Origin of the sequence: Nocardia sp. SYP-A9097, from assembly GCF_009649815.1 — a bacterium.
Taxonomy (GTDB): domain Bacteria; phylum Actinomycetota; class Actinomycetes; order Mycobacteriales; family Mycobacteriaceae; genus Nocardia.
Genome location: NZ_WJIC01000041.1, coordinates 1 through 48290, shown reverse-complemented (window position 1 = coordinate 48290; position 48290 = coordinate 1). Strand labels below are relative to the sequence as shown.

Here is a 48290-nt window from a genome sequence, read left to right as displayed (position 1 = left end):
GAGTGTCAGCCGCATCGCCCAGTGCCGAAGCACCGGCTGCGATTACGGTTTCCCTCCCCTGATTCATAGCCTAATTCTACCGCCGAAATAGCCCCCGAAGAACCCCAAATGTGTTGTGATATAAAGTTATTCAGAATATCAGACCATTCAGTTCACGCCCTTTGTCCTCACGCGTCTACCGACCGTAGAGTTCCCGTATTTTCTTGTTCTTTTATGTTTTGTCTCTGAACGGAACCACAGCCTGCCAGCCAGGCTGGTACGTGAGATGACGGCACCCAAGGGGGGAGCGAAAGCCGGGTACGGCACCCAAGGTTCCCACACCGAAAAATCTTGGCCCTCCTCCGAACCCCGCTGGAACGTAATGCCCCACAGGGCATTCGGCTACGAAGGCCCCGGGACCATTCCCGACCGACACAAAGCAATCCCCATCCCTCAGCTCAGAGCAACGGCAATCCGGTGAGCCAAACGGATCAGTGCCTGATCGGAATCGGGCGAACCAATCAGGCACCAGCCGATAGGAAGGCCGTCGATGGGGTCGGGTGGCATGGTGACCGCCGGGAGTCCGGCCAGGGACGCCAGGCACGTCAGGCGCAGGGTGCGGATGCGGCCCGCTTCCAGTTCGGTGGGGTGGGTAGTGCGTTCGGGAGGATGTGTTGCGGTGGTGGGGAGCATGAGCGCTCGGCCGGAGAGCGCCGCACGAAGATGGTCGGTGGCAACGATGAGGGTTCGGCGGGACCGGTCGACGGCCGCCGGAGTGATGGTCGCGGCGTAGCTGAAGCGTTGCGCCACTTCGGGAGTCAGCGAATTCGGGTGGTCGGTGATCCATGAGCCGTGGTTGGTCCAGGCTTCGTACGCCTGGACGGTACGGAAGGCGGTGAACCATGTTTCGAGGTCCGCGTCCAGCCTGAGTTCCTCCGCTCCCAAGGTCTCCGCCAGGGATATCGCCGCGGCGGCGAGCGGTGGGTCTGCGACATCACAGATCGCTCTGTCGAAGACGAGTTGCGTCGGGGCGCTATCGCCACGCGCGGCAACCTCGGCGGCAGCCAGGCCCGACGCCGAGTGCGCGCCGCGAGGTAGCAGGCAATCTGCCACTGCGGCAAGGGTTTCCGCATCTCTGGTAATCCAGCCGACGGTGTCGAAGGATTGGGCCAGTGGCAGCAGGCCCCGGGTGGGGATGCGGCCATGCGTGGTTCGGATGCCCCATAGGCCCTGATATGCGGCGGGGACTCGGATCGAACCTGCAGTGTCGGTGCCCAGGCCGATGGTGACCTCGCCGCGGGCTACCGCGACCGCTGAGCCGCTGGAGGAGCCGCCCGGGATTCTCCGTGGGGCAGCGGGATTCACGGGCATGCCGTAGCTGCCATTGGAACCGGTAATGCTGTAGGCGAATTCGTCGGTGTGGGCGATGCCGGAGACTTCGGCACCGGCCGCCAGCATGGCCGCGACGACGGCGGCATGCTCGGGCTCGGGGTCACCGAGATAGTCCCGCACGCCACCGCCTATCGCGAATCCCGCTACGGCGTAAAGGTCTTTGACCGCCACGGTGTGACCGGTCAGCGGACCCGGTGCGGTGGCGGCCACCAATGGCGTGCCAGTCACTCGCCATACGCCGTCACCGCTCCCCCGCGCCGAGCGCTCCGCAGCGGAGTGAGCGGTCGTCCTACTCACTACGCGCGCTCCAGAATGCGCCGGGCCAGAGCGGTGGTGGCGTGGTGGGCGAAATCGGCGACACGGATTTCGCCATGCACGCCACGGACCTGATCCACCGCCTGGGAGATATTGAAATCCGTTGCGGCGCTCAGGTACAGGTATGCCTGCCGGGGGTCAGCGTCGAAGAGGGCGACCACCATTTCTATGGCGTTGCGGACGCAGGCTTCCAATGCCCGGTTCAGGTCCGGGTCCAGGCCCGTGGGAATGACGAAACCGTGGGCGGCGGCGAAGGGGCCGATGGGCCGGCCCAGACCCGCTTTGACCTCCTCGGCGGGAATCACATCGACGGTGAGGCGGGCGCGCAGCGGTGCTTCGAGGGCCGTGAGCGCGACTTCACCATTGCCCTGGGCGAAGTGCGGGTCGCCGATATAGAAGAGCGCGTCCGGAACCTGCACGGGGAGAAAGAGTGTCGCACCGGGCGTGAGGCGGCGAATATCGATATTGCCGCCGTGCTGGCCCGGCGGCACCGAGGACAGGTGCGAGTCGGTCTCGGTGGCCACGCCGATCAGACCCAGGAACGGGTTCAGCGGGAACTCGGCCGTGTGCGGGCGATCGGGGTGAATCGGCATGGTGCCGAACCATTCTCCGTCGCGGGCGGCGACGCTACAGAACTGACCGTAATCCCCGTCGAAGCCGAGTTTATGCGCCAGGACGCCGCGATTGTGACGGGTGGAGACCACTCCGTAGGGCGCGCGCATGGTCAGATCGTCGATCCGAATCGCGAGCAGATCGCCTGGGCGCGCACCGGTTACGGCAATCGGACCGGTGACGATATGCGGTCCGGCGAGCGAGTCACGCTTACGGGATGCGGTGACTTCGATTGTGTCGGAGAGGATATGGTCCCGCTCCACACCGTGCCGCCCGAAATAGGCGACCGGATCCGAGCCCTGATCCTCCAGCATCCCCTCATGGCTGATGGTGTCGATCAGCACCGTCTGCCCGGGATCGATGGTGGCGATCGAAGTGTCGCCCGCACAGGGAATCCGCCCCCACAGCACCTTGGACGGTTCGGCCGGAAGGTAGCGTTCGCCGCCGATCCCCTCGCCCTGCTGCAGCACCCCAAACGCGGGAACGAACCCCTGCACGATCGACGTCACGTCACACCTTCCCTACCCGACCCAATTGGTCGGACCATCCGATGTGCCGACCATAGGACAGGCGAACGGCCGGAAACAGTGTTCGAAACCTAACGTTACGAGCGCTTTACGCGCGCGAAATAGCCTGCATACGAAGCGATTTAGAGTTGAGTCGATGACGGCTTCGATACCACCGCTGAGCCGCCGCGCCCGCAGTGTCAGCGCGGAGGTAGCGGCGCACCTGGAGGGCCTGATCATCAGTGGCGAACTGCGCGCCGGTGATCGGCTGCCACCCGAACGCGAACTCGCCGCGAATATGAACATCTCCCGGTCGTCCCTGCGACAGGCCATGTTCGAACTCGAGTCCAAGAAACTCATCGAACGCAAGCAGGGGCGTGGCAGCACCGTCACCGAGATGCCGAGGGCAGCAATGGAATTGGCGGGCGGTCTGGGAGACGCGGAGACCGAACTCGGGCACGCCGGCGAATTACGCGATCTGGTGGAGCCGCGCATAGCCCACCTGGCGGCACTGCGCGCGGTAGAGTCCAATCTGCTGTCCATGGAGAGCGTGCTCATGCGCTGCAACGAAACCCTCTCCGCCGACGAGTCTTTGCGCCTCGATATCGAATTCCACGCACTGCTCGCCCATGCCGCCCAGAATCCACTGCTGGTGACACTGTGCACCATGACGACCGAGTGGACGAGGCGCACCCGCGCGCTCTCGCACCGCACCAAGGTGGGCCGCCGCGTCTCGCTCCAGGGCCATCAGCTGATCTACGACGCCGTCGCCCAGCACGACGGCGCGGGCGCGGCCCTCGCCATGGAACAGCACCTGCGCGAGGTTCGAGAGCTCAGCCTCCGCTCCGGTCGCAGATGAGAGACCTTGGCGTGGTTCAGGATTCGGCGTTGACGAGTGCGCGGAAGGTGCGGCGGTAGGCGAGCGGCGCCACGCCGATGGCCTCGTGCAGGTGCTGGCGCAGTGAGGTGCCGGTGGCGAAACCGACCTCGGCGGCAATGCGATCGACCGAGAGTTCGGTGGTTTCCAAGAGTTCGCGGGCGCGGAACACACGCTGTTGGATGAGCCAGCGGCCGGGACTGACACCCACCTCGTCACGGAAGCGGCGGGCGAAGGTGCGGCCGGACATGCGGGCGCGCCCGGCGAGATCGGCCATGGTGAGCGGAGTGTGCAGATTCTCCAAGGCCCATTGGCGAGCATCGGCGGTGCCCGCGGCGGCAGGCGGGGGTACGGGCTGTTCGATGAATTGGGCCTGGCCGCCTTCGCGCCAGGGCGGGACAACGCAGCGGCGCGCGACCATATTGGCGACCTCGCTGCCGTGATCGCGGCGAATCAGGTGCAGGCACAGGTCGACTCCGGCGCTCGCGCCCGCCGAGGTGAGGATGTCGCCGTCGTCCACATAGAGCACATTCGGGTCCACCCGGATGCGCGGGAAGAGCCGCTGGAAGCGGTCGGTGAAGTTCCAGTGCGTGGTGGCGGGGCGATCGTCCAGGAGTCCGGCGGCGGCCACGACTATCGCTCCGGTGCAGATGGAGACGAGCCGCGCGTTCGGCTTCATCCGTGCGAGCGCCTCCGAAACCTGGTGTGGCAGGCCGTCATTCAGGATGCCGAGAACATCACAGGGCGCGATGACCACGGTTTCCGCCGTCGCCAGCAGACTCGCGTCGTTCTCGACGGCAATGTGGAAATCGGAGTTGCTGCGGACCGGCCGGCCATCGACCGAGCAGGTGAGCACCTCGTAGCGCCCATCCGCCGTACCGAACACCCGGTTCGGGATGCCCAGTTCGAATGGATACACCCCATCCAGGGCCAGTACGACCACCCGATGCGGCCGGATTGCCTCGATCTGCATGGCATGATCCTATCGAATAATGGCGATCATGCCATTTTCCAGGGCGGTGATCGACGGCAAACTCGGTGTCATGAGCGAGAAGGACATCCCCACGACCATGCGCGCCATCAGCCAGAACGTGCTCGGCGGCCCCGAGGTGCTTACCGAGGTCCAGCGCCCGGTGCCGCAGCCGGGCCCGAGCGAGATCCTGGTGCGCGTGCACGCCGCCGCCCTCAACCCCACCGACTGGGGTCACCGCCGTCGACCCGGACTGTTCCTGCCCGAGCCACCGTTCGTACTCGGCTGGGATGTCTCCGGCGAGGTGGTCGCCGTCGGTGTCGGCGTCACCCTCTTCCAGCCCGGTGACGAGGTCTTCGGCATGCTCCCCTACCCGCACGGGCACGGCGCTGCGGCCGAATACGTCACCGGGCCGACCCGCGCGTTCGCCCGGAAACCCGGCAATCTCAATCACATTCAGGCCGCCGCCATCCCCTTGGCCGCGCTCACCGCCTGGCAGTCCCTGGTCGATGCCGCCGATGTGCAACCCGGACAACGGGTTCTGATCCACGCTGCGGCGGGCGGAGTCGGGCACTTCGCCGTGCAGATCGCGAAATCCTTGGGCGCGTACGTGATCGGCACCGCGAGTTCGGTCAATCACGACTTCCTGCGCAGTCTGGGTGCGGACGAGGTGATCGACTACCACACCACCGATGTACACGAGACGGTCCGCGACGTGGATGTCATCATCGACCCGATCGATGCCGACCATGCCATCGAGTCCATGAACTCGCTGCGCCCCAATGGAATTCTCGTCTCGCTGCGCGCTCTCGGAGCCGAGATCCTCGTCTCGGCCGCCGCCGAGCGAGGTGTGCGCGCCGTCCTGATTCTGGTAGAGGCCGATCATGCGGGTATGACCGCCCTGGCCGAACTCGCCGAATCCGGAGCGCTGCGTCCCACCATCGCGGGCGTATTCCCGCTCGCCGATGCGGCCAAGGCGCACGCCCTCGGCGAAACCGGGCGCACCGCAGGAAAACTCGTTCTCACCGTCGATTGAACCGAATGCGGCACTGGTCCGTAGGACCGGCTGCGGGTTCAGCCCGGCTAACCCTCCCACCGACCGGACGACGCTTCCCCGAACCCCGATAACCAGGGAAGAGGTTGCGGGAGAAGCACCCCCGTGCGAGCGATTGCCCGCACGGGGGTGTTCGTCGTTTCGAAGCTACAGCGAGTCGAACAGGCCCGGATGTTGTTCCAGGGCACGGACTTCGATCGAACCGAAGACCAGATCGGGCGGCGGAACCAGACCCAGGTGCTCCCAGGCGGCGGCGGTCGCGACTCGACCTCGGGGCGTGCGAGCGATCAATCCCGCACGCACGAGAAAGGGTTCGCAGACCTCTTCCACGGTCGCCGACTCCTCGCCGACCGCCACGGCAAGTGTGGAGACACCCACCGGGCCGCCATTGAAGCTGCGGATCAGCGCGGCCAGCACCGCACGGTCGAGGCGGTCCAGGCCAAGCACGTCCACGTCGTAGACCGCGAGGCCGGCATTCGCGATTGCGCGGGTGACAATGCCGTCGGCCTTCACCTCGGCATAGTCGCGAACCCGGCGCAGCAGGCGATTGGCGATACGCGGCGTGCCACGGGAACGGCCGGCGATTTCGGCGGCCGCGTCCTCCTCCATCTGGACGCCGAGAATCCGGGCCGAGCGGATCAGAATCCGTTGCAGCTCATCGGGTTCATAGAAATCCATATGCCCGGTGAAACCGAAGCGGTCGCGCAGCGGGCCGGTGAGCGCACCCGAGCGGGTGGTCGCGCCGACCAGCGTGAAAGGTGCGATATCCAAGGGGATGGAGGTCGCACCCGGACCCTTGCCCACCACCACATCGACCCGGAAGTCCTCCATGGCGAGGTAGAGCATTTCCTCGGCCGGCCTTGCCATACGGTGGATTTCGTCGATGAACAGCACATCGCCCTCGACGAGATTGCTGAGCATGGCGGCCAGATCCCCGGCGCGTTCCAGCGCCGGACCGGAGGTGAGGCGCAGCGCGGTGCCGAGTTCACCGGCAATGATCATGGCCATACTGGTCTTGCCCAGACCGGGCGGACCGGACAGCAGTACGTGATCGGGTGTGCCGCCACGCTGTTTCGCACCGCGCAGCACCAGCGCCAACTGTTCGCGCACGCGCGGCTGGCCGATGAAATCGTCCAGGGATTTCGGGCGGAGGCTGGCCTCGATCTCACCGTCGGAGGCGAGATAGCCTGCGCTGACCGCTGATTCGGCGGAGTCGAAGTCGGTGTCTGGGCCGAACTCCGGTTCGGGAGCGAAGTCGGATTCGTCGTCGATCATATGCGTCTACCGGTTCTTGCCCAGCAGCCCCAGCGCGGCCCGCAATGCCTGCGAGGTGCCCAGGTCCGGATCGTGCACGAGCACGGCCTCGACGGCGGGTTCGGCCTGTTTGACCGGGAAGCCGAGGCCGATGAGCGCCTCCACCACCTGTTCGCGCACCGGTGTCGCCACGGCCGCGAGAGCGGATCCGGGCGGACCCGATTGCACGGGAACGAGATCCACCTTGTCGCGGAGTTCGACCACCATGCGCTCCGCGCCGCGCTTACCGATACCGGGCACGCGGGTCAGCGCCGCCACATTGCTCTCGGCCAGAGCCTTGCGCAGGGCCTCGGGTTCGAGCACCGCGAGCACCGCCATGGCGATCTTGGGGCCGACACCGGAGACGGTGAGCAGCAGTCCGAAGAGTTCACGAGATTCGGTGTCGGAGAACCCGAACAGCGTCATGGAGTCTTCGCGCACGATCATGGTCGTATAGAGCCGCGCATCCGCACCGGTGGTGAGCGTGGCTAGCGTGGCGGGAGTCGCATTGAGTCGATACCCGACTCCCGCGGCCTCCAGGACCACATGGTCGAGCCCGATCTCGAGCACCTCACCGCGTACCGACGCGATCACCCGGACACCGCCTTTCGTTGCTGGGCAAGCTTCTCCTCGTACCTGCGCCGCTGCGCCGCCGCCATGGCCTCGGCCTTGGCCATGCGGTCGATCATCGGCGCGCGCCAGCAATGACAGATGGCCAATGCCAGCGCGTCGGCGGCGTCCGCGGGTTTCGGCGCGACCGCCAGCCCGAGGATACGGGTCACCATGGCCGTCACTTGCGCCTTGTCCGCGGAACCGTTTCCGGTGACCGCCGCCTTCACCTGACTGGGTGTATGGAAGTGCACGGGTATCCCCCGCCGCGCCGCCGCGAGCGCGATCACCCCACCCGCCTGTGCGGTGGCCATGGCCGTGCGCACATTGTGCTGCGAGAAAACCCGTTCCACCGCAACCGCTTCGGGTAGGTATTTGTCCATCCACTGCTCGGCCGCATCCGCGACACACATAAGCCGTTGTGCGAGATCCATATCGGGCGGGGTGCGCACCACATCGACGGCCAGGGCCGTCACCGTGCGCCCGATCCCGCCCTCGACCATGCTGAGCCCGCACCGGGTGAGCCCGGGGTCGACGCCCATCACCCGCACGACAACCCCTCTCACCGCAGACGAACAACTGTTCGAGAGTCTAACGGACCGACAGGGATTCCCCGCCCACCGACACGAGGCCGGCCGCCTCACCCGATCCGAGCCCGAAACGCCTGGTATGCCTCATCAGCGAACAGAATGAACCGCACCTGCCACACCCGAGTCTCGGTGCCGCGCACCGTCTCGACCGCGATCCGAGCACCATCCGCTATGGGCCACCGGAAGATTCCCGTCGAGATCGCCGGGAATGCGACCGTCTCCGCCCCCAATTCGTCTGCCACCCGCAATGATTCGCGATAGCACGACGCGAGCACCTCGGAACGATCCTCGGTCTCCGACCACACCGGCCCGACCGTATGAATCACCCACCGCGCGGGCAAGCGCCCGGCCGTGGTCGCCACCGCCTGCCCCGGCTGCAACCCGCGCCCGTAATGCGAGGCCCGCAGGGCCCGGCACTCCGCCAGAATCTCCGGGCCACCCTTGCGATGGATGGCACCGTCCACGCCCCCGCCACCCAGCAGCGACGAATTCGCCGCATTCACCACGGCATCGACATGGTGCTCGGTGATATCGCCGCGAACCGCGGCCAATTCGACCATGCCCCGATTCTTCCACCGCGCGCACCCCGATAACGCATTTCGCCCACGCCAGTACCTGCACGCAGACATCCACGGTGTCAGGATGGGCGTGCCGAATCGGTTGGAGGGGTTGGAATATGACACGGCATATCGAGTTCGAGCGGCTGCACAACTTTCGGGACATGGGCGGATATCCGGCGGCGGACGGACGGGCCGTCGGATGGGGCAGGCTCTATCGGGCCGATTCGCTGGGGAAGTTGCGGGGGCGGGATTGGGATCGGTTCCAGGAGCTCGGGATTCGGACGGTCATCGATCTGCGGTATCCGTGGGAGATCGAACGCAATGGGGCGGTTCCGGAGCGAGAGCGGTTCGCGTACGCCAACTTCAGCATTGAGCACGTGCCCTACGACCAGGCCGCGATCGATCCCGAACTCGATCCTTGGCGGTATCTTGCCGACAAATTCGGGGAGCTCACCACCGACGGGGTCGAGGAGATTCGCGGGACCATAGAACTGGTCGCCGACGAGGACGGGCCGACGGTGTTCCACTGCACCTCGGGAAAGGATCGGACCGGGCTCATCGCCGCGCTGATCCTGACCGCGCTGGAGGTCTCCGAGGAACACATTCTCGCCGACTTCGCGCTGACCGAACTCGCGACCGCGCGGTTTGTCGCCGACTGGCATGCGAGCAATCCGAACCGCGAACTGCGCTGGCCCGGATATGGGCGGGCGCCCGCCGAGGTGATGCGGTTGGTCATCGACGATCTCACCACCGCACACGGATCGGTGCACCGGTATATCACCGAGCAGGTCGGGGTCGAGCAGCGCACGATCGAACGGCTGCAGGATCGGCTGCTGATCGACGCATCGTAGGAAAGTCGAAGGCCGCCTCCCGAATTCGGGAGGCGGCCTTCGACTCAGCTGCTGAACGCGGCGAATCAGTCGTCGAGTTCGGCCAGGACCTCATCGGAGATGTCCACATTGGTGTAGACGTTCTGGACGTCGTCACTGTCTTCCAGGGCATCGACCAGTTTGAAGACCTTGCGGGCGGTATCGGCATCAACCGAGACCGACATCGACGGCTGGAAGCCCGAGTCGGCGGAGTCGTAGTCGTAACCGGCCGACTGCAGCGCCGTACGGACGGCGATCAGATCACCGGGCTCGGAGATGATCTCGAAGGTTTCGCCGAGGTCATTGACCTCTTCGGCACCGGCATCGAGAACAGCCATGAGCACGTCGTCCTCGGAGAGACCGTTCTTCTCCAAGGTGACCAGACCCTTGCGGTGGAACAGGTACGACACCGAACCCGGGTCGGCCATATTGCCGCCATTGCGGGTCATGGCCACGCGCACCTCACCGGCGGCGCGATTGCGGTTGTCGGTGAGGCATTCGATCAGCACCGCAACACCATTGGGGCCGTAACCCTCGTACATGATGGTCTGCCAGTCGGCACCGCCGGCCTCTTCACCACCGCCGCGCTTACGGGCGCGCTCGATATTGTCGTTCGGCACCGACGACTTCTTCGCCTTTTGAATGGCGTCGTACAGGGTCGGGTTGCCGTCCGGGTCACTACCACCGGTGCGGGCCGCCACCTCGATGTTCTTGATCAACTTGGCGAAGAGCTTGCCGCGCTTCGCGTCGATCCCGGCCTTCTTGTGCTTGGTGGTGGCCCATTTGGAGTGGCCGCTCATTCCCTACTTCCTCGGTTCAGGGGGCTGAGTAGTTTCACCAAAGCGACACTACGTACCCACGGACGGACAGCGCCCCAGTCTACTGCGCGCGCTCATGACAGCGGCGAGCACATGAATTCGGGCGGCGGCTCAGACTCCGACGCGGGGGCGGACCAGGGTCTCCACGAAGAGGCGATGCACCCGCAGATCGCCGGTCACCTCGGGATGGAAGGACGTTGCCATCACATTGCCCTGCCGCACCGCGACGATCGTGCCCGCGGCCGGACCGGCCGGAACCCGCGCCAGCACCTCGACGCCCGCACCCGCCCGCTCCACCCATGGCGCGCGAATGAAGACCGCGCGCACCGGGCCGTCATCGAGGCCGGCGAAGTCGAGATCGGTTTCGAAGGAGTCGACCTGACGGCCGAAGGCATTGCGCCGCACCGTCATATCGATGCCGTTGAGGGTGTGCATATCCGGGCGGGTGTCGAGCACCTCGTTCGCCAGCAGGATCATGCCCGCGCAGGAACCGTAGGCGGGCAGGCCGTCGCGCAGTCGCTGCCGCACCGGTTCCAGAAGTTCGAACACCTCCAGCAGTTTGCTGATCGCTGTGGATTCGCCACCGGGCAGCACCAATCCGTCGACAGCCGCCAGCTCGGATTCGCGGCGCACCGCGATGGGCTCGGCGCCGCACGCCGCCAACGCGTGCACGTGCTCGCGCACGTCGCCCTGCAATGCCAGCACACCAATCCTCGGAGTCACGCCGTCGAGCATACGTTCGGGTGTTGGTGTGGCCCTGCTCACCCAGGGTGTGAAGGTTCCGTCAGGACAAGCGACCGGTAGTCCGATTCGGCGGAGACTCGCGCAGGTGACTGATCTACTTCCGCAACCCTCGCCCGGACCGCGTGGCGGAGTCGCCGCGCCGCCACCCGGGTCCGGGCTGCGCAGGCCGCGACCGAGCGCGCGGAAAACCGGGCACGGGCTGACTGTTTCGACCGGGTTGGCCGGGCTGTCCCTGGATGCCATGGCCTCGGTTTCCTATGGTCCCGAGGCGATCGTGCTGGTGCTGGCCGCCGCCGGATCGGCCGGGCTGGGGTTCACGCTGCCGGTGACCGCGGCCATTGTGGTGTTGCTGGCGGTGTTGATCGCCTCGTATCGGCAGGTGATCGCCGCGTTCCCGAATGGGGGTGGGGCGTATGCGGTCGCGAAGGAGCGGCTCGGGCATCGGACGAGTCTGGTTGCCGCGGCTTCGCTGATCGTGGATTACATCCTGAATGTGGCGGTGTCGATCGCCGCCGGTGTGGCGGCGTTGACCTCCGCGTTCCCGGGGCTGCTGCCCTACACGGTGTGGATCTGCCTGGCGGTGCTGGTGGGCGTCACCGTGCTGAATCTGTATGGCATCAGGGAGAGCGCGCGGGCCTTCATGGCTCCGACGGTCGTGTTCGTGGCGGGTATTTTCGCCGTGATCATCGGCGGGCTGCTGCGGGCGGAACCTGCGAGTGTGGCCACCGGCGCGGCCGTCGCCACCGATGCGCATGCCATCGGAATCCTGTTGCTGCTCAAGGCTTTCTCCAGTGGTTGCGCGGCGCTGACCGGTGTCGAGGCGATCGCGAACGCGGTGCCGAGCTTCGCCCAGCCCAAGGTCAAAAGGGCCCAGCACGCGGAGGTGGTGCTCGGCGCGCTACTGGGTTTGATGCTGCTCGGCCTGGCAACGCTGATCGAGAAGTTCGACATTCATCCGATCGAGGGCACCACCGTGCTGTCCCAGCTGACCGAGGCCGCGCTCGGGCACGGAATCGGTTACTACGTAGTGCAATTCGCCACGGTGATCCTACTTGCGTTGGCGGCCAACACTTCCTACGGCGGGCTGCCCACGCTCACCAAGATTCTGGCCGATGACAACTGCCTGCCGCACCGGTTCGCGGTGAGTTCGCCGCGGCAGGTCTACCGGTTCGGTGTGCTGGTGCTGGGCGGCACCTCGGCGATCCTGTTGCTGGCCTCCGAAGGCAATATGAATGCCCTGGTCCCACTTTTCGCCATCGGTGTTTTCGTGGGCTTCACCATCGCCCAGGTCGGTATGGTGCGGCATTGGCTGGCGACCCGCGCCGCCGGGTGGCGGTGGCGGACAGCCCTCAATGGTTTCGGCGCACTGCTCACCTTCGTGGCCGCCATTGTCACCACCTCGATGAAGTTCACCGAGGGCGCGTGGCTGATCGTGCTGGTACTCCCGCTGCTGGTGGTCGCCATGGAGCGCATCCGCAAGACCTACCGTCGTATCGACGGCTGCCGTGGTGCGGGCTGCGTCCCGGAAACCCCGCGCCCAACCGAAACCGCGATTGTGGTGCCGGTATCGGAGGTCTCCGAACTCAGCCGCGAAGCCCTTTCCGCCGCAATGTCTTTGGGCCGCGATGTGTACGCCGTGCACGTCTGCCTGCCCGGTGAGAACATCACCGTCTTCACCAAGGAATGGGAGACCTGGCATCCGGACGTCCGCTTGGTCCTGCTCGAAGACGGCGATTCGACCGTCGGCGGTCCGGTTGCCGATTACGTCCGCGACCGCTTCCCCGGTCGGCGCAAGGTAGTGGTCATCGCCGAGGTCGAACCCCCGGCGGGCTGGAATCACCTACTACCCAGCCATCGCAGCGATGAACTCGAACGCGTCCTGCGCAAAATGCCGGACACGGTCGTCTGTCACCTGCGCGTACAGACCGCCTGATCGGTGACCGCGGCGGGTCCCGCGCACAACTACCCGTCGCGGTCCCGCAAATACGCCTCCAACGGTCGCGAGGCCGACCAGAGTTGTTCGAAATACCGAATGAAGTACTCGACGAAGGTGGGGTCGGCGACGCTGAATCCATTGAGCTTCTGCCGACTTCCGCCCGAGAACGCCAGGAACGCGACATCGTCATCGAGTAGCGCCATATTCACGCCGTCGGCGGTGGCACCCCATTCGAAGACGCTCGCCTCGTAATTCAGCAGCCCCTCGGTCTCGTCATGATGCCGGCGCAGCCAGCCCAACATGGCCGGTTCCGGTCCGATTCCGGTGGGCGGCACGGCGATCACCCGCCGCGCGGACCGCTCACCCGCATCGCATTCGCGCGCCCAGTCGAGAATGGCGGCGAAGTAGGCGGCCGAGGCCGGTGAGGTGAACATGGTCGGCGGATGCCGGCGCAGATAGGTGACTCGAATATCGCGCTGCGCCTTCCGTACGACTTCAGCTGCCGCACTGTAGAACTCGGGATTGTCGCGGTACCAGGTGGCACAGATATTGCTGGTGGTGGTGCTTTCGAGTAGCGGAACCTCTTGCAGGGCAGCAGAATCGGGCATAATTCCGGGCTCGGTCTCGATCGGCCGGTGCCGCCACGCGTCCCGCTCGGCGCGCACCCGCTCCCACCGGGCGTGCCATTCGGCGAGCCACGCGGGATCCTTGGCGTTCTTCGGGGCCAACGCACGTCCGCCGACCGCGACCGAACCGATTGGACTGCCTGATGAAACTCCATCTGGGCGCAACCCTCAACAGCAGGCTCTGCACACTGCTGGCCCTGCTCGGAGCCGAAATGGCGCTCATCGTCCCGAGCGCGCACACCGCGAATCCCTGTCCGGCCCTGATCTATCCGCAGGCGCTGGTCTTCGCGGCCACCATGATGATGCTGCCCGGTACGCGGCTGCATCCGGCGGCCACCGGGGAGGACCACCATGCGTAACAGCCACGAGCACCGGTGCTGCCCACGGCAGCACATGCTGACCAACCGTCGACTCGTCATAGCGGCGGATTGCACCGGAGTCCCGATCGACCTGATCGTCCGAACCTGCGCGCGCTGCGGGCAGACGGTGGCGGCACGAGCGCCCGGCGCGCGGAACCACCGCGAACGCCCAGCGCTGAAGTGCGGTAATCCCATCAGGCAGAAATGGCCCCGGCGACATTGTCGCCGGGGCCTTTTGCCGTGTGCGTCAGTTCGTTCCGGGCGGGAAGGATTCGGTCTTCGTGTCCCGGAAGGTGCGAATCAGCCCCTCCTGCACCACAATCGCGACCAGTTCGCCCCGCTGATTCCAGATGCGACCGGCCGTCAGGGCACGACCGAAGCCCGCGGACGGAGACTGCTGGTCGTACAGCAGCCAATCATCGGCGTGGAAGGGGCGCAGGAACCACATGGCGTGATCGAGCGACGCGTTCTGGGTCGGCTCATCCAGATGCGGCACCTTCGACGACCCGAGCAGCGTCATATCGCTCATGTACGCGAGCGTGCAGACATGGAACAGCGGATCATTCGGCAGCGGATGCCGGTAGCGGAACCATACCTGCTGCTGGGCGGCCAGACCCTCGCGCCGATCCACCTCCTCCTGCGGGACGGTGCGAATATCCCAGTGCTCCCATTCGCGCATGGCCCACAGTCGTTCCGGGCTCATGCTGGTCGCCGCGTCCGGCAGATTGTCCGGCGGCGGCACGGTCGGCATCTCGTCCTGATGCTCCGGACCCTCGTCACCGATATGGAAGGACGCCGACATGGTGAATATGGCCTCACCGTTCTGCACACCGGTGACCCGGCGAGTGCAGAACGAGCGCCCCTCCCGAATCCGATCCACCAGGTAGACGGTGGGTTCCAGGGGATTTCCCGGGCGCAGGAAGTACCCGTGCAGCGAATGCACCTGATACTCCGGCTCGACCGTGCGCACCGCGGACACCAGCGCCTGCGCGGCCACCTGACCGCCGAACGTGCGCGGCAGCTGCGTCTCGGTCGACGCGCCACGGAAGATGTCACGCTCGAGCCGCTCGATTTCGAGGGCCTCTTCGATCGTCGCCATGCACCGTTCCCTTCCGGATTGTCGGCGCTCAGGCTAACAATCGGAAACCGGCGGTAGCCGCACGACCTGCCCGAACGCCGGAAACAGCGGGCCGGGAAATACTTACGATCCGTTTACGGGTGGCGGTGGCACCATGAGGACAGATGGGGATGCGCCCCACCGGTTTTCACGCTTTTCAGGGGGGCCAGTGCTGGCATTCGCCGGGGCCGATTCGGCCTTGGTTCGGCTCGGCGTGCGGCGGTCGCGACTATGACCACTCTCACGCAATCGTGTGGGCAACCGGGCTGCCGGGGATCGATCTCGGACGGGTATTGCGATTCGTGCGGGCTCGCGCCGCTGCCCGAGGCGCTGAGCGCGGCGGGGCAACCGAGCGTTCCCGCGGTCCATGTGACGAGCGGGTCGACCCGCACCGGTTCGGTCCGGCAGAGTCGCCGCGGGACGAGCCGCTCATCCTCGCGATCGACACACACCGCGAGCTCCCGGCGCGGGCACCTCGGCGCGGGGCTGGTCTCGATTCCGGAAGTGCCGTACCGGGATCCATCGACCGCGGTGCTGGCGAATCCGCAAGTGCCCGAACGAGATCGGTTCTGCAGCAAATGCTCGAAGCCGGTCGGGCGAAGTCGCGAGGGCGCACCCGGACGCGCCGACGGATTCTGCGGGCATTGCGGAACCGGATATTCGTTCACGCCCAAACTGGCACCCGGCGACCTGGTGGCCGATCAGTACGAAGTGCTCGGCTGTCTCGCGCACGGCGGGCTGGGCTGGGTATACCTGGCACGCGACCGCAATGTGAGCGACCGCTGGGTGGTGCTCAAGGGCCTGCTGGACAGTGGTGACGCCGATGCCATGGCGGCGGCCGTCGCCGAACGGCGGTTCCTGGCAAGTGTCGAGCATCCCAATATCGTGAAGATCTTCAACTTCGTGCGGCATCCCGATCCGCGCACCGGCGCGCAGGTCGGGTACATCGTGATGGAGTACATCGGCGGTGCCTCGCTCAAAGAACTGCGGTCCGGGCGCGATGCGCTCGGCGCGCTGCGACCGCTGCCGCTGGCGCAGGGGCTGGCGTACATGCTGGAGATCCTGCCCGCGCTCGGACATCTGCACTCGCTGGGTCTGCTGTACTGCGATTTCAAGCCCGACAATGTGATTCAGACCCAGGAGCAGCTCAAACTCATCGATCTGGGCGCGGTGCGCCGGATGGACGATGAGATCAGTGCCGAGTACAAGACCGATGGCTACTGCGCGCCGGAGCTGGAGACCGATGGCGCGTCGGTGGAGTCCGATCTGTTCACGGTGGCGCGCACGCTGGCGGTGCTGACCTTCAATTTCGACTACCGTGGCAGCTACCGGTACACCCTGCCCGCCGCCACGGAAGTTCCACTGCTGGAGTCATTTCCGTCATTTCGGCGACTGCTGGCCCGCGCGACCGCCGCCGATCCGGACGAGCGTTTCGGATCCGCCGCCGAGATGAGCGCGCAGCTCACCGGGGTACTGCGCGAGGTGGTGGCGGCCCAGGACGGTGCGCCGCGACCGGCGCTGTCAACCGTATTCAGCGGGGAGAGAACGGTATTCGGCACCGATTCAGCGGACTGGCCCGCGGTTCCGGATCCCGGGGCCATTGCCGCGGCACTGCCGGTGCCGCTGGTCGATCCGGCCGACCCCGCGGCGGGTCTGCTCGCGACCACCACCCTCGCGGATCCGCGACTGCTGCTGGCGGCACTCGACTCGGCCGCCGACTCCCCCGAGGTGCTGCTCGCCCGATCCCGGGCGCACATCGAGATCGGGCATTTCGCTGCCGCACTGGAGGATTTGACCGTTCTGGAGCAATCCGATGACGCGGATTGGCGAATCACCTGGCATCGGGGGCTGGCCGCACTGGCGGCGCGGGATTCGACCGCGGCACGCGAACACTTCGACCTCGTTTATTACCTGCTGCCCGGTGAGAACGCCGCCAAGCTGGCGCTCGCCGTCGCGCTCGAAGCTGCCGGCGACATATCCTCCGCCGCAAGACTTTACGAGCAAGTGTGGTGCACCGACCATGGCTATCCCAGCGCCGCTTTCGGATTGGCGCGGACCCGGCTGCACGAGGACCGAATCGATGATGCGACAGCGGCCGCGGAATCCGTGCCCGCCGGCTCCAGCCATCACCTCGCCGCGCAACTGGCGGCGGTGCGAGCCCAGGTGCACGGCGGTGCACGGCTCCGGGCTCCGCGGTATCTGACCGCGGCGGGCCGACGCCTCGACACCCTGCCGCTGGCCCCGGAGGCCAAGGCGCGCAACAGTATCGCCGTCCTGGACGCGGCATTGCGGCTGCTCGCCGAGGAGCCGCGCGGTAACTACACCGGGCAGGTGCTCGGCTGCTCGTTCACCGAAACCACCGTGCGGCGGGCGCTCGAGTCGCAGTACCGCGCCCTCGCGCGACTGGCCGATGACAGCACCGCCCGCCGCGATCTGGTCAACCAGGCCAATGCCATTCGACCCGTGAGCTGGGTGTAAGGGGTACCGCTCGATGACAACGATTACCCGGCCCCGCCCGACCCGCACCTCGATCGGCGGCATCCGCGCACTACCGAGCCGCGCGGACATCCCGGCGTGGATCCGCTATCTCGCGCTCGCGGCGGCCCTGCTCGTGGTAATCACGGCCGTATTCCTGGGCACCGACGCCGGATCCACCCGTACCGCGGTCGAGGTGATCGGGCAGCGCACCGCACCCACCGTCACCGCGACCGAGGATCTGTATTTCGCACTCGCGGATATGGATGCGCAGTTGGCGAATGTGCTGCTCGCCGGTGATGATTCCGTGCTCGCCGCAACCCGGGCCGCGGCCCTGACCGGGTACGAGCACCGTCGCGTCCAGGCCGATGCCGACCTGCAACAGGCCATGACCATCGCCACCGGGGATGATGCCGCGCTCCGGATTCGCGAGCTGCTCGACCGCTTCGGACAGTACGAGGCGCTCGCGGCCGAGACAATGCAGCTGTCGGATCTCGATCGCGGCCCCGCCGGCCAGCCGTCCGCGCGCACCCTGGAGGACTACCGCAGTGCGAGCGGCCTGGTGCCGGATCTGCTCGCGCGAGCACAGAAACTGGCCGACTCCAATAGCGGAGTACTCGAAAGCTCTTACAGCACAGCGGAACACACGACTGTCGCGGCCCGCATTCGGTTGGCGGTACTCGGCGCCCTGTTACTGGGCACGCTGATCGGGCTGCAGATTCTGCTGCGGGTGACCATGCACCGCCGCCTCAATCCGGCATTGATCGTGGCGACCGCACTCGGTACCGCGCTGCTGATCGGCGGTTTCGCCGGAAACAGCACGGCCGCACAGCAACTCACCATCGCAAAGAAGGACGCCTTCGACTCGCTGCTGGCCCTGCGCCAGGCGCGGGCGGTCGGCTACAGCGCCAATGCCGATGAGAGCCGCTACCTGCTCGATCCCGAGCACGCGGCCGAGCATCAGCAGGCGTTCCTCACCGCCTCCCAGCGGTTGGCGGGCGTCCCGGTGCACAGCGTTTTCGACTACGACGCCGGGCTCGACACTGCGCTCACCGCCTACCGCACGACCGGCGAGGTGAACTTGAGCGCCGACTCGTTCCTCGGAAAGGAGTTGCGCAACATCACCTTCGCGGGCGAGCGCGACACCGCGGTCGGCACGCTGAACGCCTATCAGGTGTATCAGCGCGACGATCGGAGGATTCGCGAGCTGGCGCGCACCGATCTACCTGCCGCCATCGCACTGTGCACCGGGTCGTCGAACGAGCACTTCACCGCATACGACAATGCGCTGGTCGCCACCATCGATATCAATCAGCGCGCCTTCGACGCCTCGATCGGCGAGACCGAATCCGCGCTCGCCGGCTGGAACAACTGGCTGCCGCTCGCGGGCACGGCGGCCATCCTGTCGCTGATCCTGTTGGGTGTCCGCCCGCGATTGGCCGAATATCGCTGACCCGCACGGGCGGCCACGCCCGCGAATCGACCATGATGGTCGGGTGCCCGAATTCACCGCCATCACCCCGGATGCCTTGGCCAGGCTGGTCGCACAGCGCGCGAGCGAGCTGTCCGGGTTCGCGGTGATCGCCGTCGATGGCGCGGACGCCGCCGATCCAGTGTCCCTCGCGCGGGCGGTCATCGAACTGCTGCGGGCGACCGGGCGGCCCGCCGAAGTGGTGTCGCTGCACGATTTCGTGCGACCGGCCTCGGTGCGGCTGGAATTCGATCGGGAGGACGAATACACCTACCGCACCGGCTGGTTCGACTATTCGGCGCTGAATCGTGAAGTGCTGAAACCACTTCGGGACAGTGGACGGTGGTTGCCCGCGTTATGGAATGAGCAGGCCGATCGCTCGGCCCGCGCGCGCATTCGCACCGCATTACCCGGAACGATTCTGCTGGTCGCGGGGCCGATGCTGCTCGGGCGCGGACTCGATTTCGATCTCACGATCGGACTGCGCATGTCCGAGGCGGCGCTACGCCGTCGCACCGAGGAGAGATTCACCATCGCGGCCGTCCTGGAGCAGCAACAGTTGGAGGATCCCGATCTGCTGGTCGCCTGGGATCATCCGGACCGCCCGGCCATCGCGGCGGTAGATCAGAAATAGGTCGGTACGCGGACCCACTGCATCCAATGAATCGACCCGGCCACCGGCAGCATTGGCGTGTCCCAGCGAACAGGCGTATCCAGGCATTATGAAACTGGGACAGCATCCCCAGCGCACACCCTTCTACGGCGTGCTGATGCTGCTCACCTTCATGATCAGCGGATTGTTCGTCCGCGACCTCCCCTGGCTCGCCCTGCGCATCGCCGCCTGGATAGCCCTGCTCGCCATCGCGATAGTGGGCTTCCTCATGACTTTCCGCGATTACTCCTGACCTCGATAGCCTGATCTGGGCGACCCGATCGACAGGAGAGCGATGTCCGAGAACGACCCAGCCCACAATGCCGAAGGGCTGACCTATGCCCCGATAGGCGGCACCCAACCCGCCGAACCCGAGTGGTCCGTGGAAGTTCCGGGCTACCGCCACTACGAGCGCACCGCCACCATCGGCCACGGCGAAGCCGATTGGCGCGAGGCTTGCGCGGCCGTCATGGACTGGGAAGTGAAGCACCGCAGCGGATTCCAGGTCGAACCCGTCACCGGCTCCGCCCTCCGTGCGACCGAGGGCCACGACTACCGGATCAAAGCCGCCATCGGCCCGTTCACAATCCATGAACCGGTCCGCGTGGTGGCCGCGGTCGAAACCCTCACCCGCTGCGGCTTCGCCTACGGCACCCTCCCCGGCCACCCCGTCTCCGGCGAGGAAGCCTTCATAGTCCACCGCTCCCCCGACGGCACCGTCTGGCTGACCCTGCGCTCCCTGACCCGCCCCGCCTCCAAAGCCTCTTGGCGCCTGGCCTTCCCCGCCCTCCTCATCGCCCAGCGCCACTACCGCCGCCGCTACCTGCGCGCCCTCCGCCCCCGCTACTGACCTGTTCCAGCGACGTGCATGTACTGACGCAGGACCGTCCCCGAGGTATACCAGCGCCATTGCCTGCACACGCGACGGCTGCACCGCATCGGCGGATACCGCTGCGGCCCTGACTGTTTCGGGTGGTTGGACACGTAGGCTCGAGTGCGGATCGATCGGATGAAGGGCGAAATCGTGGCGGATCACGAGATGTTCAGCGTTTACGGGCGAATGACCGCACTGCCTGGTCGGCGTGAGGAGTTGATTGCCGTACTCCTCAATGGATTTCGTGCCGGTGGCGATAACAGCGGGCTGCTCGATTTCAGCATCAACACCGCCTTCGACGACCCGGACACGGTGTGGCTGACGCAGCTATGGATCGATAAGGACGCGCACGACGCGACCAACCACTCCGAGCCCGTCGCAGCGGTGACTCGCCAGCTTCCCCCGCTCCTGGCTCGGCAGCCCGAAGGCTGCTACGGCCATGCCGTCCACGTGCGCAACCACCCCATCGAGTGACACGGGACTTGCCCGGGGGATGGATCCAGGGAAATGACAATCGGTTCTATTAGGGTCGGCTGTGGATTTCTCGTCGGTTTCATCCTGTGACCACGGAGGGCCCATGCAGACAACCAATTCCACCCGGGGTAAGTATCGGGAGCACGCGTTCGACACGGTGGACGACGCGGTGCGGGAGGTCGCGGCCGGCCGGATGGTGATCGTGGTCGACAATGAGAATCGCGAGAACGAGGGCGATTTGATCATGGCGGCCGAGTTGGCTACGCCGGAGGCCCTCGGCTTTTTGATTCGGTACACCGGTGGTGTGGTTTGTGCGCCAATGCCGGGCGAGTTCGCTGATCGGCTCGACTTGCCGCCGATGACCACGGCCAATCAGGACTGTAAGCAGACGGCATTCACCGTCACCGTCGATGCGGTGCAGGGCGTGGTCTCCGGGATCAGCGCTGAGGATAGGGCCATCACCTTGCGCGCATTGGCTCACCCGTCGACCGCCACCGGAGATTTGCAGCGGCCGGGGCACGTGTTTCCATTGCGGGCGCACCCGGGCGGGCTGGCGGAACGGCAGGGGCATACCGAGGCGGGGGTGGAGCTGATGCGGCTGGCGGGGTTGACTCCGGTGGCGGCGATCAGCGAGGTTTGTCATGACGACGGGTCGGTGATGCGGTTGGCCGCGCTGCGGGCGTTCGCCGATACCCATGGACTGAAACTGATTTCGATCGATCAGTTGATCAGTCATCACGCCGGTGCGGCGGTTCGGGCGTGAGCTGTCGGATCGACGCGATCCTGTTCGATTTGGATGGCACACTGGTCGCCACCATGGAACCGTGGGACCGATGCTGGGCCGACTACACCGCACGCCACGGACACATCTGGACCGATATCGATCGGCAGCACACTCATGGCCGTGGTGACTGGGCACGCCATGTCGCGCAGGTGTGCGGTGTATCGGTTGAGCAAGTCAGCGCGGAGTGCACCGATCTGATGATCCGCGAGGTCCGGGCCGGGCGAACGGCACTGCTGCCGGGGGTCGAGAGGCTGCTGTCAATAGCGGTTGGCGCGGCGGCAACGGGTTTGGTGTCGGCTTCTCCGGGACGTTTCGTGCATGCCACCCTCGCTCGGTTCGACCTGCACCGGCACTTCCGGATCGTGGTGACCGGCGAGGACCGGACTGCGGTCAAACCCGATCCCGCGCCCTACCTGTATACCGCCGCCCAGCTCGGGGTGGAGCCGAAGCACTGTGTGGCGGTGGAGGATTCGATTGCCGGGATCCGATCGGCCTATACCGCCGGAATGCGAGTTCTCGCTATCCCCAGCTGGGCATCGGTATCCCGCCCGGTCGAATTGGATTTGGCCGATCATCACGCCGTCGACGCGGTCGCGGCGTATGACTGGTTACACAGCGCCTTGGCCGCATCAGCTGCCGAATCGGCACCGCTCACCCGCTGACCGCGATAGGCGCGTCCGAACCTGGGGGAGAATGAGTACGCGCAGCGGTGAGGGTCAGCGGCTCAGGCTGGTCTCACGCCCCATATGCGAGAGCTTCTCGGGATTGCGGACGGCGTACAGGCCGGTAATGCGACCGTCGTCGATGCGCAAGGCCATGACGGTGTCGAGCTCGCCGTCGAGATGCACGATCAGCGCCGGATAGCCGTTCACCTCGGCGGGGCGCATGATCGCACCCCCGGTGCGGATCTGGCCGTGGGCGAGTAGGCGGGCCACCTTGTCCGCGCCCGAGATGGGCTGCAGCACAGCCTGTTTGATACCGCCGCCGTCGCCGAGGAAGACGACATCCGGGGCGAGGATATCCAGCAGGCCCTGCATATCGCCGGTCTCCACGGCGTGCTGGAAGGCCGCGAGCGCGCCTCGGGTATCGGCCGGGGAGACCTCGCCGCGCGGGCGGCGGGCGGCGACATGCGACCTCGCTCGATGGGCGATCTGACGGACCGCGGCCGGAGTCTTGTCGACGGCCTCGGCGATTTCGTCGTAGTCCAGGTCGAAGACCTCGCGCAGTACGAACACCGCGCGCTCGGTCGGGGTGAGGGTCTCCAGCACCAGCAGCATCGCCATCGAAACGCTCTCAGCGAGTTCGACATCCTCGGCCACATCGGGTGTGGTGAGCAGTGGTTCGGGCAGCCAGGAGCCGACATAGGACTCCTTGCGGCGACCCAGTGCGCGCAGGCGGCCGAGCGCCTGCCGGGTGACGATCCGAACCAGGTAGGCGCGCTGATCGCGGACCGTATCGAGATCCACGTCCGCCCAGCGCAGCCACGTCTCCTGCAGTGCGTCCTCGGCGTCGGCAGCCGAGCCGAGCATCTCGTAGGCGACGGTGAACAGCAGGTTGCGGTGTGCGACAAAGGCTTCGGTGGCTGGGTCCGGGCTGCGTTCGTCGCTCACGGCTACGCTCCTGTCGATGCTGTCGGCGGTGGTGTTCACAAGATGCCGCTCAACCATATTTTGTGACACACCCACCCGTGACGGCCGTCACGTGGCGCTCATCGTCCCCGGTCATCGCAGCATAGGCACGCAGAGCCTAGGCCGGTTTCGGCGACGCCCACGCGACCGCCAACAGAAGTACGCCGCAGGCGGCGACCAACATCCACGCCGGATGCGAGACCTGAGCGAGGCGATCGGGGCTCGCACCGGAGATCAGGCCGCCCGCGATCGCGATGCCCAGGGCCGCACCGAATTGCCTTGCGGTCGAGGTGATTCCGCCTGCTACGCCGGATTGGGCGGGCGGGAGGCCGTTCACGGCGGTATTGGTGATGGGGGCGTTGGCGAAGCCGAAGCCCACTCCGATCAGCAGGTAGGACAGCAGCAGCTGGGGCGTACCGGTGTCGGTCGTGAGGTCCAGCAGGCAGAGGCCGCCGGTCGCGATGAACCCGCCCGCGAGGGTGAGGGGCATTCTGGGGCCGAAGCGGCCGACCAGGTAGCCCGCGAGCGGGGCGCAGAAGGTTGCGCCGAATGCCATCGGGAGGGTGAATATTCCAGCTTCGGCCGGGGACATGCCCCGGGCGTGCTGGAGGTAGAGAGTGTTGATCAAGAGGGTGGCATTGAGAGCGACGAATATCGCCACCGCGCCCAGGACAGCGGCGGAGAAGGTGGGGCGGCGGAAGAGTCGCAGGTCCATCAACGGGGCGGGCCGCTTGGGTTCGATGTATGCGAATGCGATTGCCGCCGCGATGATCACGACATAGCCCGCCAGGGTCAGTGGTGTCGTCCAGCCGATGTGCGGGCCTTCGATGAGCACCGCCACCGAGGCGCCGACCATGAGGATGAGCAGAACCTGACCGGGGATATCGAGCCGACGAGCCTGTGCCGCACGGGATTCCGGCAGCACCTTCGCGCTCAGCACCAGGGCGATCACAATGATCGGGGCATTGATCCAGAACACCGAGCGCCAGCCGAGCCCGGAGATGAGCGCGCCGCCGATGACCGGTCCGGCGGCCATACTCAGCCCGAAGACCGAGGCCCAGATGCCGATCGCCTGTGCCCGCTGCTTCGGATCGGTAATGGCGTTCACGACAATCGCGAGCGCGACGGGGCTCAGCATGGATCCGCCCACGCCCTGACCGATTCGCGCCGCGATGAGCACACCGGCCGTGGGTGCGACCGCGCACAGCAGCGAGGCGATTCCGAAGACGCCCAAGCCGATTCGAAATACGCGACGCCGTCCGAAACGGTCGGCCAGTGCGCCGGAGGTGATCAGCAGACTCGCCAGCACCAGCGTGTACGCGTCCACCGTCCATTCGAGGCCGCGCACCCCGACATCCAGGCCCGCCCCGATCGCGGGGAGACCGATATTCACGATGGTGGTGTCCATGCCGACCAGAAACATGGCAGCGCTGCACACCGCGAGAATGCTCCAGCGCCGGCGGGCGGTGAGTACCGGTGGTACCGGTTCGGTTCGGGTGACGGTCATTATCGGCCCTTCGTTCGAAGTCATATGACTCCGCGAATGGTCGCGAGAATCGGACCCGCCGGTCCAGCATCTTTGCGGAAACCGCAAACTGGTATCCATGGATGCGGAGCTGGCACGAATACTCGACGACATCGGCCCGCGCCTGCGCACCATCCGGCACGACCGTGGCCTCACCCTGGAAGAACTCGCGGCCGGCACCGGCCTCTCCGTCACCGTGCTGTCCCGCCTGGAATCCGGCAAACGCCGCCCCACCCTCGACCTACTCATCCCCCTGGCCCGCGCCCACCGCATAGCGGTAGACCAACTCATCGCCGCCCCCGCCACCGGCGACCCCCGAGTCCACCTGAAACCCCTGCGCAAACGCAAAGGCACCATCCTGGTCCCCCTGACCCAATATCCCGGCCGAGTCCAGGTCTTCAAAGAAGTCCTGTCCCCCCGCGAACCAAAACTGGTCACCCACACCGGCTACGAATGGCTCTACGTCCTGGCGGGCCGCCTCCGCCTCATCCTCGGCGACCGCGAAGTAACCCTCACCCCGGGCGAAGTAGCCGAATTCGACACCACCGAACCCCACTGGTTCGGCCCCGCCGACACCACCCCGGTGGAAATCCTGCACCTATTCGGCCCACACGGCGACAAGGCGGTAGTCCGCACCGAATCCCGCTGAGCCCCAACTCAACTCAGCACATGATCATGTGCTGCGGCGAAGTCCAGCAGCCGCGAAATCACCCGCTCCGGCAGCGCCCATAACATGTCATGCCCTGCGCCGGAATAGATTTCGACATCAGCCGAGGGAATGAGACGTCGCACCAGGCCCGCCACACCGCCGGCATCATGCACCACCGTTTCAGCACCGAACAACACCAGCATCGGTGCGGCGATGGCGGCGAAACGCTCCGCCCCGACCGGCCGCGCCCAAGGCATACCGGGCCGAAACTTCACGCTCGCCAGGATCAGGTCCCACTCCTGATCGGTGGAGTGAATCCCAGGCTGCAGCCATTGGTTGAACTTCTCCATCTTGGCGCGCGTCGGCCGCATCCCGGCGGCCAGGAATTTCAGCAGCACCCGCCAGGGCGGCGTGGCGAAGGTGGCCGGAGCGGGCTCCAACAGGCTCACACTCGCCAGCCGATCGGAATTATGCACCGCCACAACGGAACTCAGCCATGCCCCCGCCGAATACCCCGCCAGGTGAACTCGGTCGACACCGAGTCCGTCGATCACCTCGACAACCCATTGGGCGATATCGGCCTCATCGCGCACAGGCGCGGTCTGCGTGCTGAGCCCGGGCCATCCGATGACATCGCTGGCGTACACCACTCGATCGCGCGCCAATTCTGCGATGAAGGGCTGCCAGAACAACACATTGCCGAACATTCCCGGGAGCAGCAGAAGTGGGAGCCCCGCACCCTCCCCCGATTTGCGCACTCGTGTTGTGCCGAAAGATGTTTCGATCTCGAGATCGGTGAACGGCACCGGCCACTGCGCTGCCAGCGCTTCGTAGATACCCTGATAAGTCCGCTCCGCCTCGGCGTTCGCGAACCGCCCAACCTTCGGCACGATCTCCCCTTTCCAACCTTGGTGGCATGAACGTACCACGTAAATGGTATGCATGTACCACCAAAGGAGTGGAGGTCAGCGGCGGTGGCGGGGGTCGATGCGGTGGGGGTCGAAATTTTCGGTGGGGAAGTCGTCGGGGCGCAATTTGGGGCGGGGTGGGAGTTCGGTGTGGTCGCTGGGCCAGAAGCGGCTGGCGTATTGGCCTTGGATGCGACTGAGGTCGGGTTCGTCTATTTCGGTGATGCCCACCTGGAAGAGCATGATCATGGTGACCATGCTGACCGCGATGATCAGAGGCGTCAGGAGTTGGTTGGCTTGGGCGCCGGCGGGGGCGTGCATATGCTCGGCGACATGGGCGTGCATGGCGAACATGCCGGTGTAATGCATGCCGCACACGGCGATTCCCATGATCAAGGCCGCGCCGATGGTGGCTGCCAGGCCCTGGACATGGAGGGCGAACCAGAGGGCGGCCGTGGCGGCGACGATCGCGATCACCAGGGAGGCGAGCACCACCCATGGGTCATATTGAACGGAGACATCGGTTTTCATGGCGTACATGCCCGCGTAGTGCATGGCCGCCACGCCGAGGCCGGTGATCGCGCCGCCGGTGATCAGGGCGAACCATTCGCCGCCGCGCCGGTGCACCACGATCGAAAGACCAAGCCAGACAACGCCCATGGCGATCAACGCGCTCAGCACGGTCACCGGGACGTCGTAGCGGATGGTGGCATCACGCACCGAGAAGCCCAGCATGGCGATGAAGTGCATGACCCAGATTCCAGTGCCCCCCAACGCGATTGCCCCGGTAATAATCCAGCCGCGATGCCCGGCCTGACGGCGCGCGCGAACCATGCAGCGCAATGCCAGCAACGAGCCGATGACGGACATGAGATACGCGAGCGTGGGGGTCAACCAACCATAGGTGAACTGGTCGATTTCCAGCATGCGGGCTCCTTGCCAGAAGACTGCGCTTCAGCAGATGCATCGGCGACTGTGGCGAACAGTAGCCAGGAAACACCAGGTAGTAAATTTGCAGCAGCACAATCCCGGAAAGTAGCTGAGGTTTGCTGGAGCACGATTTCGCAGGCAAAACGGGGTGTGAGACAGGACACAACAGGTTTCCGTAGGGCGTATGGACTCCTTGACACGAGACGGTTTCAGCAACCCGCCGGATAGCGCTGTCGCACAGTCGATCAGAAGTCGATCGACCTGCGCGGCGAGCGCTCAGGTCTTCAAATGCGCGAGTGCGGCTTGTAGGCGGTCGATGAAGGATTGTTGTTGGTCGGCCAGGTGGGGGTGGTCCTTGGCGAATTCCTTCCAATCGGCGCTGTTGTCCAGGCCGGCCAGGAAGTTCGGGAGCCACGCACCGTTCGTTTCGCGGGTCAGGACGGTGGCGAGGAGGTCGTAGGGGAGGCGGCAGTTTTCGGCCAGGAGGACCGCGTCGTAGAAGTCTTTGCCCTGGGGATGCATGTCGGTGGTGAGCCACAACAGTTTCCAGGCGAGAGAGAGCTCCGGGGTTGCGGTGAGGAGGTGGGACGGCGCGGCGGGGTGGCAGAGGTTGGGCAGGTCCGACCAGACAGCGGGCTGGGGGATTGTCTCGTTGAAGACGAAGTCGAGTTGGACTGTGCCGGAGGGGATATCGGGGCCGGTAGCGGTCCAGGGTAGGACCAGTCGGCGGCCCGGGACGCGATCGTAGGTCCAGATGTTGTCGGAGAGTGCGCCTTCCGCGTGCAGGTGGACCATGCTCTCGGGTGTGAGGGAGGCGCGCTCGGCACGAACGGCGATATCGCCGAACATGTCGTCGGTGGCGGGTTCGTCGACCTGCCAATTCTGTGGAAGCACAATGAAATCCACGTCACCGGGCTGTCGGGCCGCCGACCCGTACCAGGCACTGAGCAGTACGCTGCCGCGCAGCATCAGTTGCGATGCCCACAGCGAATCCGCGACGGCCGCGAGGACATGGTCGATGGCCGCACGGCGGGCGTCGAACCAGGCGGCACCGCGCTCTGGATCGGCGAAATGCGGTTCGCTCAAACGCATTCCGTAGGAGTACTCCGCCACGGCCGGATCGAAAACCGGATGCTGCACAACGCCCTCCCCCGCGACCGGGGACAGGGTGCGCGGCAGGCCCTTGGCAGCACGAACCTCCTCCGTCGGCGGATCGGTCGGGACCACCTGTGTAGGCCGCCACGGACCGTGCCTCAACTCCTCCCAAGGCGTGACAGTCACGGCAACTCCCCCTTCTCATCGATCCAGCCCGCGTCCACGGATTCGTCACTGTCGAAGACGACGAATTCGCGTTCGACGGAGAGTATTTCGTAGGGCCCGCCCGCCAGATCCGCCGACAGCGCGGCGAGTCGGGCGGCGGCGGTCGGCTCACCGACCGCGCGGCAGCGTTGCGTCACGAAGCGCTCCGCGCGGCGATCCGACCGGACACGCCGCGCATTCGCGGACAGATAGGCGGCGTGCGCGATGGCGATCGCGGTGAGCAGCGCGGAATCGACATCGGTTGCGAGCAACAGCTTCACATGATGCTCGAAGTAATAGCTCGAGCCGAGTGCCACCGCGGCGGTATCGGTGGCGGGCACCCCGATTGTCCAGGGCGTGGACTCGATCTTCGTACGCAGCAACGGAAATCCGGCCCCGGTCATGCGGGCCACCAGCTCGGCCACCGAATCCCGCACGGACGAGAAGGTTCCCGAGTATCGCGCCGTCAACATCGGCTGATCCCGCACCCGCCCACGCGCCAGCCTAATGTGCGTGAACTTCAGATCCTGTGCCACGGCATGCCGTTCGAGCGCCGTCAGACTTGTCTCGTCAGCTACGCGAACGGTCAGATGCGCCTCGAAATCGCCCTGGAATATCGGTGGAGCTGTCATCACGACCATATGCTCGCAAATCGAATGCTGCCGCGTCGCGCGAGTTTTCGCGCAGCGGCAACTACGAGTTGACAGAAAACCGCCGGGCAATCCTCGAAAGGACTGCCCGGCGGTGCGAATTCAGGTTGCGGGGCCGATTACCAGCCGCGCTCGGCGAGGCGGTGGGGCTGAGGGATGTCTTCGACGTTGATGCCGACCATGGCTTCGCCCAGGCCGCGAGAGACCTTGGCGAGGACGTCCGGGTCGTCGTAGAAGGTGGTCGCCTTGACGATGGCGGCGGCACGCTGGGCGGGGTTGCCCGACTTGAAGATGCCGGAGCCTACGAAGACGCCCTCGGCGCCGAGCTGCATCATCATGGCGGCGTCGGCGGGGGTGGCGATGCCGCCGGCGGTGAACATGACGACGGGGAGCTTGCCGGTTTCGGCTATCTCGCGGACCAGCTCGTAGGGGGCCTGCAGTTCCTTGGCGGCTACGAAGAGCTCGTCCTCGGACAACGAGGTCAGGCGGCGGATCTCGCCGCGGATGGTGCGCATGTGGGTGGTGGCGTTGGAGACGTCGCCGGTGCCGGCCTCACCCTTGGAGCGAATCATGGCCGCGCCCTCGGTGATACGACGCAGGGCCTCGCCCAGGTTGGTGGCGCCACAGACGAAGGGGACGGTGAAGTTCCACTTGTCGATGTGGTTGGCGTAATCGGCGGGGGTCAGCACCTCGGACTCGTCGATGTAGTCGACACCGAGGGACTGCAGGATCTGCGCCTCCACGAAGTGGCCGATGCGGGCCTTGGCCATGACCGGGATGGAGACCGCGGAGATGATGCCGTCGATCATGTCCGGATCGGACATGCGGGAGACGCCGCCCTGGGCGCGGATATCGGCGGGCACGCGCTCGAGGGCCATGACGGCGACGGCACCGGCGTCTTCGGCGATCTTGGCCTGCTCGGCATTGACGACGTCCATGATCACACCGCCCTTCAGCATCTCGGCCATGCCGCGCTTCACGCGCGCGGTGCCGATGGAGGGGGTGGTGTCGGACGAGGTCACGGCAAACTCCTGATCATCTGGGCAAATAGAATCGCTCGGGGTCGAACACAACGATTCTAGGCCCAGCGATCAGGCCACTTCATAGCCAGTTGGACACGACTGGACTGCTTGCGGTTTCCCGCGTAAGCCAGATCACAACGAATGGCTATCGCGCCGCAACAGGAGACGGGTGCGGGACCGAATCCATGAACCTACGGGCTGGACGTCCCCAGCGGATTGATCACCAGCATGGTCGACCAGTACTCGGCCGCCGACTCACCCAGATACGGCACCAGAAAGTCGTAGAGCAGATAAGACACGAGATCCATCACCTTCCACACTCGGTTCACCGCATACGCGCCAAACCGCCTCGACCCTAACCGAGATCGGCATACGCCACATCTCGATGATGCGATTGCCCCGTCGGGCACAACCGGAAACCACCGGCAACCGATCCAATCGAAACTCCGAACCTGTTCCGCACCAGGCCAGTTGCACTTCCCTCGCGATCGAACCAGCCATGACTACAGTGTGTAGTAATTGCGATTATGAGGTTCCCGTGCAAAACGTTGACGTGATTGCCCAATTCTGCGCTGCGACAGCCGCCGCTGATGTGGACGCGGTGCTCGAAACCCTGGCGGTCGACGCGGAACTCGTCTCGCCGCTGGCCGCACGGGCGGTCTTCCGCGGCCACGACGATCTACGCGTGTTGTTCTCCGCGTTGTTGCCCGCACTGGCCGACTTCACCTGGCAACACCGGGTCAGCGATGCGGGCACCACGGTGGCGGTATCGCAGGCACGCGTATTGGGGGTACGCCTCGGCGACGCCATGCTGATCGAGCAGAACGCCGACGGCCGCATACAGCGGTTGACGCCACACCTTCGCCCCTGGCTGGGTTCGACAATGCTGGCAGTTGTGCTGGGCCCCAAGCTGATCCGGCATCCCGCGGTACTGCGCCGCGCCGTCCGAGCCGGCTGAGCACTCCCTCCTGCCACGCATCCGGAGAGTTCGAAAACCGGTTGCCCACAATCATTTCAGCATCGAAGATCGAATTCGATGAGTAATGAAATGGAAGACGCCTGGCAGCTGCTCGCGGAAGGCGATGTGCCGGGGACGGTGCGGGCACTGCGGTTCATCGCGGAGACAACGCCGGTCCGCGAACTCGCCGAGATCACGAACTCGCTCGCCCGCGCCGTGGAATTCGAGGATCTGGCTACGGCCGCCGCAGCGGTGGGTGCGGATCCCTCGGACTCGAAGGCGTTGACGGCGCTCGGATACGAGTGCATCGAGCGGGGTATCTCGTTCCTGGCCATTCCGGTACTGCGCGAGGCGCTTCGGCTCGAGCCGGAGTCGAGTATGGCGCGGGCCGAGTTGGTGACCGCGTTCGAGGATGAGCATCGGCACGGTGAGGCCGTCGAGGTGCTGTTGGCACACGAATCGATGCTGCGGGCTTGGCCGGAGCGGTATCTGCTGGTCTACAACTCGATACTGTCCGGCCAATTGGAGCGTGCGGAAACGGAATTCGCGAAACTGCCGCCGCCCGAGGATGAGCGGTGGTTGTTCGCGCGCGACCGGGTCGCGGGCATGCTCACACGTGGCGCGGCGGCCGGGGCGGTCGCACCGCTGGATTGGAATGACCTGCGCGGCTGGCACTTCACGCTGACCGGGGGTTATCTCGGCACGCTGTCGCCGTACGGGTTCACCGCCGGGATGACCGGGCGCTGGGCATATCTCGGGGACAACCCGGAGCTGTGCCGGTACAGCCTGGATCGACTGGCGTCGATACTGAATGCAGCTGGGCGGCAGCCACATTCGGTGTCCTTGCTGCCGGGACGCTCCGATCGGATACTCGGGTTGGCCGCGGCCCAGTTGCTCGGCCTGCCCACCCGGCCGTATGCACCGGAGAGCACCGATACCCTGGTCGTGGCCTACGACCTCGCCGAGCTCGACCAGGATCTGGTGCGCACACTGAATCAGCGGGCGGACGGGCAGATTCTGTTCGAACACGCCACCTGTTGGACGCGGCCACCGGCCGTCAGCGCGGATATCAGCGGTCTGCTCGTTCAGCGGATCACCGCTCCATGGGAGCCCGGCCTGCGCGTGGATGAGCAAGCACCGCAGGCGGATTCCCGGGCGGAGGCCGAGATCGCCGAGGAGATAGTGCGCGCGGACGGCACGCCCGATACCGGGGATGGTGAGACACCGCCCGATACGGACGACAGCTTCACCGCCTTCGTCGCGGCCACGCGGGACACCTGGCTGCGCGGTCCGCGCACGCCATTGAATTCGCCTGGGCCCGTGGGGAGTTCACGCTTCTTCTGAGAGAGTCATGCCGTAATGCCGGGGAGCGGCTACGCACGTACGGGTACACGTGGCGGCGGGCCGTCCGGGATCAGCTTGCGCGGGCAGCCTTTTCGGCGTAGCGGAGTTCCATGCTCACCGGCATCACCCCGACTTCCAGCGCCGTGCGCAAGCGCGGGACGGCCTCGCCGAGAATACGACGGCGCAGGGCGGTGATATCGGCACCGGGCTCGGCGGTGACAATCAGGTGCAGGTCGGGGGCGCGAGCTGGGCCGGTCAGCACCGCCGACACCGAGCGGACATCGGAGTAGCTCTCGATATCGGCCGAAACCGCCGCTGCCGCAACGGAGGAGTCCAACAGGGTGGCCCCGGCCGAACTTCCCGTCGCGAGCTCCCACTCGACCGCGCGCGGCAGCCGGAACACCTGCGTGAGCAGCCAGCGCAAGCAGAGCAGACCGACCATGACCGCTCCGACCGCGATGAGGAGCAATACCCAGCGCGGCGGTGCGCCGGTTCCGGGCGTGAGCGCGTCAGCGGCGTCGACCCAGCCGAGCCGCCCTCGATTCGCGGCCACCGCATAGCCGCCCGCGACCAGGAGCAGCAGACCCGTCAGCGCCAGCAGCGCGCGATTGAGCCGCGCGGGACGATTGAGCTCGGGCATCTATCCCTCCCCTGTCCGATGGGACCGCAACCGCGTCCGCAAGGTTTTCGGGCGCGTAGCCGGGGCGATCCGGTCCAGCGCGCCGGTCACGGCCTCCCGCATCGCAGTGTGCACCCCGTCGGATTCGGTTCGTCCGGTACCGCGGTGCCGTTCGCGCCGACGATCTCGCCGATCTCTTCGTAGCTGCGGCCGTGCACCTCGCGCAGCAGCCAGCAGGCCCGCTGTTCGGGAGTGAGTTGCCCCAGCGCCACGGTCAGCGCCTCCAATTGGCTGTTGACCTGTACCGCGTGCTCGGGTCGCGTTTCGATGCGCGGGGATTCGGTGGCGTCGGGGTCGACATCGGCCGGAAATTGCCGCGAGCGCAGCAGATTCAGACAGCGATTGGTGGTCATGCGGTAGAGCCAGCCCGCGAAGGCGGCGTCGTCCTGTAATTGGCCGATGCGCCGCCACGCGGTCAGGAAGACCTCCTGCACGATGTCCTGCGCCTCGGCGCGATCGGCCAGCATGCGTGACGCCAGCCGGAACATCTGTCCTTCGTAGCGCAGGACCAGCTGTTCGAAGGCGCGAATATCGCCGTCACGCACCCGCGCGGCCAGGGTGGCGTCGTCGGGCGTGATCGTGAGTGCCGCCTCGGGCATGGGCACCGCACCTCCTCATCGCTTCGAAGAGATAGACACCGGCGTTCGGAGATCCTCACGAAGCAGTATGAGTGATGGTTGTCTCAATGTTTGCCGAGTGACGAATCGCCGATCCGGAGTGTCCTTGTTCGAATGCGCGAGATGCGCCCGGCGCTCAGCCCAGCGAGTACACGTACCTGCTGGTCGGCACCAGATCGAGATCCAGATGGGCGCCGAAACGCACGACACTCTCCATCATGAGGGCGGCCCGGCGCTGGAGTTCGGCATCGTCGTCGCCCGCGCCGTAGAAGGCGTGCGCACTCGTCATGGCGGCCATGGGGAAGAGCTCTTCGACGAGGGCATCGACGCGCCTGCCCTCGGTGATCGGCTCCAGAACGGTGTTCTGGACATAGCCGAAGGTGTCCTGGGTGTCGATGGCGACCTGGGTGTGCAGGTCGTGCCAGCGGTGCAGCCACTCCTCGCGAGTGAGGTCGGCGGGTATGCGCAGCAGGGCGATATTCGCCAGGGCGTCGGTGCGGACGCCGTTCTCCACCTTGGGCGGGACGATCGGGGTGCGCTCGTCGACGATCCAGCCGTTCACCTCATCGGCCACCGAACCGAGTGCGGCGGTAATGGATTCGTGCCCGCCGCGGGTGCGCACGCTGACAATCGCGTCGATGGGCTGCTCGTAGGTCGAGTGCCGGACCGGCGCGGCCGCGACATCGGAGTCGCGGACGTTCACCTGCCACTCCGTGGCCCCGATATCGGCCAGCCGGTGCCGCAGTTCGGCGGCGTGCAGCCGCTCGTCCAGATCCGCGCCCCACAGGGCGTACATCAGCTTCATTGCCGTCCTTCACCGATCTCCGTTTGACCGGCTCACCGTAGCTCCGGGAGGCGGTGACGGCCGGGCGTTTCGGCACACCCGTCCCATCCAGCGGACTCGACCGGCTTCGGGTACCCGGGGAGGGCGTTTAACGAAGAGTCAGCGAATGGAGCGGACTTCCGGATCGATATCGCTGTCCGCGGCGCTGATCGCCTCGCCGAGCAGTTGGTCCAGATGGTAGGGGTACACGGTCTCACCCGAGTTGTCCATGGCCGCGATATCGGCCGGCGTGCACCATTTATTGCCGGTGATGGAACGCCGCTCGATGAAATCGAGTTTCGCCGGATTGGGTTCGAAGTTCTTTGCCCGAAGCGCGAAGAACAATTCTTCCGAACGAATCAGCTCGCCGTTGAATGGAAACACCGCCACCCGCCGCCACAATGGCCCGCGCAAGGCGGAAGAGTCTGCCGGATAACCGGTTTCCTCATAGAGTTCCCGGATCGCGGCTTCGCGCAATGATTCTCCGGGATCGACTCCGCCGCCGATGGTGAACCAGAATTCAACGTCCGGGACCTTCGGGTCACGTCCGCGCAATAGCAGGACGCGATTGCCTTCGTCCAGCAGCACAATTCGCGCCGACGTGCGCACGGTATCCACGTCGAGCCCGGTGGAGGCCGCGGCCGTTACCCGCTCGGCGATCTCGAAATAGGTCGGCAGCGGCGCGGTACCGCCCAGGTGCAGGATGCGGACCAGGCGGCGAGTGCGCAGCGCGAGGGTGTCACGGACCGCGTCATTGTGGAAGCGGCGGGCAATCAGTACTCGCGCCTCGGCATCGGCGAGTTCGGCCACCAATTGCGGCGGCAGCTGATCGATATCGACCGCGGAAAGCGCTGCGGCCAACTGGTTTTCCACCGTCTCACGGTCCTGCCAGTCGGCCCGCTCGGCGCGATCGGCGAGCGCCGCCAAGCGGCGTGCCTGTTCGATATGTTCGGGTTCGGCGTCGACGCCGAGCATGGCGGCGACCGATCGTGCCACCACCGCGCGCCGGGCCAGCGCCGCGTCCAGGGCGTGCCGGGCCTGATCGGTGCGCACGTGCAGCCGGTCCAGGCGATTGGCGGTGGTGTACGCCCAGACACCGATGGTGATGACAATGGCCGCGATTAAGGTGAGAACCAGAATCGTGGTGGCGGAGAAGGTGATCATCCGGCGGTCCTGACGCGCATATCACCGACGGTGACGGTCTCGTAGACGCGCAGGATCTGCTCGGCGACGACCGGCCAATCATATTCGCCGACAACCTGATTCGCGGTGCGGATGAGATCGTCGCGGCGGCCGGCATCGGTCAGCACGCTGTCCAGGGCCGCGGCGAGCAGATCCGAATCACCAACCGGGACCAGCATGCCCGCGGTGCCGTCGCGCAGTACGCGGCGGAAGGCGTCGAGATCGCTCGCGACCACGGCGGTTCCGGCGGCCATGGCCTCGACCAGCACGATACCGAAGCTCTCGCCGCCCAGATTGGGGGCGCAGTACACGTCGGCGCTGCGCATGGCCGACGCCTTCTCCTGATCCGAGACCTGGCCGAGAAAGCGCAGGTGTGAAGCGTTTTTACCGGCTTCGCGGCGCAGTCGCTCCTCATCACCGCGCCCGACGATCAGCACCTCGATATTCGGATGCCGGCGCACCAATTCGGGCAGCGCGCCGAGCAGCACATCCATACCCTTACGTGGCTCGTCATAGCGGCCAAGGAACAGAACCGTGCCACCCTCGCGCGGATAGCCGTTCAGTAGTGGGGCGTGCGCGAACGCGGGAACGTCCACGCCATTGGGGATTTCGACGGCATCCCCGCCCAGCGCCTCCACCTGCCAGCGGCGCGCCAGCTCCGAGACCGCGATCCGGCCGCTGATCTTCTCGTGGTACGGCCGCAGCACACCCTGAAAAGTGCTGAGCACCAATGATTTCGTGGTCGAGGTGTGGAAGGTCGCCACGATCGGGCCTTCCGCGATCTTCAATGCCAGCATCGACAGACTCGGTGCGTTCGGCTCGTGAATATGCAGTACATCGAAGTCGTTCTCGGCGATCCAGCGCCGGATACGCGAATAGGCGGTGGGGCCGAAGGAGAGTCGCGCGACGGACCCGTTGTAGGGAATCGCGACCGCGCGACCGGCGGAGACCACATAGTCGGGCAGTGGGGTGTCATCGGCGGCAGGGGCGAGCACACTCACCTTGTGTCCGCGCTCGATGAGCACCTGCGCGAGTTCGACAACATGTGCCTGCACCCCGCCCGGAACGTCGAACGAATACGGGCAGACCATGCCGATTCTCATAGCGCGCCGTCTCCCCTGTGCCCGTTCGCGTCGGTGTCGGCGCCGGGCGGCTGATTCCCCATCTTGTGCTGTGCCGCGGCAATGCGATCGAGTCGCGATTGCGACAAGTCACTCTCCCACAGCGGTTGCAGCATGTGCCAGTCTGCGGGATGTTCGGCGATATTGGCCGCGAATCGATCCGCCAGTAGTTGGGTTGCCGCGGCGGTGCCGCCCGAAACATCCAGCGCCGCTTCCGTCTTGAAACCCCAGCCTTCGCGGCCCCGCGCATCGGTGGTGTTCCAGCAGTGCACCGGGATGAGCGCCGCACCGGTCTCGATCGCCAGTTTCGCCGGGCCCGCGGGCATCCAAGTGCGTTCGCCGAAGAAGTCGACCGGCACACCCTTCCCGGTGAGATCACGCTCGCCCAGCAGGCATACCACTCGGTTCCGCCGCAGCCGCTCCGCCAACTGCGGGAACGGCGGCTGCTCACCGCCGGTGAGCGGGAACACCTCGAAGCCCAGGCTCGCCCGATACTCGACGAAGCGCTCGAACAGGGATTCCGGTTGCAGCCGCTCCTGGACCGTGGTGAAGGGACCGTGGTTCTGCACCAGCCACACGCCGGCCATATCCCAGTTGCCCGAATGTGGCAGTACCGCCACCGCACCGCGACCGGCGGCCAGCGCGGTCTCGAGATGCTCGACCTCGTTGACGAAGAGTTGGCCCGAGCGCACCATCTCCGCGTGGTCCATACCGGGCAGCCGGAATGCCTCACGCCAGTAGCGGGCGTAGGACCGCATGCTCGCGCGCACCAGATCGTCGGGCACTTCTTCGGGCGTCGTGCCGATCACCCGGGCGAGGTTGCGCCGCAACTGATTCGGCGTTCCGGCGCGGGCCCTGCGATCGGCCTTGCGGGCGGCGGCATCGGCTCCGGCGTCGAATGCCTTGCGCGCCATACCCTCCGGAAGTCCGCGCACCAGCGCCCAACCGGCCGCGTACGCCTTCTCGGTCAACGCGGACGTGAAAGAGGTGCTCACCGCTGGGGTTCCTCCGGCGCCTTCGCCACAGTGGCGATAATGTCGCGTGCGCCAGGCGAATTGCGCACGGCCAGCACCCGCTGGAAGACGGTGACAATGCTCAGCACCGCCAGAATGTAGATGGCCACGTACACCGCGTAGGTGAGCCAGTCGATCTCGAAATAGCCGCCGATACCGGTCAATCCGGTACCGACCAGGCCGATGACCAGACGGTCCGGGCGTTCGATGATCCCGCCGTCGGCTGAGAGCCCGCTGGCCTCCGCGCGCGCCTTGGCATACGAGATGACCTGCGAGGTCACCAGTACCACCAGGGTCGCAGCGAACAGCATCTTGGAGTGTTCGTGGTAGACCGCCCACCAGGCCAGGCCGCCGAAGATCGCGCCGTCCGCCACCCGATCACAGGTGGCGTCAAGTACCGCACCGTATTTCGTGCCGCCGCCGCGAGCGCGGGCCATCGCGCCGTCCAGCATGTCGAACATGACGAAGAGCCAGATCACCATGGTTCCCCAGAACAAGTGACCGGACGGGAACAGCGTCACCGCCGCCGCGATCGAGGCGGTGGTGCCGATGAGCGTCATAGCGTCAGGGGTCAGCCCGGTGCTCACCAGTGCTTTGCCCAGGGGCGCAGTCGCTTTGGCGAACGTCTCGCGACCGAAGAAGCTCAGCACGCTATTCGGATTCCTTCCGTGCCTTGCGGAACACCCGCACCCGGTCGGCTTCGATGAGCCGCTGCGCGATTGTCGCTCATCTACGCCTCCTTCCAGGCCTCCGCCAGCAACGCCCGCGTTTCCCGCAGCAGCTGTGGCATCACCTTCACTCCGCCGACGACGGTAATGAAGTTCGCATCGCCACTCCAGCGGGGCACGATATGTTGATGCAGGTGATCGGCGAGTGAACCCCCGGCAACGCCACCGAGATTCAAGCCGACATTGAAACCCTCCGGCCGCGAGACGCGCTTCATCACGCGAATCGCCTGCTGGGTGAAGGCCATCAGCTCGGTGCTCTCGTCGAGGGTGAGGTCCTCGAGGTTCGCTACGCGACGGTAGGGGACCACCATCATGTGACCGGGGTTGTACGGGTACAGGTTCAGTACCGCGTACACCCATTCGCCGCGCGCGATGACCAGGCCGTCCTCATCGGACATCTCCGGGATATCGGTGAAGGGATGGCCGGTCTTCTTGGGCGCGTTCGCATCTCGCTCCGCGGTCGCGCCCGTGATGTAGGACATGCGGTACGGCGTCCACAGCCGCTGCAGCCGGTCGGGTTCCCCCGGGCCGCGGTCGATGATCTGCTGCGGTGCCGAATCTTCAAGCCCCGCAGCATCTTCGGTGAGGCTGCCGGGCACCGTACGTTCGCTCATGCCCTACCCGTTCGTCTTCTCGAAACGCGCCGCGGTCGGAGAGTCGTTCTCGCGGTGCGCGATCCACTCGATGATGGTGGAGATCGCCTCGGCGACCGGAACACCGTTCACCTGGGTGCCGTCGCGGAATCGGAAGCTGACCGCGCCCGCCTCGACATCCTTGGCACCGGCCAGCAGCATGAAGGGGACCTTCTGCGCGGTGTGATTGAAGATCTTCTTCTGCATGCGGTCGTCACTGCGGTCGACCTCGGCGCGCACGCCCTGATCGCGCAGCGATTCGATGACACTGTCGAGGTGCTCGACGAAGGCGTCGGCGACCGGGATACCGACCACCTGCACCGGCGAGAGCCAGGCCGGGAACGCGCCCGCGTAATGCTCGGTGAGCACGCCGAAGAAGCGCTCGATGGAGCCGAACAGCGCGCGGTGGATCATGACCGGGCGGTGCTTCTGACCGTCCGTGCCGGTGTACTCCAGCTCGAAACGCTCGGGCAGGTTGAAGTCCAGCTGGATGGTCGACATCTGCCAGGTGCGGCCGAGGGCGTCCTTGACCTGCACGGAGATCTTCGGGCCGTAGAAGGCCGCGCCGCCCGGGTCCGGCACCAGGTTCAGGCCGGAGTCGGTGGCCACCTTGCGCAGGGTTTCGGTGGCTTCCTCCCACAGATCGTCGGAGCCGACGAACTTCTTGGGGTCCTTGGTGGAGAGCTCCAGGTAGAAGTCGTCGAGGCCGTAATCGCGCAGCAGGGAGAGCACGAACTGCAGCGTGGAGGTGAGCTCCGCGTGCATCTGCTCCTTGGTGCAGTAGATGTGCGCGTCGTCCTGGGTCATGCCGCGCACGCGAGTCAGGCCGTGCACGACGCCGGACTTCTCGTAGCGGTAGACCGAGCCGAATTCGAAGAGCCGCAAGGGAAGTTCGCGATAGGAGCGGCCGCGCGCACGGAAGATCAGATTGTGCATCGGGCAGTTCATCGGCTTGACGTAGTAGTCCTGGCCGGGCTTGCGGACGGTGCCGTCCTCATTGAGTTCGGCGTCCAGGTGCATGGCCGGGAACATGCCGTCGCGGTACCAGTCCAGGTGGCCGGAGACCTCGAAGAGATGACCCTTGGTGACGTGCGGGGTGTTGACGAACTCGTAGCCCGCGGCGGTGTGCCGCTTGCGGGAGTAGTCCTCCATCTCCTTGCGGATGACGCCGCCCTTGGGATGGAACACCGGCAGGCCGGAACCCAGCTCGTCCGGGAAGGAGAACAGGTCCAGTTCCAGTCCGAGCTTGCGGTGATCGCGCTTCTCGGCCTCTTCCAGCAGGCGCAGGTATTCGTCCTGGGCCTCGGTGGATTCCCAGGCGGTGCCGTAGATGCGCTGCAGGTCCTCGCGGCTCTGATCACCACGCCAGTAGGCGGCGGAGCTGCGGGTCAGCTTGAACGCGGGAATGTACTTGGTGGTGGGGATGTGCGGGCCGCGGCAGAGGTCGCCCCACAGCTTCTCGCCGGTGCGCGGGTCCAGATTGTCGTAGATGGTCAGCTCTTTGCCGCCGACCTCCATGACCTCCGGATCGTCGATACCCGACTTGTCGGAGATGAGCTCCAGCTTGAACGGCTCGTTGGCGAGCTCGATGCGCGCGGCCTCGACATCGGTGACGCGGCGCGAAAAGCGCTGCGCGCCTTTGATGATCTTCTTCATCCGGGATTCCAGCTTGGCCAGATCCTCCGGGGTGAAGGGGCGCTCGACCTGGAAGTCGTAGTAGAAGCCGTCCTTGATGAACGGGCCGATACCGAGCTTGGTGCCCGGGAACTCCTGCTGTACGGCCTGGGCCAGCACATGCGCGGCCGAGTGCCGGATGACGCTGCGGCCGTCCTCGGAGTCCGCGGTGACGGCTTCGACCTCGACATCGGTGTCCGGAATCCAGGACAGATCCTTGAGGTTGCCCTCGTCATCCTTGACGACGATGACTGCGTTCGGCCCCTTGCTCGGCAGGTCGGCCTCGCGCACCGCGGCACCCGCCGTAGTCCCGGCCGACACCCGGACGAGGGCGACTGGGCTCTTCGGGGCTGTGGTGGTCACGGCTGCGCACTCCTTGGCATTGTCGTAGCGCGGGAAATCCCCGCGATGTCTGGCCGGTCCATGCTATCGGCACGCCGGTGACCGCGTGCCGATGGACCGGGTGCCGGGGTGTCAGCCCCTTACGGCAGTGGACGAATTACCGCGCGGCCAACTCCGCGAGCAGTGCTTCGCGCTGGGCCGCAGGACGTTTCGGACAGCTCGTACACATCTCACAACCGGGCACCTCGAACACCAGGCAGCAGGAGATGCGACGCACAAAAGTCCGCCCGCCGACATCACTGAAACGAGGTATCGGCAGACGGCCCGAAACCTCCCTGGCCAGCGCCGATCCCGTTTCCTGCGCGCCCGCGTCGAGGGCTCGGTTGCCGATGGCGTCGGCGACCACGGCCCATAGCGCGGCCACTCCCGCGCCGGAGGCTTCGCCGACTACGGGGATGACAGCCGACAGGGTGTGCCGCAGGGCATGACCAACGGATTCGGCGGGCCCGGGCGGGCCGACTGAGTCGATCAAGTCCGTGCCGAGCGCATCCGAAGGTGTGGCGGGCTCGCTCGAGTTCGCGCCAGGTTGGTCCGACTGCACGCCGGGTTCGGTCGAGTGCCTGTCGAGGGCGGCCGCGGCGGACTCGAGGTCGCACATGGCGAGTACCCGCTCGACTCCCCCGTCCGGCCGGATCTCCAGCCCGATGTTCTCCAGCGCCGGATCCATGGCGGGCAATCCGGCGGCGTGCGCGCTCACGATCGGGTCCACCAGTGATGACGCGGCCATGCACCACCACAGCGTCCCGGAGACCCGCGAGTCCCCGGTCCCCCAGGAAATGCCCATATCGGATATCCGCTCGGCCAGCCACTGCCGGTCGAGTAGCCGGGCACCCGGCACCACATTCATCCGAACGGGAGGCTGCGCAACCATTTCCATTGGACTCCGATCCAGCCGCCACCACAGGGGCTCATAACCAGGATGTCACCGCGAGGCCGCCACGTCCGCCCGCAGACGGCCCCACCTTAAGCGGGACTCTACGACCGCCCCCGCAGGCGCGCGAGAGCCGCCCCGAAAGACCCGGTTTCCGGCCCGCTGTTAATAGGGGTCTCCCCCCGAGTCGATACATCATTCGGCACCCGCGTCGTCCGACCTGAGAGGTATCCGAGGGACTACCCAGGGCTGATGCAGGGATTCGGATTCGAGCGCTGAATTCCTGTTGCGGTCCGCAGGAACCTCACAGCCGCAACGGATCCGGCGCACAGCCTCCGGCGTGAGGGTTATGCAAGCGGATGTCGCCGCGTGAACTCGATGCACCTGGTGAATGGGAGAACACAGTGCCCGCAATGTTTCCGACAGTGTCCGTGACGTCTTCGCCCGAGCCCGCGAAGTTTCCATTCGCCGCGCGCTCGGCAGCAACGCAGGCCGTGCGGGACTGTGCGGGCTTCGGATGGGCGGTCGAGGCGACTTCCGAAGGTGTGCAACTGGTCACCGACCACCGGATCGCGGCCGTAGAGCTCACCGGGCCGCTGGCCACCGCCGTACGACGATTCCTGCGGGCGAACAATCTCTCCGGTCCGGTGATCGAAATCCGCGACTCACAGCGCCGCGAAATCCACTTGGTGGTCGGTGCGGCCAAGGCCGCCAAGGCAATCGCCATGCTGCGTGACGCGGGTGCGATCGTCCACACCGACGGCGCGACAGTCCCCCTCCCGGTCGCAGGTGGTGCGACGGGCTGGGGAATCGCACCTGGTGAGTCACGCTGGGTGCCGCCGCTCGTCGCGATCGCCGCTGCGGTACGAGCCGCCGTCACCAACGACCGCGCACATTTCCGATCCGTCGCCTGCTGACCGCAGGCTGATCCGACTCGAAGAAAGCGCGGTCGGGGTTCGGAATCCAGCAATCGGCAGCGAGGTCGTTGTTGTAGTTGTCGCGGAAGTGAGCGATCAGGCTCGGTAGGCCGGGGTGGGTGTTGGTGGTGTCCCACAGCAGGGCATGCGGGTAGGCCGGGGTGGGGTCGACGATGGGTACACGTCGAATGTGTGGATGCCACGGAACGGCGAAACCCTCGCCGCTGAAGGTGGCCAGGGTGTCCGATGCGGCTATTCGTTCGACGAGCAGTTCGATGGGGGCGGGTCCGTCTGCCGAGTCGGAGTTGCCGAATACTTCCGGCCGCTGTGTCGTATCGATGGCGATGCCGCTCATTTCGCTGAGATCCCGGTAGTAGTCGGACCATTCGGAGGGGACCGCGGCACCGGGCACCCAGACGTTGAATTCGCCGATATCGCCGAGACCGACCGCCGACCGCCCGGCCAGGGGATGATCGCGCCCGACGAGTAGGTGCAGGGGCTCCAAATAGGCTGGGACAGCATCGATCCCGTCGGGCAGCGGGCGAGGGCCGCCACACGCCCGGGCGAAGGCTACATCGGCACGGCCGCTCAATAACGCGTCGCGGGAGGTGACGAAGGCGTTCGACAGCACGATTTCGGTGTCGGCGCCGGGATGGCGATCGAGGTAGAACCGCAATGACTGCATCGCCGCCTGCCGCTCGCCCAGCACGGCAATACGCAACGGTCCCGGGTTATCTCGCACCGCCATGATCGCCTGGTCGGCTATGACCAGCAGCGATCTGGCGTGCGGGAGCAGTCGAACCCCGGCGACGGTCGGCACGACCCCTGCGGGTACCCGATCGAATAGCGTTGCGCCCAACTGGGTTTCGAGCTTGGCGATACGTTTCGAAATCGCCTGCTGACTCAGGCCGAGCAGGTCGGCGGCGAGGCTGAACTGCCGCTGATCCACCGTGGCGACGAACGCTCGCACCGCTGCCATATCCAAATCCGCCATGGTTCCTCCGAGTACAAACGGTGGTTGTGCACTTTCGCGTGTTCCTTGTTCGACCGGCCAGGATCAACCGAGCATGGTGATCCTATGACAGGCGCGTCTTTCGTCCATCTGCACAACCACACCGAGTACTCGATGCTCGACGGATTGGCGAAAGTCGGCCCGCTGTTCGCCGAGGCCGAGCGGTCGGGCATGCCGGCGGTCGGGATGAGCGACCACGGCAATATGTACGGGGCCGCCGAGTTCTTCCGCCGGTCGCAACAATCAGTGGTCAAGCCGATCATCGGGATCGAGGCGTACATCGCGCCGGAATCCCGGTTCTCCGGCAAACGGGTGCGTTGGGGAGATCCTTCGCAGAAGGCGGATGACGTATCAGGGTCGGGCGCCTATCTGCATATGACGATGTTCGCCGAAAACGCTGTCGGACTACGGAATCTGTTCCGGCTGTCCTCGCTGGCATCGTTCGAGGGGCAGTTGGGAAAGTGGCCGCGCATGGATGCCGAGCTGATCGCCGAACACGCCGCCGGCATCATCGCGACCACGGGCTGCCCGTCCGGTGAGGTCCAAACCCGTTTGCGGCTGGGGCAATTCGAGGCGGCCTGCGCCGCAGCCGGTCGATGGCGGGACATCTTCGGTCCGGAGAACTTCTTCCTCGAAGTAATGGATCACGGCCTGACAATCGAACGCCGGGTTCGCGAAGATCTACTGGCGGTCGGCAAGAAGGCCGGGTTGACGCCGTTGGCGACGAACGACTGCCATTACGTACTACGCGAGCACGCATCCGCACATGAGGCGATGCTGTGCGTACAAACCGGTAAGACGCTCTCGGACCCAGCCCGGTTCCGATTCGACGGGGACGGTTACTACCTGAAGTCGGCGGCCGAAATGCGAGCGCTGTGGGATGACGAGGTTCCCGGAGCCTGCGATGCCACTCTCGCCATAGCCGCACGCGTCGAGCCCTACGACGTGGTGTGGGAGTTCCAGGACCGGATGCCGGTGTTCCCGGTGCCCGACGGCGAAACCGAGGATACGTGGCTACGTCGTGAAGTCGACAAGGGGCTGCGCTGGCGTTTTCCCACCGGGGTTCCCGAGACCTACCGTGAGCGTGCACATTTCGAGCTCGACATCATCCGCGACAAGGGATTTCCCGCGTACTTTCTGGTCGTAGGCGACCTGGTGACACACGCTCGCCGAGTGGGGATCCGGGTGGGGCCGGGCCGAGGTTCCGCAGCGGGCTCGCTGGTCGCCTATGCGCTGGCGATCACCAATATCGATCCGATCGAGCACGGCCTGCTGTTCGAGCGATTCCTCAACCCCGAACGACCATCCGCACCCGATATCGATATCGACTTCGATGATCGCCGACGTGGCGAGATGATCCGGTATGCCACCGAGCGCTGGGGTGCCGACAAGGTCGCACAGGTCATCACCTTCGGCACGATCAAGACCAAGGCCGCGCTGAAGGACGCGGCGCGAGTCCATTTCGGCCAGCCCGGTTTCGCGATCGCCGACCGCATCACCAAAGCGCTGCCGCCCGCGGTGGCCGCCAAGGACATCTCGGTGTCCGGCATTACCGACCCGGCACACGAACGCTACGGCGAAGCCGCCGAGGTACGCGCGCTCGTCGACGGCGACCCGATTGTGCGCCAGATCTATGACACCGCAGTGGGATTGGAGGGGATGGTCCGCGGCGCCGGAGTTCACGCGTGTGCTGTCATTCTGTCTCGGGACCCGCTGCTCGATGTCGTCCCGCTGTGGAAACGCCCGCAGGACGGGGCGATCATCACCGGCTGGGATTATCCATCGTGTGAATCCATCGGGCTGCTCAAGATGGACTTCCTGGGCCTGCGCACGCTGACGGTGATCGGGGATTGCCTGGACAATATTCGCGCCAATCGCGGTGTCGATATCGATCTGGATACCCTTGTGCTCGACGATGAAGGCACCTACGCCATGCTCGCTCGCGGCGACAATCTCGGTGTGTTCCAAATGGATTCGGCGGGCATGCGTGAACTGCTGCTGCGGATGGCACCCACCGAATTCAATGATCTGGTGGCCTCCAATGCGCTGTATCGCCCAGGACCGATGGGTGTCGGCGCGCACTGGGCGTATGCGGACCGCAAGAACGGACGGGAAGCGGTCACCCCGATTCACCCCGAGCTGGACGAATCGCTCCGCGACATTCTCTCCGAGACCTATGCGCTGATCGTCTATCAGGAGCAGATCATGCAGCTTGCGCAGCGAGTGGCCGGATACTCGCTGGGGCAGGCCGATCTGCTGCGCCGCGCAATGGGCAAGAAGAAGCCCGAGGTACTCGCGATGGAGTTCGAGAACTTCCGAAAAGGCATGCTGGACAATGGCTACGGCGATGCTGCGATCACGGCGCTGTGGGAGGCCGTGCTCCCGTTCGCGGGTTATGCCTACAACAAGTCCCATGCCGCCGGCTACAGCCTGGTCATGTATTGGACCGCCTATCTGAAGGCGAACTATCCCGCCGAATTCATGGCGGCCCTGCTCACCTCCGTGGGCGATGACAAGGACAAGTCCGCGATCTATCTCGCCGACTGCCGCAAGCGTGGTATCCGTGTGATGCCGCCGGACGTCAATCACTCCGTCGGCACGTTTTCCTGTGTGGCAGACGATATTCGGTTCGGACTCGGTGCGGTCCGCAATGTCGGCGAACCGGTGGTGGAAGCCATTGTCCGCGCACGCAACCGCGGGGCCTTCACGAGTTTCTCCGACTTCCTCGCGAAGGTCGATGCCGTCGCCTGTGGCAAGAAGGTGGTCGAATCACTGGTCAAGGCGGGCGCTTTCGACTCACTCGGCCACCCTCGGCACGGTCTGCACCTGATTCACGGCGATGCCGTCGACGCGGTGATGACGACCAAGAAGGCCGCGGCGCGCGGCCAATTCGATCTGTTCGCTGCTGATTTCGCCGAGCCGGACACCGCCGTCTCGGTATTCGACGTACCGGTGCCGAACCGGGAATGGGATCGCGGACAACTTTTGGGGTTCGAACGAGAAATGCTGGGCTTGTACGTCTCCGGACATCCGCTCGACGCTGTGGCCCACCTGCTCGCAACACGCTGTGACACCTCGATCTCGGCGCTCACCGAAACGGCAATTCCGCACGGATCCCGGGTCGTAGTGGGCGGCATCGTGGCCGCGATCGATCGGCGCGTGAACAAGAAGGGCGATCCGTGGGCGATCGTGCGATTGGAGGATCTGGACGCGAGCATCGAGGTCCTTTTCTTCCCAGCCGCGTTCGCGCACGCGGCCTCTGCGCTGACCGAGGACGCCATCGTTGTGATCACCGCCCACATCAGTGTTCGAGACAATCGTCTGTCGGTCCTCGGCGATCAGATCACGGTTCCCGATCTGGCCGGATTGTCGGCAGAACAACCGTTGACCGTGACCATCCCTGTCTCCGCTTGTACGCCACACAGTGTGCGCACTCTCCGCGAGACCTTGCAGCGCCATCCCGGCGGGACGGCGGTCCGCATCAACCTGCTGGGTAAGGCGGGTCCGCGATTGCTTGCCGTCGACGCCCGATTTCAGGTCACCACATCACCGGCGTTGATGGGTGAGCTGAAAGCGTTGTTCGGTCAGTCCTGCCTGGCGAGCAGTGCGAACCGAGTGATGACCTAGTGGGTCGATTCCAAAGTTGTTGGGCGGTATGGGTTTCTGGTTGAATGTGGGCCGTGCGAGCTGCCCCTCTGGTGTTGCGTGATGGCGATCGGGAGATCTTGGCGGGCTGGATCCGGTCGAGCA

At 65.8% G+C, this 48290-nt stretch carries 47 protein-coding genes; 18 read left to right on the top strand and 29 right to left on the bottom strand.

Annotated elements, in window-relative coordinates; genetic code table 11:
* Positions 1–432: 432 nt before the first annotated feature.
* Together GFY24_RS37840 and GFY24_RS37835 are read right to left on the bottom strand one after the other, a co-directional pair.
* Complete coding sequence (locus GFY24_RS37840; RefSeq protein WP_309231823.1) at positions 433–1599, bottom strand: amidase family protein; 1167 nt, start codon at positions 1597–1599, stop codon at positions 433–435.
* A gap of 68 nt (positions 1600–1667) precedes the next feature.
* The gene (locus tag GFY24_RS37835) at positions 1668–2807 is read right to left on the bottom strand and encodes an acetamidase/formamidase family protein (protein ID WP_309231822.1); all 1140 of its coding nucleotides are present in this window, start codon (positions 2805–2807) and stop codon (positions 1668–1670) included.
* A gap of 154 nt (positions 2808–2961) precedes the next feature.
* Between GFY24_RS37835 and GFY24_RS37830 the strand changes: the two genes are divergently transcribed.
* On the top strand, positions 2962–3663 hold the full coding sequence (locus GFY24_RS37830; RefSeq protein WP_153809925.1) for a FadR/GntR family transcriptional regulator: 702 nt from the start codon (positions 2962–2964) through the stop codon (positions 3661–3663).
* Positions 3664–3679: 16 nt separating this feature from the next.
* On the opposite strand, the gene GFY24_RS37825 is transcribed toward GFY24_RS37830, so the two are convergent.
* Positions 3680–4654 carry a GlxA family transcriptional regulator gene (locus tag GFY24_RS37825; RefSeq protein WP_153809924.1) on the bottom strand — a complete coding sequence of 325 codons (975 nt, stop codon included), beginning with the start codon at positions 4652–4654 and terminating at the stop codon, positions 3680–3682.
* Between the two features lie 28 nt (positions 4655–4682).
* On the opposite strand from GFY24_RS37825, the gene GFY24_RS37820 reads away from it, so the two are divergent.
* Positions 4683–5687, top strand: coding sequence for an NADP-dependent oxidoreductase (locus GFY24_RS37820; protein WP_309231821.1), 1005 nt, complete (start codon positions 4683–4685; stop codon positions 5685–5687).
* Positions 5688–5852: 165 nt separating this feature from the next.
* Here GFY24_RS37820 and ruvB read toward each other — a convergent pair whose 3' ends face one another.
* The 4 genes from ruvB to GFY24_RS37800 form a co-directional block, all read right to left on the bottom strand.
* Entirely contained in the window at positions 5853–6980 is a 1128-nt protein-coding gene (gene ruvB, locus GFY24_RS37815) for a Holliday junction branch migration DNA helicase RuvB (RefSeq protein ID WP_153809923.1), read from the bottom strand.
* Between the two features lie 6 nt (positions 6981–6986).
* Positions 6987–7592, bottom strand: coding sequence for a Holliday junction branch migration protein RuvA (gene ruvA, locus GFY24_RS37810; RefSeq protein ID WP_309231820.1), 606 nt, complete (start codon positions 7590–7592; stop codon positions 6987–6989).
* Entirely contained in the window at positions 7589–8158 is a 570-nt protein-coding gene (gene ruvC / locus GFY24_RS37805; RefSeq protein ID WP_309231819.1) for a crossover junction endodeoxyribonuclease RuvC, read from the bottom strand. Before ruvC ends, ruvA begins: the two co-directional genes overlap by 4 nt.
* A gap of 89 nt (positions 8159–8247) precedes the next feature.
* Positions 8248–8757: an O-acetyl-ADP-ribose deacetylase gene (locus GFY24_RS37800; protein WP_153809922.1), complete on the bottom strand. Its 510-nt coding sequence runs from the start codon at positions 8755–8757 to the stop codon at positions 8248–8250.
* Between the two features lie 116 nt (positions 8758–8873).
* Between GFY24_RS37800 and GFY24_RS37795 the strand changes: the two genes are divergently transcribed.
* On the top strand, positions 8874–9608 hold the full coding sequence (locus GFY24_RS37795; protein ID WP_153809921.1) for a tyrosine-protein phosphatase: 735 nt from the start codon (positions 8874–8876) through the stop codon (positions 9606–9608).
* A gap of 65 nt (positions 9609–9673) precedes the next feature.
* On the opposite strand, the gene GFY24_RS37790 is transcribed toward GFY24_RS37795, so the two are convergent.
* Together GFY24_RS37790 and pdxT are read right to left on the bottom strand one after the other, a co-directional pair.
* The gene (locus tag GFY24_RS37790) at positions 9674–10426 is read right to left on the bottom strand and encodes a YebC/PmpR family DNA-binding transcriptional regulator (RefSeq protein WP_153809920.1); all 753 of its coding nucleotides are present in this window, start codon (positions 10424–10426) and stop codon (positions 9674–9676) included.
* 129 nt (positions 10427–10555) lie between these two features.
* On the bottom strand, positions 10556–11179 hold the full coding sequence (gene pdxT, locus GFY24_RS37785) for a pyridoxal 5'-phosphate synthase glutaminase subunit PdxT (RefSeq protein WP_153809934.1): 624 nt from the start codon (positions 11177–11179) through the stop codon (positions 10556–10558).
* Positions 11180–11429: 250 nt separating this feature from the next.
* Here pdxT and GFY24_RS37780 point away from each other — a divergent pair, with 250 nt between their 5' ends.
* Complete coding sequence (locus GFY24_RS37780) at positions 11430–13121, top strand: APC family permease (protein WP_153809933.1); 1692 nt, start codon at positions 11430–11432, stop codon at positions 13119–13121.
* A 29-nt stretch (positions 13122–13150) separates the two neighbouring features.
* Here the strand turns inward: GFY24_RS37780 and GFY24_RS37775 are convergent, their stop codons facing one another.
* Positions 13151–13852 (bottom strand): hypothetical protein, encoded by a 702-nt coding sequence (locus GFY24_RS37775; RefSeq protein ID WP_153809919.1) that lies wholly within the window; start codon positions 13850–13852, stop codon positions 13151–13153.
* Positions 13853–13893: 41 nt separating this feature from the next.
* On the opposite strand from GFY24_RS37775, the gene GFY24_RS37770 reads away from it, so the two are divergent.
* Entirely contained in the window at positions 13894–14109 is a 216-nt protein-coding gene (locus GFY24_RS37770) for a hypothetical protein (RefSeq protein WP_153809918.1), read from the top strand.
* A 247-nt stretch (positions 14110–14356) separates the two neighbouring features.
* Here GFY24_RS37770 and GFY24_RS37765 read toward each other — a convergent pair whose 3' ends face one another.
* Complete coding sequence (locus GFY24_RS37765) at positions 14357–15208, bottom strand: acyl-CoA thioesterase II (protein WP_153809917.1); 852 nt, start codon at positions 15206–15208, stop codon at positions 14357–14359.
* Between the two features lie 249 nt (positions 15209–15457).
* On the opposite strand from GFY24_RS37765, the gene GFY24_RS37760 reads away from it, so the two are divergent.
* The 8 genes from GFY24_RS37760 to GFY24_RS37725 all read left to right on the top strand — a co-directional run bounded on the left by GFY24_RS37760 (position 15458) and on the right by GFY24_RS37725 (position 22618).
* Entirely contained in the window at positions 15458–17704 is a 2247-nt protein-coding gene (locus GFY24_RS37760; RefSeq protein ID WP_153809916.1) for a tetratricopeptide repeat protein, read from the top strand.
* 13 nt (positions 17705–17717) lie between these two features.
* On the top strand, positions 17718–19154 hold the full coding sequence (locus GFY24_RS37755; protein ID WP_153809915.1) for a hypothetical protein: 1437 nt from the start codon (positions 17718–17720) through the stop codon (positions 19152–19154).
* A gap of 43 nt (positions 19155–19197) precedes the next feature.
* Entirely contained in the window at positions 19198–19806 is a 609-nt protein-coding gene (locus GFY24_RS37750) for a hypothetical protein (RefSeq protein WP_309231818.1), read from the top strand.
* An 88-nt stretch (positions 19807–19894) separates the two neighbouring features.
* Entirely contained in the window at positions 19895–20077 is a 183-nt protein-coding gene (locus tag GFY24_RS37745) for a hypothetical protein (RefSeq protein ID WP_153809914.1), read from the top strand.
* A gap of 42 nt (positions 20078–20119) precedes the next feature.
* Complete coding sequence (locus tag GFY24_RS37740; protein WP_153809913.1) at positions 20120–20674, top strand: DUF1990 family protein; 555 nt, start codon at positions 20120–20122, stop codon at positions 20672–20674.
* A 159-nt stretch (positions 20675–20833) separates the two neighbouring features.
* Positions 20834–21172: a putative quinol monooxygenase gene (locus GFY24_RS37735; protein WP_153809912.1), complete on the top strand. Its 339-nt coding sequence runs from the start codon at positions 20834–20836 to the stop codon at positions 21170–21172.
* Positions 21173–21275: 103 nt separating this feature from the next.
* Complete coding sequence (ribB, locus tag GFY24_RS37730; RefSeq protein ID WP_153809911.1) at positions 21276–21935, top strand: 3,4-dihydroxy-2-butanone-4-phosphate synthase; 660 nt, start codon at positions 21276–21278, stop codon at positions 21933–21935.
* On the top strand, positions 21932–22618 hold the full coding sequence (locus GFY24_RS37725) for an HAD family phosphatase (protein WP_153809910.1): 687 nt from the start codon (positions 21932–21934) through the stop codon (positions 22616–22618). Before ribB ends, GFY24_RS37725 begins: the two co-directional genes overlap by 4 nt.
* Before the next feature lie 54 nt (positions 22619–22672).
* Here GFY24_RS37725 and GFY24_RS37720 read toward each other — a convergent pair whose 3' ends face one another.
* The gene (locus tag GFY24_RS37720) at positions 22673–23566 is read right to left on the bottom strand and encodes an RNA polymerase sigma-70 factor (protein WP_309231817.1); all 894 of its coding nucleotides are present in this window, start codon (positions 23564–23566) and stop codon (positions 22673–22675) included.
* 136 nt (positions 23567–23702) lie between these two features.
* Positions 23703–25115 carry an MFS transporter gene (locus tag GFY24_RS37715; RefSeq protein ID WP_228567048.1) on the bottom strand — a complete coding sequence of 471 codons (1413 nt, stop codon included), beginning with the start codon at positions 25113–25115 and terminating at the stop codon, positions 23703–23705.
* Positions 25116–25188: 73 nt separating this feature from the next.
* Here GFY24_RS37715 and GFY24_RS37710 point away from each other — a divergent pair, with 73 nt between their 5' ends.
* Positions 25189–25758, top strand: a complete 570-nt coding sequence (locus tag GFY24_RS37710; protein ID WP_153809908.1) for a helix-turn-helix domain-containing protein — start codon at positions 25189–25191, stop codon at positions 25756–25758.
* 8 nt (positions 25759–25766) lie between these two features.
* On the opposite strand, the gene GFY24_RS37705 is transcribed toward GFY24_RS37710, so the two are convergent.
* The 5 genes from GFY24_RS37705 to pdxS form a co-directional block, all read right to left on the bottom strand.
* Positions 25767–26648 (bottom strand): alpha/beta hydrolase, encoded by an 882-nt coding sequence (locus GFY24_RS37705; RefSeq protein ID WP_309231816.1) that lies wholly within the window; start codon positions 26646–26648, stop codon positions 25767–25769.
* 75 nt (positions 26649–26723) lie between these two features.
* Positions 26724–27593, bottom strand: coding sequence for an MHYT domain-containing protein (locus GFY24_RS37700; RefSeq protein WP_153809906.1), 870 nt, complete (start codon positions 27591–27593; stop codon positions 26724–26726).
* A 279-nt stretch (positions 27594–27872) separates the two neighbouring features.
* Entirely contained in the window at positions 27873–28877 is a 1005-nt protein-coding gene (locus tag GFY24_RS37695; RefSeq protein WP_153809905.1) for a nucleotidyl transferase AbiEii/AbiGii toxin family protein, read from the bottom strand.
* Positions 28874–29530 carry a hypothetical protein gene (locus GFY24_RS37690; protein WP_228567047.1) on the bottom strand — a complete coding sequence of 219 codons (657 nt, stop codon included), beginning with the start codon at positions 29528–29530 and terminating at the stop codon, positions 28874–28876. Before GFY24_RS37690 ends, GFY24_RS37695 begins: the two co-directional genes overlap by 4 nt.
* Positions 29531–29664: 134 nt before the next feature.
* A complete protein-coding gene (gene pdxS, locus GFY24_RS37685) occupies positions 29665–30567 on the bottom strand; it encodes a pyridoxal 5'-phosphate synthase lyase subunit PdxS (RefSeq protein ID WP_309231815.1) in 903 nt (300 codons plus the stop codon).
* Between the two features lie 538 nt (positions 30568–31105).
* Here pdxS and GFY24_RS37680 point away from each other — a divergent pair.
* Both GFY24_RS37680 and GFY24_RS37675 read left to right on the top strand, forming a co-directional pair.
* Entirely contained in the window at positions 31106–31525 is a 420-nt protein-coding gene (locus GFY24_RS37680) for a nuclear transport factor 2 family protein (RefSeq protein WP_309231814.1), read from the top strand.
* Between the two features lie 78 nt (positions 31526–31603).
* Positions 31604–32869 (top strand): hypothetical protein, encoded by a 1266-nt coding sequence (locus GFY24_RS37675; RefSeq protein WP_153809902.1) that lies wholly within the window; start codon positions 31604–31606, stop codon positions 32867–32869.
* A gap of 70 nt (positions 32870–32939) precedes the next feature.
* Here the strand turns inward: GFY24_RS37675 and GFY24_RS37670 are convergent, their stop codons facing one another.
* The 10 genes from GFY24_RS37670 to GFY24_RS37625 form a co-directional block, all read right to left on the bottom strand.
* Positions 32940–33509 (bottom strand): alkaline shock response membrane anchor protein AmaP, encoded by a 570-nt coding sequence (locus GFY24_RS37670; protein ID WP_153809901.1) that lies wholly within the window; start codon positions 33507–33509, stop codon positions 32940–32942.
* 86 nt (positions 33510–33595) lie between these two features.
* A complete protein-coding gene (locus GFY24_RS37665) occupies positions 33596–34147 on the bottom strand; it encodes an RNA polymerase sigma factor (protein WP_153809929.1) in 552 nt (183 codons plus the stop codon).
* A 154-nt stretch (positions 34148–34301) separates the two neighbouring features.
* The gene (locus GFY24_RS37660; RefSeq protein ID WP_153809900.1) at positions 34302–34970 is read right to left on the bottom strand and encodes an EthD domain-containing protein; all 669 of its coding nucleotides are present in this window, start codon (positions 34968–34970) and stop codon (positions 34302–34304) included.
* 138 nt (positions 34971–35108) lie between these two features.
* Positions 35109–36149, bottom strand: coding sequence for an NUDIX domain-containing protein (locus GFY24_RS37655; protein WP_309231824.1), 1041 nt, complete (start codon positions 36147–36149; stop codon positions 35109–35111).
* Positions 36149–37273 carry a glycosyltransferase family 4 protein gene (locus GFY24_RS37650; protein ID WP_153809898.1) on the bottom strand — a complete coding sequence of 375 codons (1125 nt, stop codon included), beginning with the start codon at positions 37271–37273 and terminating at the stop codon, positions 36149–36151. Before GFY24_RS37650 ends, GFY24_RS37655 begins: the two co-directional genes overlap by 1 nt.
* Complete coding sequence (locus GFY24_RS37645; RefSeq protein WP_309231813.1) at positions 37270–38286, bottom strand: phosphatidylinositol mannoside acyltransferase; 1017 nt, start codon at positions 38284–38286, stop codon at positions 37270–37272. The genes GFY24_RS37650 and GFY24_RS37645 overlap by 4 nt, the downstream gene beginning before the upstream one ends.
* Positions 38283–38954 (bottom strand): phosphatidylinositol phosphate synthase, encoded by a 672-nt coding sequence (pgsA, locus tag GFY24_RS37640; protein WP_309231812.1) that lies wholly within the window; start codon positions 38952–38954, stop codon positions 38283–38285. Before pgsA ends, GFY24_RS37645 begins: the two co-directional genes overlap by 4 nt.
* 80 nt (positions 38955–39034) lie before the next feature.
* On the bottom strand, positions 39035–39646 hold the full coding sequence (locus GFY24_RS37635; RefSeq protein ID WP_153809897.1) for an HIT domain-containing protein: 612 nt from the start codon (positions 39644–39646) through the stop codon (positions 39035–39037).
* A gap of 3 nt (positions 39647–39649) precedes the next feature.
* Entirely contained in the window at positions 39650–41701 is a 2052-nt protein-coding gene (thrS, locus tag GFY24_RS37630) for a threonine--tRNA ligase (RefSeq protein ID WP_309231811.1), read from the bottom strand.
* 136 nt (positions 41702–41837) lie between these two features.
* Positions 41838–42611, bottom strand: a complete 774-nt coding sequence (locus GFY24_RS37625) for a (2Fe-2S)-binding protein (RefSeq protein WP_228567046.1) — start codon at positions 42609–42611, stop codon at positions 41838–41840.
* Positions 42612–43036: 425 nt separating this feature from the next.
* On the opposite strand from GFY24_RS37625, the gene GFY24_RS37620 reads away from it, so the two are divergent.
* The gene (locus GFY24_RS37620; RefSeq protein WP_309231810.1) at positions 43037–43528 is read left to right on the top strand and encodes a hypothetical protein; all 492 of its coding nucleotides are present in this window, start codon (positions 43037–43039) and stop codon (positions 43526–43528) included.
* On the opposite strand, the gene GFY24_RS37615 is transcribed toward GFY24_RS37620, so the two are convergent.
* Positions 43488–44522, bottom strand: coding sequence for a LysR family transcriptional regulator (locus tag GFY24_RS37615; protein ID WP_153809894.1), 1035 nt, complete (start codon positions 44520–44522; stop codon positions 43488–43490). The genes GFY24_RS37620 and GFY24_RS37615 overlap by 41 nt on opposite strands.
* 84 nt (positions 44523–44606) lie before the next feature.
* Between GFY24_RS37615 and dnaE the strand changes: the two genes are divergently transcribed.
* Positions 44607–48167, top strand: coding sequence for a DNA polymerase III subunit alpha (gene dnaE, locus GFY24_RS37610; RefSeq protein WP_153809893.1), 3561 nt, complete (start codon positions 44607–44609; stop codon positions 48165–48167).
* The last annotated feature ends 123 nt before the right edge of the window (positions 48168–48290 follow it).

What these genes read in the sequence shown, in the direction of transcription:
- GFY24_RS37830 (WP_153809925.1), top strand. Translation starts at nt 2,962, where the DNA reads ATGACGGCTTCGATACCACCGCTGAGCCGCCGCGCCCGCAGTGTCAGC.
- GFY24_RS37825 (WP_153809924.1), bottom strand. Translation starts at nt 4,654, where the DNA reads ATGCAGATCGAGGCAATCCGGCCGCATCGGGTGGTCGTACTGGCCCTG.
- GFY24_RS37820 (WP_309231821.1), top strand. Translation starts at nt 4,683, where the DNA reads ATGCCATTTTCCAGGGCGGTGATCGACGGCAAACTCGGTGTCATGAGC.
- ruvB (WP_153809923.1), bottom strand. Translation starts at nt 6,980, where the DNA reads ATGATCGACGACGAATCCGACTTCGCTCCCGAACCGGAGTTCGGCCCA.
- GFY24_RS37800 (WP_153809922.1), bottom strand. Translation starts at nt 8,757, where the DNA reads ATGGTCGAATTGGCCGCGGTTCGCGGCGATATCACCGAGCACCATGTC.
- GFY24_RS37795 (WP_153809921.1), top strand. Translation starts at nt 8,874, where the DNA reads ATGACACGGCATATCGAGTTCGAGCGGCTGCACAACTTTCGGGACATG.
- GFY24_RS37790 (WP_153809920.1), bottom strand. Translation starts at nt 10,426, where the DNA reads ATGAGCGGCCACTCCAAATGGGCCACCACCAAGCACAAGAAGGCCGGG.
- pdxT (WP_153809934.1), bottom strand. Translation starts at nt 11,179, where the DNA reads ATGCTCGACGGCGTGACTCCGAGGATTGGTGTGCTGGCATTGCAGGGC.
- GFY24_RS37780 (WP_153809933.1), top strand. Translation starts at nt 11,430, where the DNA reads ATGGCCTCGGTTTCCTATGGTCCCGAGGCGATCGTGCTGGTGCTGGCC.
- GFY24_RS37770 (WP_153809918.1), top strand. Translation starts at nt 13,894, where the DNA reads ATGAAACTCCATCTGGGCGCAACCCTCAACAGCAGGCTCTGCACACTG.
- GFY24_RS37765 (WP_153809917.1), bottom strand. Translation starts at nt 15,208, where the DNA reads ATGGCGACGATCGAAGAGGCCCTCGAAATCGAGCGGCTCGAGCGTGAC.
- GFY24_RS37760 (WP_153809916.1), top strand. Translation starts at nt 15,458, where the DNA reads ATGACCACTCTCACGCAATCGTGTGGGCAACCGGGCTGCCGGGGATCG.
- GFY24_RS37755 (WP_153809915.1), top strand. Translation starts at nt 17,718, where the DNA reads ATGACAACGATTACCCGGCCCCGCCCGACCCGCACCTCGATCGGCGGC.
- GFY24_RS37745 (WP_153809914.1), top strand. Translation starts at nt 19,895, where the DNA reads ATGAAACTGGGACAGCATCCCCAGCGCACACCCTTCTACGGCGTGCTG.
- GFY24_RS37740 (WP_153809913.1), top strand. Translation starts at nt 20,120, where the DNA reads ATGTCCGAGAACGACCCAGCCCACAATGCCGAAGGGCTGACCTATGCC.
- GFY24_RS37735 (WP_153809912.1), top strand. Translation starts at nt 20,834, where the DNA reads ATGAAGGGCGAAATCGTGGCGGATCACGAGATGTTCAGCGTTTACGGG.
- ribB (WP_153809911.1), top strand. Translation starts at nt 21,276, where the DNA reads ATGCAGACAACCAATTCCACCCGGGGTAAGTATCGGGAGCACGCGTTC.
- GFY24_RS37715 (WP_228567048.1), bottom strand. Translation starts at nt 25,115, where the DNA reads ATGACTTCGAACGAAGGGCCGATAATGACCGTCACCCGAACCGAACCG.
- GFY24_RS37710 (WP_153809908.1), top strand. Translation starts at nt 25,189, where the DNA reads ATGGATGCGGAGCTGGCACGAATACTCGACGACATCGGCCCGCGCCTG.
- GFY24_RS37700 (WP_153809906.1), bottom strand. Translation starts at nt 27,593, where the DNA reads ATGCTGGAAATCGACCAGTTCACCTATGGTTGGTTGACCCCCACGCTC.
- GFY24_RS37675 (WP_153809902.1), top strand. Translation starts at nt 31,604, where the DNA reads ATGAGTAATGAAATGGAAGACGCCTGGCAGCTGCTCGCGGAAGGCGAT.
- GFY24_RS37670 (WP_153809901.1), bottom strand. Translation starts at nt 33,509, where the DNA reads ATGCCCGAGCTCAATCGTCCCGCGCGGCTCAATCGCGCGCTGCTGGCG.
- GFY24_RS37665 (WP_153809929.1), bottom strand. Translation starts at nt 34,147, where the DNA reads ATGCCCGAGGCGGCACTCACGATCACGCCCGACGACGCCACCCTGGCC.
- GFY24_RS37660 (WP_153809900.1), bottom strand. Translation starts at nt 34,970, where the DNA reads ATGAAGCTGATGTACGCCCTGTGGGGCGCGGATCTGGACGAGCGGCTG.
- GFY24_RS37650 (WP_153809898.1), bottom strand. Translation starts at nt 37,273, where the DNA reads ATGAGAATCGGCATGGTCTGCCCGTATTCGTTCGACGTTCCGGGCGGG.
- GFY24_RS37635 (WP_153809897.1), bottom strand. Translation starts at nt 39,646, where the DNA reads ATGAGCGAACGTACGGTGCCCGGCAGCCTCACCGAAGATGCTGCGGGG.
- GFY24_RS37625 (WP_228567046.1), bottom strand. Translation starts at nt 42,611, where the DNA reads ATGGTTGCGCAGCCTCCCGTTCGGATGAATGTGGTGCCGGGTGCCCGG.
- GFY24_RS37615 (WP_153809894.1), bottom strand. Translation starts at nt 44,522, where the DNA reads ATGGCGGATTTGGATATGGCAGCGGTGCGAGCGTTCGTCGCCACGGTG.
- dnaE (WP_153809893.1), top strand. Translation starts at nt 44,607, where the DNA reads ATGACAGGCGCGTCTTTCGTCCATCTGCACAACCACACCGAGTACTCG.